Origin of the sequence: Polaromonas sp. YR568 (assembly GCF_943369675.1) — a bacterium.
GTDB lineage: Bacteria > Pseudomonadota > Gammaproteobacteria > Burkholderiales > Burkholderiaceae_C > Polaromonas.
Genome location: NZ_CALROB020000013.1, coordinates 1 through 57,347, shown reverse-complemented (window position 1 = coordinate 57,347; position 57,347 = coordinate 1). Strand labels below are relative to the sequence as shown.

Genomic DNA, 57,347 nt, shown 5'->3' with positions numbered 1-57,347 from the left:
GCGCCGGGCGATTGCTCGCCGTCGCGCAAGGTGGTGTCGAAAATGATGAGTTTGTCGGTCATGTGGGGCTCCTGGCGCGCGGGGCGCTCTGTATTTTGAGAAGGCTTGAACCTTTCAAGGGCTAATGGTAGCAACACCCACGGGCTGGCCGGCCTTGCTGCGCTGCAGGCCCGAGACAATGGCCTTGAGCGATGCTGAGACGATGTTTCCGTCCATGCCGACACCAAAAAGCGTCTGGTCGTTGATGCGCAGCTCCAGGTAGGCCACGGCCTGTGCGCCCGCCCCGGCGCCTATGGCATGTTCGTGGTAATCCAGCACGCGAACGGTATGGCCCGTCGCGGCCGCCAAACCCGCCACGAAGGCATCGATGGGCCCGGTGCCTGTGCCCTCAACGGCGTGGCGCTGTTCCGCAAGCTGCACCTCGGCCTTGATGTGGAAGGACTCGCTACCGGTTTTCCCGGTTTCTTCAATCACCAGGCGCTGCGGCGCCGCAATGGTCTGCACGCCGTACTCCTTCTCGAACAGCGCAAAGATGTCCTTGCCCGTCAGCTCCTTGCCGGTCGCATCCATCACGGATTGCACCACCTGGCTGAACTCGATCTGCAGGCGGCGCGGGAGTTCGAGGCCGAACTCGCTTTCCAGCAGGTAGGCGATGCCGCCCTTGCCCGACTGGCTGTTCACGCGGATCACGGCTTCATAGCTGCGGCCCAGGTCTTTGGGATCGATGGGCAAATACGGCATGTCCCATATGTCAGCCTCTTTGCGCGCGGCAAAGGCCTTCTTGATCGCGTCCTGGTGCGAACCCGAGAACGAGGTGTAGACAAGGTCGCCCGCATAAGGATGGCGGGGATGCACGGGCAGCTGGTTGCAATGCTCTACCGTGCGGCGGATCTCGTCGATTTCAGAGAAGTCCAGTCCAGGCGACACGCCCTGCGTATAAAGGTTGAGCGCAATGTTCACCAGGTCCACATTGCCGGTGCGCTCGCCGTTGCCGAAGAGGCAACCCTCGATCCGGTCCGCGCCTGCCATCAAAGCCAGTTCGCCTGCCGCGGTGCCCGTACCGCGGTCATTGTGGGGATGGACCGAAATCACGATGGCATCGCGCCTGGCCAGGTGGCGGTGCATCCATTCCATCATGTCGGCAAAAATATTCGGCGTGGAATGCTCCACCGTCGACGGCAGGTTGATGATGCATTTGCGTTCGGGCGTTGGTTGCCAGACCTCGGTCACTGCATCGACGACGCGCTTGGAAAAGGCCAGCTCGGTGCCCGACCACATCTCGGGCGAGTACTGGAAGGTCCACTGCGTTTCAGGTTGCGCAGCGGCCAGCTGCTGGAACAGGCGCGCATTGTCGGTTGCGAGCTTGACGATCGCGTCCTCATCCATGCCCAGAACCACACGGCGCATGACGGGTGCAGTGGCGTTGTACAGGTGGACGATGGCTTTTTTGGCGCCCTTGAGGGATTCGAAAGTGCGGCGGATCAGCGGCTCGCGCGCCTGGGTCAGCACCTGGATCGTCACATCGTCAGGAATCAGGTTGCCGTCGATGAGCTGGCGCAGGAAGTCGAATTCGACCTGGGAAGCCGAGGGGAAACCTACCTCGATCTCCTTGAACCCGATCTTCACCAACGTATGGAACATCTTGAGCTTGCGCGGAATGTCCATAGGCTCGATCAGCGCCTGGTTGCCGTCCCGCAGATCGACGCTGCACCAGATGGGCGCTTGCGTCAGCACGGCATCGGGCCATGTGCGGTCTTTCAGTCGGACCGGCGCGAAGGATTTGTATTTGCTGGAAGGTGTTTTCAACATGGTCATTTGGTCAACCCCAACGATTACAAAAAACCAGCAACCAAAAAACAAAAACGGCCCGCTGCTGGTGCAAACGGGCCGTTGAATCAGGTGTACGCGTGCGCTACCGTCTCCGCCCGTTGGCAGATAGCAGTAGTGCTAGCGAAATTCGTTTCATCGGGTCAATGTACCACAGTTATTTGTGGAGGCCGCGCTCGTCGGGCTCGTCGGTGGAGGTCGAGATCACGCTGGTCTGCTGGCCCTTGGCCTTGCGCCAGCCGTACACCACATAACCCGACATCCCATACACCACGAACAAGCCGAACATCACGGTCGGGGGATGGATGTTGATGACGGCAATCCCGAGCGCGATCAGCACAATGGCCGCGAAAGGCACGCTACGTTTCATCTGCACGTCCTTGAAGCTGTAGAACGGGACGTTGGTGACCATCGTAAGGCCTGCGTACAAGGTCAGCCCGAAAGTGATCCAGCGCACTTCCATCCCGCTGATGCCGGCATCGGTCATCAGCCAGATAAAGCCCGCCACCAATGCCGCCGCGGCGGGCGACGGCAGGCCCTGGAAGAATCGCTTGTCGACCACCGCCGTGTTCACGTTGAACCGGGCCAGGCGAAGCGCTGCGCAGGCGCAGTACACAAAAGCGCCTATCCAGCCCCAGCGTCCCAGGCTGGTCAGCGCCCAGACGTAGGCAATCAGGGCTGGCGCGGCGCCGAAAGACACCATGTCGGACAGCGAATCCATCTGCTCGCCGAACGCACTTTGTGTATTGGTCATGCGGGCGACGCGGCCGTCCAGGCTGTCCAGGATCATGGCGCAAAACACACCGATGGCCGCCTGGTCGAATCGCCCGTTCATGGCCATCACGATGGCGTAGAAGCCGCCAAACAAGGCGGCCAGCGTGAATAGATTGGGCAGTATGTAGATGCCCTTGCGGCGCTTGCGCATCACTACCGGCGGGTTGTTGCCCGTGGACTCTTCGCCATCATGCATAAAAATACTCCTGAAGCACAACTGGTGCGCGCACAGCTATTAAATTAAGTTCATAGCATCCAAGGACACCGTCGAGGAGCCGGCTTGCCGCCAGGGGCTTGCAATTACCGGCTGAGGCGCCAAGGATACCAAGATCGAAGCTGTAATTATTTTTATCACAGCGCCTCTCTCGTGAGCATGGATCAACCAACAAAAAAGCCGCGCAGGAAGTTTGCGCGGCTTTGTGCAGGACAAGGCCCTGGCGGGCCTGCCAGATCAGTTGCGGGTCTGGTCGACCAGCTTGTTCTTCGCGATCCAGGGCATCATGGCGCGCAGTTTTTCGCCCACGATTTCGATCTGGTGCTCGGAATTCAAGCGGCGGCGGCTCAGCAGGGTTGGCGCACCGGCCTGGTTTTCCAGCAGGAAGCTTTTCGCGTATTCGCCGGTCTGGATGTCTTTCAGGCACTTGCGCATCGCTTCCTTCGTCGCCGAAGTCACGATGTTCGGGCCGGTCACGTACTCGCCGTATTCCGCGTTGTTCGAGATCGAGTAGTTCATGTTGGCGATGCCGCCTTCATAAATCAGGTCGACGATCAGCTTGAGCTCGTGCAGGCATTCGAAGTACGCCATTTCGGGGGCGTAGCCGGCTTCCACCAGCGTTTCGAAGCCGGCCTTGATCAGCTCGACGGTGCCGCCGCACAGAACGGCCTGCTCGCCGAACAGGTCGGTTTCGGTTTCTTCGCGGAAGTTGGTTTCAATGATGCCGGCCTTGCCGCCGCCATTGGCCATCGCATAGCTCAGTGCCAGGTCGCGGGCTTTGCCGGACTTGTCCTGGTGCACGGCGACCAGGTGGGGCACACCGCCGCCTTGGGCATAGGTATTGCGCACCGTGTGGCCGGGTGCCTTGGGGGCGACCATCCACACGTCGAGGTCGGCACGCGGGATCACGGCGCCGTAGTGCACGTTGAAGCCGTGGGCAAACACCAGGGAAGCGCCCTGCTTGATGTTGGGGGCCACGTCGTTCTTGTAGACCGCACCGATTTGCTCGTCGGGCAACAGGATCATGACCACGTCGGCGGCCTTGACCGCGTCCGCGACTTCAGCAACCTTGAGGCCGGCCTTTTCGACCTTGGGCCAGGAAGCGCCGCCCTTGCGCAGGCCGACGACCACTTTGACGCCGCTGTCGTTCAGGTTTTGCGCGTGGGCGTGGCCCTGGCTGCCGTAGCCGATGATGGCGACCGTCTTGCCCTTGATCAGGCTCAAATCACAATCTTTGTCGTAAAAAACTTTCATTTTTCTCTCCGGAATAGGTATTGGCGAAAATGCCCTTCGACAGGCTCAGGGCGAACGGTAAACGCATATCGCCACTCGAAAATCCGTTCGCGTTGAGCCTGTCGAAACGCGCGCACGGACGACTTAAATCAAACCCGCAAAATCCGCTCACCGCGGCCGATGCCGCTGGAGCCGGTTCGCACCGTTTCCAGGATGGCGCTGCGGTCTATGGCCTCCAGGAAGGCATCATTCTTGGACTGGTCGCCTGTCAGCTCGATCGTGTAGCTTTTTTCCGTCACGTCGATGATTCGCCCGCGGAATATATCAGCCATGCGCTTCATCTCTTCGCGCTCCTTGCCGACCGCGCGCACCTTCACCATCATGAGCTCGCGCTCGGTGTAGGCGCCTTCGGTCAGGTCGACCACCTTGACCACTTCGATCAATCGGTTCAGGTGCTTGGTGATCTGCTCGATGACGTCGTCGGAACCGGTGGTCTGTATCGTCATGCGCGACAGGCTTGGGTCCTCGGTGGGGGCGACGGTCAGGCTTTCGATGTTGTAGCCGCGCGCCGAGAATAGGCCGACCACGCGGGAAAGAGCGCCCGGCTCGTTTTCCAGCAAAACTGCAATGATGTGTTTCATAAGAAGATTCCTCTTTTCGCCGCCCTCCCCCGCGCACGGTAATGCGCAGGCTCGGCGGACAATAGATTCGTCAGGTGACGGTGAATGAATGGGGGGTGTGGCGGCGTGGGCTTAGAGGTCTTCCGACCCCAGCAGCATTTCGGTAATGCCCTTGCCGGCCTGCACCATCGGGAACACGTTTTCGGTCGGGTCCGTGCGGAAGTCCATGAACACCGTGCGGTCCTTGAGCTTGCGCGCCTCGCGCAGCGCCGGTTCCACGTCCTGCGGCTTTTCAATCAGCATGCCGACATGCCCATAAGCCTCGGCCAGCTTCACGAAATTGGGCAGCGCGTCCATGTAGCTGCTGCTGTAGCGGCCCGCGTATTCGACTTCCTGCCACTGGCGCACCATGCCCAGGTAGCGGTTGTTCAGCGACACGATCTTGATCGGCGTGTTGTACTGCAGGCAGGTCGAGAGTTCCTGGATGCACATCTGCACCGAGCCTTCGCCCGTGATGCAGAAGACTTCCGACTCGGGCTTGGCCAGTTTGATGCCCATGGCATAAGGAATGCCGACGCCCATCGTGCCAAGGCCGCCCGAATTGATCCAGCGGCGCGGCTCGTCGAACTTGTAGTACTGGGCTGCCCACATCTGGTGTTGGCCGACGTCGGACGTGATGTAGGTGTCGGCGTCCTTGGTCAGCTTCCACAACGTTTCGACCACGTGCTGGGGCTTGATGACGTCGCCCTTGCCCATGCTGTACTTCATGCAGTCGCGCTTGCGCCAGCCTTCGATCGTGTCCCACCAGCCGCCCAGTGCATTGGCGTCAGGCTTGAGGCCGGACTCCTTGATCATGCTGATCAGCTCGGTGAGCACGTCCTTCACGTCGCCCACGATGGGGATGTCGACCCGCACGCGCTTGGAGATGCTGGAAGGGTCGATATCAATGTGGATGATCTTGCGTTCGTTCTGCGCGAAATGCTTGGGGTTGCCGATCACGCGGTCGTCGAACCGGGCGCCGACGGCGAGCAACACGTCGCAGTTCTGCATCGCGTTGTTGGCTTCAATCGTGCCGTGCATGCCCAGCATGCCGAGGAATTTTTTGTCGCTGGCCGGGTAGGCGCCCAGGCCCATCAACGTGTTGGTGCAGGGGTAGCCCAGCATGTCTACCAGCGTGCGCAACTCTTGCGACGCATTGCTGAGCAGCACGCCGCCGCCGGTGTAGATGTAGGGCCGCTTGGCCGCCAGCAACAACTGCAGGGCCTTGCGGATCTGCCCGCCGTGGCCCTTGCGAACCGGGTTGTAGGAGCGCATTTCAACGGTTTGCGGATAGCCGGTGTAGGGCACCTTGTTGAAAGACACGTCCTTGGGGATATCAACCACGACGGGGCCGGGCCGGCCGCTGCGGGCGATGTGAAACGCCTTTTTAAGGGTCTCGGCCATGTGCCGCGCATCCTTGACCAGAAAGTTGTGCTTGACGATGGGCCGGGTGATGCCGACGGTGTCGCATTCCTGGAAGGCGTCCAGGCCGATGGCGTGCGTGGGGACCTGACCCGTGATGATCACCATCGGGATGCTGTCCATGTAAGCGGTCGCGATGCCTGTCACCGCATTGGTGACACCCGGGCCGGAGGTGACCAGCGCGACGCCCACGTCGCCGGTGGCGCGGGCATAACCGTCCGCCGCGTGGACGGCCGCCTGCTCGTGGCGCACCAGGATGTGCTGGATCGAGTCCTGCTTGTAGAAGGCGTCGTAAATGTGAAGGACCGCGCCGCCGGGGTAACCCCATACGTGCTTGACACCTTCAGCCTGAAGCGCCTTGATGAGGATTTCCGCGCCGCGGAGTTCCTGGGAATTTGTGTGTGCAGACGCAGCTGCCGCGGAAGCGATTTCCGCCTTGGAGATTTCCATGATGAACCTTTGTGAATTTCTCTAACGAAATACCTTGGGTGCCTCTTCGCCCACTCTTGTGAAGCGGCGTCGAGACTTGAGGCCAGAACCATAAGCGGAAACATAAACCGCCGAGTCATGACCCGTTTGCCTTTTGAATTGCAGGGCATATTATGGCATCTCGCGTTGCGCGATGGCCGCAGGCGCTGAAAAAGGGCCGGCCGGCGCCGGCCGTGATGCGATAATTTTGCAGCTGTATCCTTTAGGGCTACATGCTGACCGGCATGGACCTGCAACGACCGCGGGCCGCCCTCTACAGCGCTGGACGAACCGGACCCCACACCGTTGGCAACTGAACAAGAACTCTCGGATTTCCTGAAAAACGTTGAAAAACGGGCTTTCAAGCGCAGCATTTACCACGTGCGGGACGAGGAAGCCGCCCTCGATATCGTTCAGGACAGCATGATGAAGCTGGCGCAGCACTACGGCGACAAACCGGTCGCGGAGTTGCCCATGCTGTTCCAGCGCATCCTGGCCAACACCACGCTGGACTGGTTTCGCCGCCGCAAGACCCGCAACGCGCTTTTCTCCAACATGAGCGACTTCGAATCGCCCGGGGAAGACGGAGATTTCGATCTGCTGGAAACTTTAGAGACCCTGACCAACTCAGAGGGTACGGAGAGCGCGCAAGATGCCACGGAACGGGCTCAGATATTGCATGAGATCGAACTGCAGGTAAAGGAATTGCCGGGCCGTCAACGGGAAGCCTTTCTGATGCGTTACTGGGAGGAAATGGACGTCGCTGAAACAGCAGCCGCCATGGGCTGCTCGGAGGGTAGTGTCAAAACCCACTGTTCACGCGCGGTTCACGCCCTCAGCAAAGCCCTGAGTGCCAAAGGTATAAAACTATGACCAATTCATTACAAAAAAGAGCCGATATCCTGCAGGACCGTTTTGGCCTGAAAACCGCCTCCTACCTGTCCGCAGGCGCGGCCGACCTCCCCTACGATATTTCCGAACGCCTGCGCGCCGCGCGCTTCCAGGCCGTGTCCAGCCGCAAAGTGGCAAAAACCCAAACCGCCGACAGCATCGTGGGCAACGGCAGCAGTGCTGCCCTCAGCTGGGGCTCCGACGACGGCCTGAGCTGGTGGGCACGGATTGGCTCGGTTCTGCCCCTGGTCGCACTGGTGGTGGGCCTGCTGGCCATCAACTCTATCCAGAACGACAACCGCGCCCAGGAATTGGCCGAAGTCGATGTGGCGTTGCTCACTGACGAATTGCCGCCGGCAGCCTTCGCCGACCCTGGTTTTGTCCAGTACCTCAAAGTGACACGCCAAGCCCCCACGGTCCAATGACCCGCCCAGCTGACGTCCGACGCCTCCCCTCGCCTCTTGAGCCTTCAATCCGGTTGAAGCTGCAATGGCTGTCGTTCGGGCTTTTGATGGCTGCATCGCTGGCCTTGCCCGTCTTCAGTTTTGCCCAGGCGGCCAAGCCTGCGGCCACGGCCAGCGCACCCACAGCGGCCAAACCATCCGCCGCAGCCGCAAAAACCGCCCCATCCAAACCTCTGTGGGCTGAACTTACTCCCATGCAACAGCAGGCGCTCGCGCCCCTTGCCTCGGGCTGGAACACCACCATCAGCGAACCGCAAAAGCGCAAGTGGCTGGAAATTTCCAAGAATTACCCCTCGCTCACGCCCGAAGGGAAGGCCAACCTGCACAGCCGCATGAACGAATGGGTCACCCTGAGTCCCCAGCAGCGCGCCCAGGCACGGCTGAATTTCGCCAGGACCAAAGAACTCTCCAAGCAGCTGACGCCTGAAGAGAAAAAGGCCAAATGGCAGACCTACCAGGCCCTCAGTCCCGAAGAAAAGCAAAAGCTGGCGGCCAAGGCCAGCCCCAAGCCTGTCGGGGCGGCAACCGCCGTCAAACCGGTGGCGCCCCAGAAACTGGCAGCGGTTCCACCGCATCCGGCCAAAGCCGCCAGCAAACCTGCGCCTAAAATCAATGCTTCCGCCCCGGCGGCAGCCGCCACGCCCGCAGCATTGCCTGCCAGTGGCCCTGTCAGCGGCGGCCCAGGCGCAACGCCCCAGCGTTGAGACACCGCCAGCGGGCACGCCGGCCGGATTTATTGGCCGCTCCGGCAATCCCCTGCCAGCGAGCATTGAGAGCACCATTTGACAGCGATTGATACCCCCTCAACACCGTCCATCCCCAGGCGCATGGCTTGCTGGATGTACGAAGGCATGCTGATGTTCGGCGTGGTCTTCCTGGCAGGATACCTTTTCAGCACGCTGAGCCAGACCCGCAACGCGCTGGACAATCGCCACGCGCTGCAGGCTTTTGTCTTTGTGATCTTCGGCATCTACTTCGTCTGGTTCTGGGCCAAGGGGCAGACGCTGGCCATGAAAACCTGGAACATCCGTGTCGTCGACGTCCACGGCGCGCCCATCACCCAAAAACGCGCACTGCTGCGCTATGTGCTGAGCTGGCTGTGGTTCCTGCCGCCGCTGGCCGCCAGCTGGCTGCTGGCACTGCCAGGGCGCGAAGGCGCCGTCCTGGCGTTGGGGTGGGTGGCCATCTGGGCGATCCTGGCGCGTTTTCATCCGCAAAAGCAGTTCTGGCACGACGCCTGGGCAGGGACCCGGCTGATCACCTGGGTGGCGCCTGAAAAACCACGGCGCCGCAAAAACAAAGACAGCGCAGGCGCGGGTGCATAACGTCAACATGCCATAAAGCTGCGCGACAATCGCCCCATGCCCGAACAAGTCCCGCTTTCCGCCCCCGCCTCCCAAGTGTCCGCCGACGAGACGGTCAATCCCCAAAAAAACCGCAAAGGCCTGAGCCGCGTCTGGCACGCCACCGGCTACTCCATCGCCGGCCTGCGCGCGGGCTGGCACGAGACCGCGTTTCGCCAGGAAGCCGTCGCCTCCATCGTGCTGCTGCCCGCCGCCTTCTGGCTGGGACGCAACTGGGTGGAAACCGTGCTGCTCGCCGGCACGGTCATCCTCATCATGATCGTGGAGCTGCTCAACACCGGCATCGAAACCGCCATAGACCGCATCGGTCCCGAATGGCACGACCTTTCCAAGCGTGCCAAGGACATGGGCAGCGCCGCCGTCCTGCTCAGCCTGCTGTTGTGCGCGGGCACCTGGGCGATGGCCCTCTTTCAGCGATTCGCAGCATGAACCACAACAGCACCGAACTGACCGACATCTCCAAACCCGCCTTCTCCCTTTGCGTTTATTGCGGTTCGCGCACCGGCACCCAGCCTGAATTCGCCGCCATTGCCGCACTCGTCGGCACCTGGATAGGCACCCACGGCGGGCAACTGGTCTACGGTGGCGGCCGCAACGGCCTGATGGGCATCCTGGCCGACGCGGCGCTGGCGGCAGGCGCGCGTGTCGTGGGCGTGATCCCCAAGGCGCTGGTTGAAAAGGAATGGGCCCATACCGGCTGCACCGAACTGCACATCGTCGAAAACATGCACGAGCGCAAACGCCTGATGGCCGAACATGCCGACGCATTCCTGGCCCTGCCGGGCGGCATAGGCACGCTGGAAGAATTCTTTGAAGTCTGGACCTGGCGCCAGCTGGGTTACCACGACAAGCCCGTCGGCCTGCTCAATATGGGCGGCTACTACGACAGCCTGCTGGCCTTCCTGGACGCGTCGGTGAAGGCCGGCTTCATGAACGACTGGCTGATGGACCTGATTCGCACCGGCACCGACGCGGAATCGCTGCTCGAGGCCCTGGTGCAATCGGCGGGCATGACACCCGCCGCCACTCGCCTCGACCAAATCTAGGGCAATCTGCGCGCTGACGTCTCCCTCACCAGCAGGGACCGCGGAACCGGCTTTGCCGGGCCGCAGGCGCAGCGGCCCCCTCGGGGGGCAGGGAGCTACACGAAGTGAGCGACCGTGGGGGCTAGTCAGACCGCCGCTTCGTCTTCCTCACCCGTACGGATGCGCACCACACGCTCCACGCTGGTGATGAAAATCTTGCCGTCGCCGATCTTGCCGGTGCGCGCGGCGCGGACGATGGCATCGACACAGCGCTCCACGTCCTCGGTTTTCACCACGACCTCGACCTTGACCTTGGGCAGGAAGTCGACCACATACTCGGCGCCGCGGTACAGCTCGGTATGGCCCTTCTGGCGGCCGAAACCCTTGACTTCAGTGACGGTCAACCCGGTCACGCCGCATTCGGCCAAGGCCTCGCGGACTTCTTCGAGTTTGAAAGGCTTGAGGACGGCGGTAATTTGTTTCACTGAATATCTCCGTTGGCGTTGGTTTTAAATCTCGTCAAAAAGCTGAGGATGGCCCCGCTCAAACCCAGCAGGGGCCGCGGAACCGGCTTTGCCGGGCCGCAGGCGCAGCGGCCCCCTCGGGGGGCAGCGCATTACACGAAGTGAAAAGCGTGGGGGCCCTATTCACTGCCTGAATTTACTGGTAATAGGATAGCGCCAATCCTTGCCAAAGCTCCTGTGGGTGACCCTGATGCCCACCGGTGCCTGCCGCCGCTTGTATTCGTTGATGCGGATCAGGCGCGCCACGCGCTCGACCACCGCGCGTTCAAAGCCCGCGGCGATGATGCCTTCGGCGCTTTCGTCGTTTTCCATGTAGCGAGACAGGATGGCATCGAGCACCTCATAAGGCGGCAGGCTGTCCTGGTCGGTCTGGTCGGGGCGCAGTTCGGCGCTGGGCGGCCGGGTGATGATGCGCTCGGGAATCGGGTTGCTGCCCGTGCCATACGGGTCGTTGGCGTTGCGCCAGCGCGCCAGGCGAAACACCGAGGTCTTGAGCACGTCCTTGATCACCGCGAAACCGCCCGCCATGTCGCCGTAAAGCGTGCAGTAGCCGGTGGCCATTTCACTCTTGTTGCCGGTGGTCAGCACGATGGAGCCGAACTTGTTGGACAGCGCCATCAGAAACACCCCGCGTATGCGCGCCTGGATGTTTTCCTCGGTCGTGTCTTCCTTCAGCCCCTTGAACTCGCCGGCCAGCGAGGCCTTGAAGGCCTCGAACTCGGGCACGATGGAGATTTCGTCGTAACGCACTTTCACGCGCTCGGCCATCTCGCGCGCATCTTTCCAGGAGATGTCAGCCGTGTAGGGCGAAGGCATCATCACCGCCCGCACCTTGTCCGCGCCCAGCGCATCCACCGCGATCGCCAGCACCAGCGCTGAATCGATGCCGCCCGACAAGCCCAGGATGGCGCCCGGAAAACCGTTTTTGCCCAGGTAGTCGCGCACGCCCAGCACCAGCGCGTCCCACAAATCGGCTTCATGGCTGCGCTCGGGCGCCGTCTCAGCGGTCAAGGTGACAGTGTCCTGCGCGCGCTCCGCACGGATGGCAAACAGTTTTTCCCTGAAGCTTTCGGCCCGGCCGGCCAGCACGCCATCAGCCTGCAGCGCAAAGGAGCGCCCTTCAAACACGATTTCGTCCTGCCCGCCGACCAAGTGCGCGTAAATCAGCGGCAGCCCCGTGGCCAGGCAGCGGCTTTGCATCATCTGCTCGCGCTCGCCGCCCTTGCCCACGTGGAAAGGCGAGGCATTGATCACCACCAGCAGTTCGGCGCCCGCTTCCCTGGCCAGGCGCGCAGGCTCTTCAAACCAGGCGTCCTCGCAGATCAGAAGGCCAATGCTGATGGCCTCGTCGCCCTCCCCGGCCTGGAACACGCAGCTGCCCTGCCCCGGCGTGAAATAGCGGCGCTCGTCGAACACCTGGTAGTTGGGCAGCTCGCGCTTGGCGTAGCTTTCGATGACGCGGCCTTCCCGCAGCACCCTGGCCGCGTTGTGCCGCTGCTGCACCTCCACGCTTTTGGTGCGCAAGCCCTTGCCGTTGTCGCCGTGGGTGGGCGTGCCCACCACCACCGTCAGGCCTTTTAACCCGGCCAACTCGCGGGCCACTTGATTCACGGCATCATCACAGGCCTGGATGAAAGAGGGACGTAAAAACAGGTCTTCGGCTGCGTAACCGCAAATTGCCAGTTCGGGCGTCAGCACCAGCCGCACGCCGTCCTGGTAAGCAGTGCGGGCCGCCTCAATGATCTTTTGCGCATTGCCCGGCATGTCGCCCACACAGTAGTTCAATTGGGCAACGCAGATTTTGAGTGGCATGTAGAGTAAAACCCCGAAAAACACGTGAAAAAAGACTCAAACGATTATGTCATCCGCGTGCTGGATTCGCCGCTGAAGGTGAATGCGGAACAGTGGAACGCCCTGCTGGCGGCGCAAAACCCCGGCGAGGCCGCCAACCCCTTCATGCGCCATGAATACCTGGCCGCGCTGCACCAAAGCGGCAGTGCCACGCCCGACACCGGCTGGACGCCGTGCTTCGTCACGCTCTGGCAGGGCGACGCATTGGCCGGCGCCTGTCCGCTCTACCTCAAGGCCCACTCTTACGGCGAATACGTGTTCGACTGGGCCTGGGCCAACGCTTACCAACAGCACGGCCTGGACTACTACCCCAAAGCCGTGGCCGCCGTGCCCTTCACGCCCGTGCCCGGAGCGCGGTTGCTCGCGCGCAGCGCCGCTGAGCGGGTCTTGCTGATAGAGGCGCTGCTCGCCTGGTCCGAACAGGAAAAGATCTCATCGCTGCACCTGCTGTTTACGGCCGACGAAGACGTGGCCGCCTGCGAAGAAGCCGGCCTTATGCTGCGCCATACGGTGCAGTTCCACTGGAAGAATGTGGCCCCTACGCTCGGCACCAGCGTGTCCTCGCTGCCCCCCGAGGGGGCTGTTCCGCCTAAGGGCGGCCTGTCGGCGGAACGTTCTTCTTTCACTACCCGGAGGTTCCGCGACTTCGACGATTTCCTCGCCTCGCTCAACCAGGAAAAGCGCAAAAAAATCCGCCAGGAGCGCCGCAAGGTGCACGAAGCCGGCATCAGCTTCCGCTGGTCGCTGGGCAAGGACATCAGCCAGGCCGACTGGGACTTTTTTTACCGCTGCTATGAGCGCACCTACTACGAGCATGGCAACGCGCCCTACCTCAGCCGCGGCTTCTTCCAGCGCATGCAGGACACCATGCCGGAGAACTGGCTGCTGTTTATTGCTGAAGGTGACATCGGCGGAAAGCGCCAGCCGATCGCGGCCAGCCTGGTCGCGGTCAGCGCGGCGCCGGCGAGCGGCCCTGAGGGCGCCGGGGCGCCCACGCTGACCGCCTACGGCCGCTACTGGGGCGCCCTCGCCCGCGTCGACTGCCTGCACTTCGAAGCCTGCTACTACCAACCGCTGCAGTGGTGCATAGAACACGGCTACCAGCGCTTTGAAGGCGGTGCGCAGGGCGAGCACAAGATGGCGCGTGCGCTGCTGCCGGTCAAAACCACGAGCGCCCACTGGCTCGCGCATCCGTCGTTCGCGGATGCGGTCGAACGCTTTCTGGAACGCGAAGGCGCCGACATTGAAAGTTATATGGAAGAGCTGGAGCGGCGCAACCCGTTCAGACGCGCCGGGCCGGCCGCCTCGGCCTGAACAGGCCCACTCGCCGCCAGGGCCGCAGGGTCTTTTCTCCAATATCGGGCCGTGACGGCGAGCGGTGCTATAAATCCTCCCAAAGGAAGTTCCCATGAGCAACACAAGCAATGCATTCCAGGGACAATACAAGGTCAACCTGGTCGGATGCCCCTCCCTCACCGACGAACAGCGCAGCGCCGCCGAACTGCGCTTTCGCATGGCGCTTGAATTTGCCGTCGGCGGGCCCGAATATGTGCTGCCGTCGCTGCAGGCTTACATGCTGGCGCAAACCCTGACCGAAGGCTTGCCGCTCGAAGAGGCCTCCGAAGCCGTGGAGCAGGTCATTGCGCTGTGGCAAAACGCTGAAACCGACGCCATCCTGGCGGCAATGCGGCCGCTGGGCGACAACCTGGACAACGCCCGCTTCGAAATTCTTCCGATCTGAATCCCCGGGCGGGCCAATAATCGACGCCATGAGCAACGCCGCCATCCCGCTACCGGGCCCTTCAGCAACCGGCGCAACTGCGGCCAACGACAGCGCCGTTGGAACCCCATCGCCGCTGGGCCGTCCCCACGCCCGCCGCCTGCGTGAAATTTACCGCTCCGCCGGCTGGCCCTGCCAGGACCTGCTGGAGATCGAACTCCTGGCCACCGGCATGCTGCAGCGCGTGGCCGGCCCGGCGGGCCATGAGACCCTGCGCGTGACCGACGCGGGCATCGCCTACCTGGCGGCCACGCTGCTGCGCAACCGCTCCGCCCTGTCCAAGCATGAAGCGCTGGTCGAGCAGGTCGCCTGCGAAATGGTGCGCGCCGGCCGTATCGCCTGGCGCGGCCTGGGGCTGCGCGCCCAGTTGCCGCCGGAAGCCGAAGGCGGCAAGGCGCGCTGGTGTGTGGTGCGGCCCGACGTGTTCTCCATCCGCAACACCACGGTGCAGGAATATGTGGACCCCATCGTCCATGAGATCAAGGTGCACCGTTCCGATTTGCTGGGCGACCTGCGCCGCCCCGAAAAGCGCGCCGCCTACCTCGACCTGGGCGGCGAATGCTGGTACGTGCTGGGTTGCGATGCCAAGGGCCGGCCCATAGGCGCGGCCGATGAGGTTCCTAGCGAATGCGGCGTGATGGTCATGGAGGGCCAGCGTCTCGTGGTGGCTCGCGCCGCGCCGCGCCGCTCGCGGCAATCCCTGCCGCTGGGCGTGTGGATGGCGCTGGCCAAGGCCACGCCTGTCGCCGGGCTCACCGACGATGAACAAGGCATGCTGGGCGACTGCGAAGCCTGAACGCGATCACGGCCGCCCGCTGAGCCCGGCGCGACACGCGCGGCTACGGCAAACCCTAGTGCCACCGCCCCGCCCGCTCGGTTAAGGTCTTCCCACGGAGACAACAACCATGAAATCCCTGACCGGCCTGGACGCGACCTTTCTCTACCTGGAAACCCCCGAGATGCCCATGCACGTGGGCTCGCTCAACCTGTGTGAACTGCCCGCGGGCTTCAAGGGCAGCTTTCACAAGGCCGTCAAAACCCACATCGCCAAACGCATGCACCTGGCGCCGGTGTTCAGCCGCAAGCTGGTCTTCATGCCGCTGGACTTGGGCCACCCGCTGTGGGTGGAGGCCGACTCGGTCGACATCGACTTCCACATCCGCCACGCCGACCCCGCAAAAAAAGGCGCGGCGCCCATGACGCTGGCCGAAGTGCACAAGCTCTGCGCGCAACTGCACGGCGAAGTCATAGACCGCGACTTCCCGCTCTGGGAGTTTTATATCTTCGACCGCATCAAGCTGCCCGAATCCCAGGGCGGCGGCATTGTGGCGGGATTTTTCTCCAAGATCCACCATGCCGCGCTGGACGGCAAGGGCGGCGTCATGCTGGCCAACGCCATGCTGGATTTAAGCCCGCAGCCGCGCGAGGTGGCGCCGCCCGACCCGGACCGGCGCCGCAAGCTGGAGTCCGACCTCAAGCTCGGCAAGATGATCGGCTCGGTGTTTTCCAGTTCGCTGGGGCAGCTGGCGAAAGTTGCCAAATCGCTGCCCGCCGTGGCCAGCACTGTCGGCAGCACGCTGGCCAGGCAGTCCATGGGCAGCTCCGCCAGCGGCGTCACGGCCAAGATGCCCATGAAGCTGGCGCCAGCCACGCCCTTCAACGCCGGCATAGGCTCGGGCCGCGTCTTCGTCACCGCCACCATCCCGCTGGGCGAGACCAAGGCCATGGGCAAGGCGGTGGGAGGCTCGTTCAACGACATGGTGCTGTGGATCTGCTCGACCGCGCTGCGCAGCTACCTCACGCAGCACCACAGCCTGCCTAAAAAATCGCTGGTGGCCGCCATGCCGGTGTCGCTGCGCGAAGCCGGCGCCACCGATGCCAGCAACCTGGGCAACCAGGTCAGCATGAGCCTGGTCGAGCTGGGCACACACCTGGCGCATCCACTCAAGCGCATGAACGCCATCATGGCCTCCACCGCGAAGGTGAAAATCTCCATGCAAAGCCTCAAAGGCCTGTTGCCGACCGACTACCCGTCGCTGCTGGCGCCCTGGCTGGTGGGCGGCGCCGCCAAGATGGCGCTCAATGCCTACGGCAAAAGCGGCATGGCCAGCCGCCTGCCCATGGTGGCCAACCTCGCGATTTCCAACGTGCCGGGCCCACCGGTGCCGCTCTACCTGGCCGGCGCAAAATTCCTGACCTTCCACCCGCTGTCCATCATCCTGCACGGCCTGGCGCTCAACATTACCATCCAGACCTACGCCGACCATGTGGACTTCGGCATCATTGCCGACAAGAAGGCGCTGCCGCATGCCAAAGACCTGGCCAGGTCGATCGAGGATGCCTTCAAGCAGGCACAGACGCTGATGGCCGGCGCGACGCCGGCAGCACCCGCGGCTACACCGGCAAAGACAGCCAAAGTCGCCGCGAAGAAGGTCACTAAAAAGGCCGCCCCGGTAAAAACCCGCAAGGCCGCTGTCCCTAACGTGACGAAATCCACCGCGAAACGCGCAAAGTTAGAGGCGGCTCCCTCTGTAAACAAGCGCAAGCAGCTCCATACTGTTTGAGTCAAAACTCCAAAAACAACCAATGCCCCACGCCATGGCAAGCCCGTCATCCAAGCGAAATCCGTCCGCCTCTCCCCAAGACCCCTCAAAGCCGTCCCGGCACAATGTTCCGCCCAGCGCCTGGCTGCTGGCGCTTGAGTTGCGCGCGTTCTGGGAATTCGGCGCCCTGCTGCCCGCCTGGCCGCTGCTGGCCCGCGCGCCGCGTGGTGACGGCCATGCCGTCATGGTGTTCCCGGGCCTGTCGGCCAACGACGCCACCACCGTGCCGCTGCGCCACTACATCCAGTCGCTCAATTACAAACCCTGGGGCTGGGAACAGGGTTTCAACTTCGGCCCGCGCGCCGGTGTGCTCGAGGAAGCCCGCGACAGCCTCAGCCGCACCTTTGATGCCACAGGCCGCAAGGTCAGCCTGATTGGCTGGAGCCTGGGCGGTGTGTATGCGCGCGAACTGGCCAAGGAAATGCCGGACAAAGTGCGCTGCGTGATCACGCTGGGAACGCCCTTTGCGGGCTCGCACAAGGCCACGAATGCCTGGCGCATTTACGAACTCACCAGCGGCCGCAGCGTGGAGCGTGAATCCGAAAACTACGACCTGCCCGCCGCGCCGCCCGTGCCGACCACCAGCATCTATTCGCGCAGCGACGGCGTGGTGGCCTGGCAAGCCAGCATCCAGGCGCCCAGCGCCATCAACCGGCACACCGAAAACATCGAAGTGCTGGCCAGCCACATCGGCATGGGCGTCAACCCCAGCGCCTGGTGGGCGGTGGCCGACAGGCTGGCCCAGCCTGAAGGTGGCTGGAAACCCTTTGCGCGCGAAGACAAGGGACGGTTGCACGGCCTGGTCTACCCTGCGCCGGCTCAAGCGACGTAAAAACCTTTCCGTCCGCCGAAAAAAAAAGCGCCTGCAGGAAAACCTGCAGGCGCTTTTTTTATTCGAACCCGAGGTTCTCAGAGCTTGGCGTAGTTCGCGATGCCATCGGTGATTTCTTTCTTGGCAGCGTCCGGGCCTTCCCAGCCCAGCACCTTGACCCACTTGCCTTCTTCCAGGTCTTTGTAGTGCTCAAAGAAATGGGAGATGGTTTTCAGGCGCAGCGGGTTCATGTCTTCAGGCTTTTGCCACTGCGTGTAGAGCGAGCATTTCTTGTCGATGGGCACGGCCAGCACTTTGCCGTCTTCGCCGGCTTCGTCTTCCATCTTCAGGATGCCGATGGCGCGGCAGGTCACCACCACGCCGGGGATCAGCGGCACGGGCGTGATCACCAGCACGTCGACCGGGTCGCCGTCGCCGCTGATGGTCTTGGGCACATAACCGTAGTTGGTCGGGTAGTGCATGGAGGTGCTCATGAAGCGGTCCACGAAAATCGCGCCGGACTCCTTGTCCACCTCGTACTTCACCGGGTCGGCGTTCATCGGGATTTCGATGATCACGTTGAAAGATTCAGGAACGTTTTTACCGGGAGAAACTTTATCGAGGGACATGGTCGCTTGAGGTTGTGTTGAAGGGAAAGAAATGAAAGGAAAGGAAATGAATGAAGACTTCAGGCCGCATGGACAAACGCTTGAAGTAATAACCAATGGCTACCGACTGCTCGGTATTTACCCTCATTTTACTGATTCAGGGCTGACGCATCGCGAACTTGTCACGTTTTCGCGTTAAATTTCGCGAGTTGGCCAATCGACCTTGTCTCCATACGTGACACAGGCAACGAGGAAGCAACGCAGCGGGGGCACCGCTAGCGTGGCACCCCCTCCAAGCGAAAAACAACGTAGGAGATTTCACATGTCAGCTATGACAGGCAACTCGGCGCTCATTCTTGCGCTGGTCTGCGGACTGATCGCCGTCGGGTACGGCTTCTGGGCACGCAGCTGGATTCTTTCCCAGGACGCAGGCAATGCGCGCATGCAGGAGATTGCAGCCGCCATCCAGACCGGCGCCGCCGCCTACCTCGCGCGGCAATACAAAACCATCGCCATCGTCGGCGTCATCCTCGCGGTGCTCATAGGCCTCTTCCTTGACGTCAAGACCGCCGCCGGTTTCGTGGTCGGCGCGGTGCTCTCGGGCGCCTGCGGCTTTATCGGCATGAACGTCTCGGTGCGCGCCAACGTGCGCACCGCACAGGCCGCCACCAAGGGCATTGGCCCCGCGCTGGACGTCGCCTTCCGCGGCGGCGCCATCACCGGCATGCTGGTCGTGGGCTTGGGCCTGTTGGGGGTAACCGGCTTTTACTGGTTTCTCGCCGGTGCGGCTCCTGCGGACGCCAAACTGCCGGCCGTGCTGAATCCGCTGATCGGCTTTGCCTTCGGCTCCTCGCTGATCTCCATCTTCGCCCGGCTGGGCGGCGGCATCTTCACCAAGGGCGCCGACGTCGGCGCCGACCTGGTGGGCAAGGTGGAAGCCGGCATCCCTGAAGACGACCCGCGCAACCCGGCGGTGATTGCCGACAACGTCGGCGACAACGTGGGCGACTGCGCCGGTATGGCGGCCGACCTGTTTGAAACCTATGCGGTCACGCTGATCGCCACCATGGTGCTGGGCGCCCTGTTGCTGGCCAATGCCGGCACCACCGCCGTGGCCTATCCGCTGGCGCTGGGCGGTGTCTCCATCATCGCGTCCATCATCGGCTGCTTCTTCGTCAAGGCCTCGCCCGGCATGACGAACGTGATGCCCGCGCTGTACAAAGGCCTGGCCATCGCCGGCGTGCTGTCGCTCATCGCGTTTTATTTCGTGACCAAGGCGCTGATGCCTGACGACGCCGTGATGGCCTCCGGCACGCAGATGCGCCTGTTCGGCGCCTGCGCGGTCGGCCTGATCCTGACCGGCGCCTTGTGCTGGGTCACCGAGTACTACACCGGCACGCAATACAAGCCCGTGCAGCACATCGCGCAGGCATCGACCACCGGCCACGGCACCAACATCATTGCCGGCCTGGGCGTGTCCATGCGCTCCACCGCCTGGCCCGTGATCTTTGTCTGCATCGCCATCCTGACCTCCTACGGGCTCGCGGGCCTGTACGGCATCGCGATTGCGGCGACTTCCATGCTCAGCATGGCCGGCATCGTGGTCGCACTGGACGCCTACGGCCCCATCACCGACAACGCCGGCGGCATCGCCGAAATGGCCGAGCTGCCCAGCAGCGTGCGCGACATCACCGACCCGCTGGACGCCGTGGGCAACACCACCAAGGCCGTGACCAAGGGTTATGCCATCGGCTCGGCCGGCCTGGCGGCGCTGGTGCTGTTTGCCGACTACACGCACAAGCTCGAAGCCTACGGCAGCGTGGTCAGCTTCGACCTGAGCAATCCCAAGGTCATCGTCGGCCTCTTCATAGGCGGCCTGATTCCCTACCTGTTCGGCGCCATGGCCATGGAGGCCGTGGGCCGTGCCGCCGGCGCCGTGGTGGTCGAAGTGCGCCGCCAGTTCCGCGACATCAAGGGCATCATGGACGGCACGGGCAAGCCCGAGTACGACACCGCGGTCGACATGCTGACCACGGCCGCCATCAAGGAAATGATGATTCCCTCGCTGCTGCCCGTGGTGGTGCCCATCGTGGTCGGCCTGGCGCTTGGGCCCCAAGCCCTGGGCGGCCTGCTGATGGGCACCATCGTGACCGGCCTCTTTGTGGCCATCTCGATGTGCACCGGCGGCGGCGCCTGGGACAACGCCAAGAAATACATTGAAGACGGCAACCATGGCGGCAAAGGCTCGGAGGCACACAAGGCCGCCGTGACCGGCGACACCGTGGGCGACCCCTACAAGGACACCGCCGGCCCGGCCGTGAACCCGCTGATCAAGATCATCAACATCGTGGCGCTGCTCATCGTTCCGCTGGTGATGAAGTTCCACAGCGGCGACGCCGCGGCGGCCCCGGCAGCGCCCATGGCGGCGCCGGCGGCCATCAGCGCGCCGGCCGCAACGCCTGCCGCGCCCACCATGATGGCCCCGGCGTCCACGCCCGACACGGCGGCCACCCCAGCGCCGGCGGCTTCCAAATAAAGAAGCCCGCGCCCTTCAAAACAACAGCCCGCTCCGGCGGGCTTTTTCACGGGTCTTTGCCAAGGCGCGCTTCTTCACTTTCGCGCAAAATCATACGCATGCAGCTCAATTTCATCGCTAACGCCTCCCTCCCCTCCGTCTCCGGCAAAACCATTCCCGTCATCGACCCATCTGACGGCCAGGTGTTTGACGAAATCCAGCGCAGCAACGCGCACGACATCGACACCGCCGTGCGCAGCGCGCGCGAATGCCTGGACCTGGTCTGGAGCCGCTTCAGCGCGGCCGAGCGCGGGCGCCTGCTGATGCGGCTCTCGGCCAAGGTGGCCGAGCATGCCGAAGAGCTGGCGCTGCTGGAGCAACGCGATTGCGGCAAGCCGACCCGGCAGGCGCGCGCCGACGCGGTGGCCCTGGCGCGCTATTTCGAGTTCTACGCCGGCGCCTGCGACAAGCTGCACGGCGACACCATTCCCTACCTGGACGGCTACAGCGTGATGACCTGGCGCGAGCCGCACGGCGTCACCGGCCACGTGATCCCCTGGAACTACCCCATGCAGATATTCGGCCGCAGCGTGGGCGGCGCACTGGCCGCGGGCAACGTCTGCGTGGTCAAGCCGGCCGAGGACGCCTGCCTGTCCCTGATCCGTGTGGCGCAGCTCGCCGCCGAGGTCGGCTTCCCGGCCGGCGCCATCAACATCGTGACCGGCTACGGCCATGAGGTGGGCGACGCGCTGGCGCGCCACAAGGGCATAGACCACATCAGCTTCACCGGCAGCCCCAGCGTGGGCACGCTCATTCAGCAGGTGGCCGCCGAGCGCCACTGCCCCGTCACGCTGGAGCTGGGGGGCAAAAGCCCGCAGATCGTCTTTGCCGACGCCGACCTCGACGCCGCGATCCCCGCCATCATCAACGCCATCGTGCAGAACGCCGGCCAGACCTGCTCGGCCGGCTCCCGCCTGCTGGTGGAGCAGGCGATTTACGAGCCCTTGCTCCAGCGCCTGGGCCATGCCTTTGAAAACCTGCGCGTCGGCCCCGCCGCCATGGATCTGGACGTGGGCCCGCTGATCCGGCAAAGCCAGCAGCAGCGCGTCTGGGATTTTTTAAGCGATGCGCAGGTTGCCAACATCGCCATGGTGGCCCAGGGCCAGATCGTCGACGAAGCGCCCGACACCGGCTTTTACCAGGCCCCCACGCTGCTGCGCGACGTGCCGGTGACGCACCGCCTCGCCCAGGAAGAAGTCTTCGGCCCGGTGCTGTGCGCCATGAGCTTCAAGGACGAGAACCACGCCGTGGAACTCGCCAACGCCACGCAATTCGGGCTGGTCGCCGGCATCTGGACGCGCGACGGCGCGCGCCAGTTCCGCATGGCCAAACGCGTCAAGAGCGGCCAGGTCTTCATCAACAACTACGGCGCCGGCGGCGGCGTGGAACTGCCTTTCGGCGGCGTGAAGTCCTCGGGCTATGGGCGCGAAAAAGGCTTTGAAGCGCTGTACGGCTTCACGACGCTGAAGACGGTGGCGGTCCGCCACGGCTGAGCGCCGCATCATGTCCCGGCCCCAGGGGCGGCGATGTAATAAGCTCACGTATCAGTTCTCAAAAATTCATAAAACCTGGAGACAAACCCATGCGGGTCAAAGACAAATCCATCATCGTGACCGGCTCCGGAGGCGGCATCGGTGAAGGCATTGCCCGGCGCCTCGCCGCTGAAGGCGCCAAGGTCATCGTCAACGACATCAACGTCGCGCTGGGCGAAAAAGTCGTGGCCGCCATCGTCAAGGCCGGCGGCACGGCCTCCTTCTTCGCGGCCGACGTGACGAAGTCCGCCGAGGTCAAGGCCCTGATCGACGCCGCCGTGCAGCGCCACGGCCGGCTCGACGTGATGGTCAACAACGCCGGCTGGACGCACCGCAACCAGCCCGCGCTCGACGTCAGCGAAGACGATTTCGACAAGTGCTACGCCATCAACGTCAAAAGCATTTACCTGGCCACCATCCACGCCACGCCGGTGTTCCGCAGCCTGGGCGGCGGCAGCTTCATCAACATCGCCTCCACGGCCGGCGTGCGCCCGCGCCCGGGGCTGACCTGGTACAACGGCTCCAAGGGGGCCGTCATAACCACCTCCAAGTCGCTGGCGGCCGAACTCGGCCCCGACAACATCCGCGTGAACTGCATCAACCCGGTGTTCAACCCTGACACCGGCCTGTCCGCCGAATTCGCCGGCGGCCCGCTGGACGAGGAGCGCAAGGCGCGCTTTCGCGCCAGCATCCCGCTGGGGCGGTTTTCGACGGCGCTGGACGTGGCGAACGCGGCGCTTTACCTGGCCAGTGACGAGGCCGATTTCATCAGCGGGGTCTGCATAGAGGTCGACGGCGCCCGGTGTGTATAGCCCCCACGGTCGCTCACTTCGTGTAGCTCCCTGCCCCCCGAGGGGGCGCTGCGCCTGCGGCCCGGCAAAGCCGGTTCCGCGGCCCCTGCTTGAAGGAGAGCCCCAGAGGCTGGCGCAATAACGCCCAAGCCCTGGGGACAAAGCCTTTTTTTGGCGCCTTGGGCGGCCCAATGGAGTAAATTCGCCCTCAGGGCCCCACGATGACAAGAGACAAGGTAATTCCGCTCGCCGATATCCGCTACGCCAGCCGCGTGCCGCATATCCCTGCCCGGCTGGCGGCGCCTACCGGCCTTTTGAGCGATACGCGGGGCCGGCCGCTGCGGGATTTACGCATCAGCGTGACCGACCGCTGCAACTTCCGCTGCAGCTACTGCATGCCGCGCGAGGTGTTCGACAAGGACTACGCCTTCCTGCCGCAGACCTCACTGCTCAGTTTTGAGGAAATCGCCCGCCTGGCGAAGGTCTTCGTGGCGCACGGGGTCGAAAAAATCCGGCTGACCGGCGGCGAACCGCTGCTGCGCAAGCACCTGGAGGTGCTGATCGAAATGCTGGCCAAGCTGCAGACGCCGCAGGGCAAGCCGCTGGACATCACGCTGACCACCAACGCATCCCTGCTGGCCAAAAAAGCCCAGTCGCTCAAGGACGCCGGCCTGCAGCGCGTCACCGTGAGCCTGGACGCGCTGGACGACGCCACCTTCCGCCGCATGAACGATGTGGACTTCCCGGTCGCCGACGTGCTCAAGGGCATTGAAGCGGCGCAAAAAGTGGGCCTCTCGCCGCTCAAGGTCAACATGGTGGTCAAACGCGGCACCAACGACGCGGAAATCCTGCCCATGGCCCGGCATTTCCGCCACACCGGCGCGGTGCTGCGCTTTATCGAATACATGGACGTGGGCGCCACCAACGGCTGGCGCATGGACGAAGTCCTGCCCTCGGCCCAGGTGGTGGAGCGCCTGAACGCCGAATTCCCGCTCACCGCCGTCAACCCCAACTACACCGGCGAAACCGCCGAGCGCTGGCGTTATGCCGACGGCGCGGGCGAGATCGGCGTGATCAGCAGCGTGACCCAGGCTTTTTGCGGCGACTGCAACCGGGCGCGGCTGTCCACCGAAGGCAAGCTCTTCCTGTGTCTCTTCGCCAGCCAGGGCCAGGATTTGCGCGCCCTGCTGCGCGGCGGCTATGACGACGACCAGATCGCGGCAGCTGTGGCCCATATCTGGCAGGGGCGCGACGACCGCTATTCGGAACTGCGCGCCGCGCTGCCTGCAGACACAAGCCCTCCTGATACCAGCGCCAAGCGCGTCGAAATGAGTTACATAGGCGGCTAAATATGGCCCCCACGCTTTTCACTTCGTGTAATGCGCTGCCCCCCGAGGGGGCCGCTGCGCCTGCGGCCCGGCAAAGCCGGTTCCGCGGCCCTGGCTGGTTTAAGCGGCTGTTTGGTCTGTCCAGGATTCTGCTTTGAAGAATACTCGTCCACCCGTTCCCATTCACGCCGAAAGCATCACCGGCGTGATCCTGGCCGGCGGACGTGGCTCTCGCATGGGCGGTGCCGACAAGGGCCTGCAGAACTTCAACGGCGTGCCGCTGGCCCTGCACACGCTGATGCGTCTGTCGCCGCAGGTCGGCGAGGTCATGATCAACGCCAACCGCAACTTGGCAGCCTACGAGGCCTTCGGCGTGCCGGTCTGGACCGACAGCACCAGCCTGGGCGAATTCGCAGGCCCGCTGGCCGGCTTCCTCACCGGCCTGGAGCGCTGCGAAACCCCTTACCTGCTCACCGTGCCTTGCGACACGCCGTTGTTCCCGGAAGACCTTGTCGAGCGCCTGGCCCAGGCCTTTGTGCGGGACGGCGCCGACTTTGCCGTGGCCGCCGCGCCCGAGGAAGACGGCCAGCTCAGGCCGCAGCCGGTGTTTTGCCTGATGGGCACCCACATGCTCGAAAGCCTGCTGCGCTTCACCCACGCCGGCGGCCGCAAGATAGGCGACTGGACGGCCCGGCACAAAACCGCCCTCGTGCCGTTTGACCGGCCCGGCGACAGCACCAACAGCTTTTTCAACGCCAACACCGTGGCCGAACTGCACCAGCTCGAATCACGCCTGCCGTAAAGCGATCCAGCAAGCCTGCAAAAACAGGCGCTCCCATAAAAAACGCCCTCCTCAGAGGGCGTTTGCATTAAAAATCTCGTTTCTTGCCGTTCGGGCTGAGGGTAGCCGCGCCCTGTGCCGCACCGGCCCCTAGCTACCTCAGGGCGAGCGGGAAAGGTGATATGCCGGAGGGCTTATTTGGCTATGTACTCGGGATGCTCAAGATGATGCGCATCCGGTTGTTCCTTGGCTATCGCCTTGTTCGCACCCGGAATCGCCTTGCGCGCAAACAGCGTGTACATGGTGGGCACGACGAACACGGCCAGCACGCTGCCCAGCGACATGCCGCCCACGATGACCCAGCCGATCTGCATGCGGCTTTCGGCGCCTGCCCCGTGCGACAGCGCCAGCGGCAAGGCGCCCAGCACCATGGCGCCTGTGGTCATCATGATGGGACGCAGGCGCTGCGACGAGGCCTTGACCACGGCGTCGATCATTTCCATGCCCTGGCCGCGCAACTGGTTGGTGAACTCGACGATCAAAATGCCGTGTTTGGTGATCAGGCCGACCAGCGTGATCAGCCCGATCTGTGAATACACATTGAGCGAGCCGCCCGTCCACTTGAGCGCCAGCAAGGCCCCCAGCATGGACAGCGGCACCGACAGCATGATCACCAGCGGGTCGACAAAGCTTTCAAACTGCGCCGCCAGCACCAGGAAAATAAACAGCAGCGCCAGCACAAAGACGATGGCCAGCGCGCCCTGCGAGTTGCGGAACTCGCGCGAGGTGCCGTTCAGGTCCGTGCTGTAACCGGTCTTGAGTATCTTGGCGGCGGTTTCGTCCATGAAGCGCAGCGCCTGGCCCAGCGAGTAATCGCTGGACAAACTGGCGGTGAAAGACACCGAGCGCCGCTGGCCGAAGTGATTCAGTTCGCGCGGCGAAACGCTTTCACGCACCTTGACCAGCGCCGACAGCGGGATCATCGCGTCGTTGCGGCCGCGCACGTAGATGCGGTCGATGTCGTCGGGCGTGGTGCGCCCGCTGGCCTGGGTCTGCACGATCACGTCGTATTGTTCGCCGTCGCGTTTGTAGCGCGTCACGTTGCGCCCGCCCAGCAGGGTCTCGATCGCCTTGGCCACCACTTCGACGCTCACGCCCAGGTCGGCGGCCTTGTCGCGCTCGACCTCGATGCGCAGTTCTGGCTTGTTGAGCCGCAGGTCCACGTCGGTCGAAACGATGCCGGGGTTCTTGGCGATCTCGTCGAGCATCTGGCGCGTGATGGCGTTGAGGTTCTGGTAGCTGTCGGAGGTCTGGATCACGAAATTCAGCGGCCGGTCGCGAAAGCCCTGCCCTAGCGAGGGCGGCGTGATGGTGAAGACGTTGACGCCGGGCAGCGCATTGAACTTGGGCTGCAACTCTTTCGCCATGTCGATGGTGGTGCGCTTGCGTTCGTCCCAGTCCACGGTGCGGTAGACCACGCTGGCCTGGGCCACGGTGGGGTTGCCGATGTTGGCGAAGATGCGGTCAAACTCGGGGAAAGGCTCGCCGATTTTTTCGAGTGCCTTGGCATAGCGGTTGGTGTAGTCCAGCGTGGCGCCGTCGGGCGCGGTCACGTTGGCCAGGATCACGCCGCGGTCTTCAATCGGCGAGAGTTCCTGCTTCATGGTCGGGAAGATCAGCGCAATCGCGGCCGCGCTGGCCAGCATGACGCCCAGCACGATCCAGCGCGCCTGGAAGGCAAACGCCCGGACCTTCTGGCCCCAGCCCGGCGTCGCGCCTGAAGGCTCCCAGCGTTTGGTGACGATCCAGCGCAGCAGGTTGCCGTAGCGGTCGGAGATGGCGGTCAGCACCGTCTCCATGGTGCGGTCAAAACGATTGGGCTTGGGGTTGTGCTTGAGCAACTGCGTGCACAACATGGGCGTGAGCGTGAGCGCCACAAAGCCAGACACCACCACGGCGCCGGCCAGCGCCAGCGCGAATTCCACAAAGAGCCGCCCGGTGCGCCCCGGCGTGAAGGCCAGCGGCGCGTACACGGCCACCAGCGTGGCCGTCATGGTGATCACGGCAAAGCCGATTTCGCGCGCGCCCTTGATGCCGGCCGAGAAAGGGTCCATGCCCTCTTCGATGTGGCGGAAGATGTTCTCCAGCATCACGATGGCGTCGTCCACCACCAGGCCGATGGCCAGCACCAGCGCGAGCAGCGTCAGCGTGTTGATGGTGAAGCCCGCCAGCGCCATCAGGGCGAAGGTGCCGATCAGGCTGACCGGAATCGTCACGATGGGAATGATGGAGGCGCGCATGGTGCGCAGGAAGACAAAAATCACCAGCGCCACCAGGATGATGGCCTCGGCGATGGTGCGGTAGACGTTCTTCACCGAGCGGTCGATGAACACCGAGTTGTCGTTGGCGACGTCGATCAGCATGTCAGGCGGCAGGTCGGCCTGCAGCTTGGGGAGGGCGTCGCGCACGCCTTTGGACAAATCCAGCGGGTTGGCCGTCGCCTGGCGGATCACGCCCACCGCCACCGCGGAGCGGCCGTTCAGGCGCACGGCCGTGCGTTCGTCGGCCGCGCCTTCCTGCACCCGCGCGACGTCGCGTATCTTGACCGAAAAGCCGTTGACGTTCTTGACCACGATCTCGCCGAACTGGCCGGGACGCACGAGGTCGGTCTGGGACGTCACGCTGAACTCGCGCTGCTGCGACTCGATGCGGCCGGCCGGCAACTCGAGGTTGCTGCGGCGTATCGCGTCTTCCACATCCTGCGTGGTGAGGCGGTAGGCGGCCAGCTTGTCGGTATCCAGCCAGACGCGCATGGCGTATTTGCGCTCGCCGAAGATGCGCACGTCGGCCACGCCGGTCACGGTCTGCAGGCGCGGCTTGACGATGCGGTTGACCAGGTCGTTGATCTGCAGCGGCGTCATCGACTCGCTGGAAAAAGCCAGCTGGATCACCGGGAAGGCGTCGGCCTCGACCTTGGCGATCACCGGCTCTTCAATCGCCTGCGGCAGGCGGTTGCGCACGCGCGAAGTGCGGTCGCGCACCTCGGCTGCCGCCGAGTCGGCGTCCTTTTCGAGGCGGAAGCGCACGCTGATCTGCGCCTGGTCGGCGCGGCTGATGGAGGTGATCACGTCCACGCCGTCGATGCCCGCGATCGAGTCTTCCAGCGGTTTGGTGACCTGCGATTCGATCACCTCGGCGGAGGCGCCCACGTAGCGCACGCTGACAGTCACGACGGGCTCGTCGATCTTGGGGTACTCGCGCACCGTCAGGCGGTTGAAACTCACCGCGCCTATCAGCACGATCAGCAGCGACAGCACGGTGGCGAAGACCGGGCGGCGTATGGAGACTTCAGCGAGTTGCATAGGGATGTGTGAAAGCTATGGCTCGTCGCGTTCAGGTCGGGTCGCGCGCCGGCGGGGCGGCCGGGCTGCGTTCGGCGGGCGCCACGCTGCGCACCGGGACCAAGGCGCCACGGGCCTCGGACACCACTACGCCGCAGGGGTTGGGACCGGTCAATGGCGCATGCTGGGCGGCAGGGGCCGCTACGGCTACGGCGGTTTTCGCTGGAGCGGTGGCGGCCTCCGGCGCGCCTGGTGCGGCGGCTGCCGAGGCGGCTTGTGACACCGGCGCAGCGGCCGCTTTGCCGTTGCCCGTTCCATTGCTTGTGCGGGTGGAAGCATTCGCGGCCAGGTCGACGATGCTCACCACCGTGCCGTCGCGCTGCACGCGCTGCTGGCCCGTGGCCACCACCACATCGCCGGCTTCCAGGCCTTCAAGGATCTCGACCTTGCCGGGGCTGCGCAGGCCGACCTTCACTTCCACGCGCTTGGTCGTGCGGGTCTGCGCGTTCGGGCCTTCCAGCAGCTTGATGACGAACTGCCGCGCGCCTTGCGGAACAATCGCCTCCTCGGGCACCACGCGGGCGTTCTCGCGCACGCCGAACACGGTGTTGACGCGCGCGAACATGCCGGGGCGCAACTGCAGCTGGCGGTTGTCGATGCAGCCGCGTATGCCGATGGAGCGGCCGTTGGCGTCGATCAGCGGGTCTATGGCCTGGATTTGCGCGCTGTACTTGCGCCCGGGCAAGGCATCGATGTCGAGCATCGCCGTCTGGCCGCGCTTGATCTTGTTCTGGAAACGTTCCGGCAGGCGGAAGTCGACAAAAATCGCTTCGATGTCCTCGACGTTGACGATGTCCGCGCCGTCTTTCAAGTAGTCGCCGACGTTGACTTGCCGTATGCCGACCATGCCGTCAAAAGGCGCGATGATTTTCAGGCGGGCCGCCGTGGCCCTGGCCAGCGACAGCTTGGCTTCGGCCACCTGCAGGTTGGCGGCGCTTTCGTCGAGCGAGCGCTGGCTGATGAAGTTCTGCGCCACCAGCTCCTGGTTGCGCTTCTGGTTGGCCTGGGCAATCGACAGCTCGGCCTGGCTTTGCTGCACCTGGGCGCGCGGCAGCTGGTCGTCGAACTGCACCAGCACCTGGCCTTTGCGCACACGCTGGCCGTCGGTGAAGTTGAGCTGGGTGATGCGCCCGCTGACCTCGGGCCGCAACACCACGCCGCGGCGCGAACGCAAGCTTCCCACGGCCTGGGTGTCGTCCGACAGCCTGGCGATTTCCACCTTGGCGGCTTCAACAGTGATGGGTTTTCCCGCTGCAGCGCCATTGCCGGCGGCCGGCGCTGACGCCCCCGCGGCATTGCCCGGCGCCTTGGGTTTCTGCAGCCACCAGGCGGCGCCCGATGCGACCGCAATGCCCGCTACGGCGACCGCTGTATAGATTACTTTTGATGCCATGGGGAGGAAAACTTGTTATACAAAGATACAAACTTCCAATGTAGCAGGACACCATGGCGCAAGCGCCCTTTTCGGGGCCAGGGTAAGGGGTAAGCGCAGTCGCTTTACAACGCTTTTCGCCCTACGGGCGGGCGCTATTGGTGCAAACGCTATGTACGCTTATGGTGCGGTTTTTTGCGCATGTGCTTATGTGCTTTTTTCGGTGGCGCCGCGGCGCCGATCATGGCGGCTTGTTACAACCTGCCCAGCGCGCGTTCCACGCCCTTGTTGGCCAGCGCATCGGCGCGCTCATTGCCTGGGTCGCCCGCATGGCCCTTGACCCAGCGCCAGTCGATCTTGTGGCCGCTGGAGCTCACCAGCGCGTCCAGGCGCTGCCACAGGTCCACGTTCTTGACCGGCGCCTTGGCCGCCGTGCGCCAGCCGCGCGCCTTCCAGCCGTGGATCCATTCGGTGATGCCCTTGCGCACGTATTCGCTGTCGAGGTAGAGCGTCACGCTGCAGGGCCGCTTGAGCGCCGTCAGCGCCTCGATGACGGCCATCATTTCCATGCGGTTGTTGGTGGTGCCCAGCTCGCCGCCGAACAGCTCTTTTTCGGTCCCGCCCTGGGACAGCAGCGCGCCCCAGCCGCCGGGGCCGGGATTACCCTTACATGCGCCGTCGGTGTAGATGACGACGGGCTGCGGTGTGGCGGCTGGGCTGGTGGACAAATCGGTCATGTGTGGTGTTGGCTTGTGAAAACGCCGCGCTCATGCCCGGCGATGAAAAAAAGAAAGAAGAAAAAATAGATTCAGGCCGGAGGCCGCGACCGTGTCGCCGGCTCCTTGTTGGCCACAGCGGCCGGCGCCGCAGCCGGGACTTTACGTGTTTTCCAGGCGGGCTCCAGCAGCCGCACGCCCCGCACGCGCTTGACCGCCGCGAGAAAGTACACGGCGCCGAAGATAGGCCACCAGCGCGCGCCCGCCGCATCCATCCACTCGAAGCGGTCCAGCCATGCCTGGCTGGTCAGCGCCGGGCGGTAGCAGCCGAAGCGCCCCGACTCTACCTCAAAGTCCAGCAGCCGCAGCCAGTCGCGCAGGCGCCAGTAGCCGATGAACTCGCCCGTCTCGGGCAGGTAGAGATTGTCGTAACCCAGGCGCTGGTACAGATGGGCGCGGCGCTGGCGCAGGCCCCAGAGGCTGGTGGGGTTCAGCCCGCTGATGACCACACGGCCCTCGGGCACCAGCACGCGGCTGACTTCTCGCAGCGTGGCATGCGGGTCGCGGCTGAGCTCCAGCGTATGCGGCAGCACCACCAGGTCCAGGCTGCTTTCCGGGAAGGGCAGCGCGCCCGAATCGGTCAGCAAGGCCGCGCGCCGGGAACTTGTGGCCGGGACGGCGGTCGCACCCTCACCGGGCGCGGGCAGTAAAGGCATGGATTCAAGCGCCAGCCATTTGTGCGGCATGCGGTTGGCCTGCAAGGCGTCGATTTCCTGCAGGCCCAGTTGCAGCGCGTGGTAGCCGAAGACGTCGCTGACGGCCTCGTCGAAATGCGTGCGTTCCCAGTCCAGAAGATAAGCGCCCGGCGGCGTCTTCAGCCAGTCGGTCAAACCTATAATTTCAGAGCCCATCGAGACACCGCATGTATTTGATCCCCATTCCCGCCTTCGAAGACAACTACCTCTGGCTGTTGCATGACGGCAAGCGCGCCCTGGTTGTGGATCCGGGAGATGCCGGGCCCGTGCTGCGCGCTTTGGACGAGCACGCATTGCAACTGGAGTCGATTCTAGTCACGCACCACCATGCGGACCACACGGGTGGCGTCGATGCCCTTCGCGAGGCGACGGGCGCCCAGGTCTGGGGCCCGGCCACCGAACGCATTCCGAAGCCCTACACACACCTCAAGGGCGGCGACACGGCGCGCGCCCTCGGCTTCGATTTTCAGGTCATCGACGTGCCCGGCCACACGGCCGGCCACATCGCTTATTACACGCCCGACGTGAACGGCAAGCCCCTGCTGTTCTGCGGCGACACGCTGTTTTCGGGCGGCTGCGGGCGTTTGTTTGAGGGCACGCCGGCGCAAATGCTGGCCTCGCTCGACAAGCTCGCCGCCCTGCCCGGCAACACCGTGGTCTGCTGCACCCATGAATACACGCTCAGCAACCTGCGCTTTGCCGTGGCCGTGGAGCCCGGCAACGCCGACCTGGCGGCCTACCAGGCCCGCTGCGTGCGCCTGCGTGAGCAGGGCTTGCCGACCTTGCCGAGCTCGATGGCCCAGGAATTGCTGATTAATCCCTTCTTGCGGAGCCGGCAAGCCACTATCATGGCGGCTGCCCGGCACTTTGATGCGTCGGCCCGTGACGACACCACCGTATTTGCCGCCATCCGGCAGTGGAAAAACCAATTCAAATGACGCCACACTCCCGCACCACTGCAGCTTTCGCCTCCCCCGCCTCCTCTGTTTTCCGCATTGTTTCGCTGGCTCTCGTCCTCGCGGCGGCGCTGCTGGCCGGTTGCGCCACGCAGGCGCCCGGCCTGCCCAGCGACCCGGTGCTGACCACCGGCGGCCCCGCCACCAAACCCCTGCTGCCCAACGGGCCGCTGCAAGCCATCACACCCGGCCAGGCGGGCTCGCACCAGAACGTCGCCTCCACCGAGCCGCCCAAGGAGCTCTGGGACCGCATACGCCGCGGCTTCGCGATGCCCGACCTGCAAAACGAGCTGGTCACCGACCGAGAGCAGTGGTACGCCAGCCGGCCCGACTACATCCAGCGCATGACCGAGCGCTCCAGCAAATACCTGTTCCACATCGTTGAAGAACTCGAACGCCGCCAGATGCCCACCGAGCTGGCCCTGCTGCCCTTCATCGAAAGCGCCTTCAACCCGCAGGCCGTCTCCAGCGCCAAGGCCGCCGGCATGTGGCAGTTCATGCCGGCCACCGGCAAGTATTTCGACCTCAAGCAGAACGCCTTCCGCGACGACCGCCGCGACGTGCTGGCCTCCACGCGTGCCGCGCTGGACTACCTGCAAAAACTCTACGGCATGTTCGGCGACTGGCACCTGGCGCTGGCCGCCTACAACTGGGGCGAAGGCAGCGTGGGCCGCGCCATCGCCAAAAACCAGAAGGCCGGCCTGGGCACCACTTACCTGGACCTCAACATGCCGGCCGAAACCCGGCTCTACGTGCCCAAGCTGCAGGCCGTCAAGAACATCGTCGCGAATCCGCAGGCCTTTCGCACCGAGCTGCCGCTGATCGAAAACCATCCCTACTTCCAGCAGGTGCAGATCACGCGCGACATCGACGTGGCCCTGGCCGCGCGCCTGGCCGACGTCAAGATCGAGGACTTCAAGGCGCTGAACCCCTCGGCGCACCGCCCCGTCATCATCGCCGCCGGCACGCCGCAGATCCTGCTGCCCTGGGACAACGCCACGGTATTCCAGCGCAACTTCGAGGCCTACAGCCAGGGCCAGTACGCGAGCTGGACGGCCTGGACCGCCCCCGCCACCATGAACCCGGCCGAAGCGGCGCGCCGCACCGGCATGAACGAGGCCGACCTGCGCGGCATCAACAACATCCCGCCGCGCATGCTGATCAAGGCCGGCTCCACCCTGCTGGTGCCGCGCTCGGCCAAGGTCGAAACCGACGTGACCAGCCATGTCGCCGACAACGCCCAGGTGTCTTTCGCGCCTGAAATCGTGACGCGGCGCACCACCGTCAAGGCCCGCAAGGGCGAGTCGGTGGCCACCATCGCCAAGCGCTACGGCTTGAGCGCCGCCAGCGTCGCCGAGTGGAACAACGTCAGCGCCTCCAGTCCCTTCAAGCTGGGTCACCAGGTGGTGGTGTTCCTGCCGGTCAAGAGCCACGCCGCTTCGGCGAGCCGCGGCAAGGGCAACGTCAAGGCCATCAAGCGCAGCACGGCCAAAGCCGTGGTCAAAACGAAAAAGCGCTAAGCCCTTTTCAGGGCATCACGACGTCACGGCCTGCAGGTCCACGGCCTTCGCCCTGAGCGAAGCATCTTCCCGCATCTTGAACTTGGCCACGCGGTGCGTCGGCGTATGCGGCAGTGAATCCACCAGCGCCACATAACGCGGCACCTTGATCGCGGCCAGCCTTTCGCGGCACCACTGGGCGATCTCCTCATGCGCCAGTGTCATGCCGGGGCGCAACACCACGGCCACCAGGATCTCGTCTTCGCCGAGCTCCGACGGCACCGGGATGGCGGCCGCCTCCAGCACGCTGGGGTGGTTGCCGATGACACGGTCCAGCTCCGCGCCTGAAATGTTTTCACCGCGCTTGCGGATGATGTCTTTCTTGCGCGCGACAAACCAGAAAAAATTGTCTTCATCGACATAAGCCAGATCGCCCGTGAGGAACCAGCCGTCGCGAAAAGCCGCTCGGGTCTGCGCCTCGTCACGGAAGTAGCCTTGCATCACGATGGGCGTGCGCACCACCAGTTCACCGACTTGCCCCGGCGGCAGGAACTGCCCGTCGTCGCCGGCGATGCGCAGCTCGGCCAGCGACACGGCCGGGTCCGGATGCCGGCTGGGCTGGCCCATGCTGCGCACCTTGTGCGGCCCGGGAAAGGGGTTGTTCAGCGCGCCCGGGATTTCCGACATGCCGTAGCCTTCGATCAGCGTGGCCACGTGGAACTCGTCCTGGAAGACGCGGAAGGTTTCCTCGTCAAACGGCGCCCCGTAGATTTTTTGCAGGCGATGGCCCGGCACGTACTCGCTGCGCGGGCGCCGCATCAGGATGCTGCTGGCCGCCGCGATGGTGTTGACCTCGGTGGCGCCGGTTTCTTTCACCGTCTGCCAGAACTTCGAGGCCGAGAATTTCGGCTCCAGGATCAGCGTCGCGCCCGCCGCCAGCGAGCCGGCCAGCGAATAAAAAATCGCATTGATGTGGAACAGCGGCAGCACGCACAGCAGCCTGTCGTCGGGCTGCAGATGCATGCGCGCGACAAAACCCTCTCCGGCCGTCAGCAGGCTGCGCTGGCTGTGCATCACGCCCTTGGGAAATCCCGTGGTGCCCGAGGTGTAGATGAACACGCAGGTGGCGTCGGGGTTGTCCAACGGTTCGGGCGCTGCGGCAAGGCTGTCAGGCACGTCGACAAAAGCGGTTTCACTCAGCATCAGCCAGGGCATGCTTGCAAGTCCCTCGCAGGCGGCCTGCACGGTCGGCAAGGCGGCTTCGGAACAGATGACGCCGCAGACCTCCGCATGATTGAGCACGTAACGCGCTTCTTCCACGCCATAGTCGGGGTTGACCGGCACCATGACGGCCCCCAGCCCGGCCAAAGCAAAAAACGCGAACACGCTGGACGGGTGGTTCAGCGACATCACGCCGACACGGTCGCCCTCTTTCACGCCTTTGGCGACCAGCACGGCCGCGGCACGCCGAACTTCTTCGAGCACCTGCGCATAGGTATACGAGCGGCCCTGGTAGACGATGAATTCACGGTCGTTGGCCACGGCCGCGCGGCTGCGCAGCATGGACGCCAGCGTGCCGCCGTGCGGCGGGTAAAGCTTCAGCACTTCAAGCGGTGTCAGCATGGATCACTTGCCCTCGCCATTGGCTTTGCCGCGAAGCTGGCCGCGCGAATGTGCCGTGGCCTCGTCCTCGGCGCGGTGCCAGAGCTCCATGGCCATGGGCTGCTTCGCTTCTTCCAGCACATGGCCGACCAGGCCGACGGCGCGGGCCATCACGCCCAGGCCGTGCGAGACCTTCCAGGACAAGCCCATCTCGCAGCACAGCGCGCCTATGGCGCCGGTGGCGTTGATGGGCAGCGGCTTGCCATAAGCGGCGCCGGCCGCATCGGCCACGCACTGCATCAGCGCCACATAGCGGCCGTGGAAGCCGGTCTGCTGCGCAATCGCAAACAAGCGCAGGGTGCGCGGGTCCAGCGGTTTGTGAATCGGGTGGCCCAGGCCGGGGATGATTTTTTTCTCCGCCCTGTGGCTTTTCACGATCTCTTCGGCCAGGCCGGCCAGCGACGAGTCGGGCTGCGCGCCCTGCCCGCCCCGGCCCTCGGGCAAGGCCGCCGCCAGCATGCGCGCAGAACCTTCCGTTGAGCCGACAAAGACGCTGCCCAGGCCCAGCAAACCGGCCGCGACGGCCGCCTGCATGGCCTCGGGCGCACCCGCATAGGTCATGCGCGCGGCGAGCGTCGACGGCACAATGCCGTGCTCGACCAGCGTGACCAGGATGGCGTTGAACATGCGCGACTCGTTCGCGTCGGGCAGGCGGCCGGTGACTTCGAGGAAAGCCATGTCGCCAAAGTTGACCTCGCCCATCAGGTCATTGCAGAGGTCGTAGCCGTGCACGCCTATGGCCTCAGGCGTGGCCCAGGCGATGTCGGAGCGCAGTTCGGTGTTTTTTTTCATCGTGGGGTTCTCAGGGGCAGCGGTGTTACTCGAGTTTGGCGCCGGAAACCTTGACCTTTTGCGCGCCGAGTTCGCGATCGGTTTTCAGGAAGGCCGTGAACTGTTCCGGCGTGTCGCCCACCGCCTCGAAGCCGAGCGGCTGCAGGTATTTGCTCTTGAACTCGGCGGTATTGATGATCTTGCTCATGTCGCGCGCAAAGCGGGCGCTGATCTCGGGCGGCGTGCCCTTGGGCGCGACCACGCCGAAGTAGTAGGACGCGTCAAACGTGGGGTAACCGACTTCGGCGAAGGTCGGCACATTGGGCGCAGCCGGCTGCCGGTTGCGGCCCGACACGGCCAGCGCCTTGATCTTGTTGGTCTCCAGGAAAGGCGCGACACCGCCCGTCACCGCGAACATCGCGTCGATACGGCCGGCCATCAGCTCCTGCACGGCGGGCGGCAGGCCCTTGAAGGCCACGTGTTCCATCTGCAGGCCGTTGATGCTGTTGAACCAGGCCGAGGCAAGGTGGTTCACGCCGCCCGCGCCTATGGAGCCGTAGTTGAACTTGCCTGGGTTGCGCTTGACCTGCTCGATGAACTCCTTGACGTTGGCGGCCGGGAAGTCGGGGCGCGTCACCAGCATCAGGTTGCCGACGGCCAGCTTGGCGACGGGCACGAAGTCCTTGACCGGGTCGTACGGGATCTTGGGATACAGGTTCTGGTTCAGGCTGTAGGCGCCGTCGGAGGCCACCAGGAAGGTGTAGCCGTCGCCCGGGCTTTTGGCCACGATGTCGGCGGCGATGATTTCATTGGCGCCGGGCTTGTTGTCGACGATAAAGGGCTGGCCCCAGCTGTCGCCCAGCTTCTGGCTGATGGCACGCACCATCACGTCGGCGGGGCCGCCGGCGCTGTAGGGCAACACGATGCGGATGGGCTTGGTGGGGTAGCCCTGCGCGTGGGCAGCGCCCGCAAAAGCAAGGCCGGCCAAAGCGCCCAGCACGATCAAACGGCGTCCTGATTTCATCTCATGTCTCCTGGTTTTATGGGGTATTTGGTCTTTATCCTGAAAATAAGTCCTGTATGTGAACTTATTTTTCCCTGTTTATTCTAGAAATTTACTGATTAATTTCAAAACATAAGCCACACATCCGCATACCATTTTTTATAGAAATTGATTTTTAGTACGTTATTTGGACTTTTTACGGATTGGCCTTTATGCTCGAGCCATGAAGCATGAAACCGACCACGAAGCAGAGAGTTCCACCGGCGCCCAGACCGTCGACCGGGCCTGCGAGCTTTTGCGTGAAATCGCCCGCACAGGCGCTGCCGGCGTCCGCATCCTGGACCTCTGCCATGCCACCAGCCTGAGCCGGCCCACGGCGCACCGCATCCTGCGTTCGCTGCAGCTCGCGGGCCTGGTGCGGCAAAGCCCGGAGAACCGGCGCTACGCGCTGGGCAGTGGTTTGTTTGAGCTGGGCATGGCGGCGCCCAACCCGATTGCGCAGTTCCCGCAGGTCCGCAGCGTGGCGGAAGAGCTCGCGGCGAGCACCGAAGACACGGTGTATTTGATGCTGCGCAGTTATGACGACGTGTTGTGCGCCTGGCGTGCCCAGGGCGCCTACCCCATCAAGGCCAATGTGGTGGCACTGGGCGACCGCCGGCCCATGGGCGCCAGCGTGGCCGGCCTGTGCCTGCTGGCCAGCCTGCCCGAGGCCGAATCGGACGCCTTGATAGCGGCCAACGGCCCTTACCTGCCGGCGTTTTGCCGCATGACGCCGGCGGACGTGACACGGCACGTCAATGACGCGCGCGACAAGGGCTATTCAGTGGGAGTCAATGCCGTGATGGAAGGCGTCACGGCGGTGGGCATGGCGGTGCCGGCGAGTTACCAGCGGCCGTGCATGGCGCTGAGCGTGTCGGCGATTTCCTCGCGCATCCCGCCGGAACGCATTCCGGCGCTGGTGGAACAGCTCAAGCGCAGCGCGGCCAGGATCGCCGCCATCACGGGCAGCGATGCTGCCGCGCGCTAAGCGAGTGGGCTAATCAGAGTTTGAAGCTGCCGACGCCAAACAGGCCGACCAGGCCGATGACGATCAGGTAGATCGCCACGATGTAGTTCAGCAGGCGCGGCATGATCAAAATCAGAATACCGGCGATCAGGGAGACTACGGGGCCTATGCTCAGGGAGAGGTTCATGATGTGTCCTTTTTGGGTTATTGTGCGGTGAATGCACTTTAGGACGCAGGCACAAAAAGCGCTGTAGGACGACAGGAAAAGATGCGGGCGGTCACAGGGCCGACCGGCTGGCGGCTTCCTTACTGCGACGCCGTGGCGACGGGCGCGCCCTGCCAGTCCCCGCCCAGCGCCTTCACCAGGAACACCGACACCAGCATGCGTTGACCCAGCAGTTGCGCCGCCTGGCGTTCGCTGTTCAGTTGCGATTGCTGCGCCGTAATGACGTCCAGGTAAGTCGCCACACCGCCCTCGTAACGGTCGTTGGCGATTTCCAGCACGCGCCCGGCGCTCGCGATGGCGCGCTGCGCCTGGCCGTAGGCGCGGTCCAGCGCGGCGACGCCGCTGATGCCGTCTTCGACTTCCTGCATGGCCGTGAGCACGACGCGCCGGTAGTTGGCCACCGTCACGTCATAACCGGCGCGCGCGAAATCCACGTTGGCGCTGATGCGGCCGCCGTCGAAGAGCACCTGCGTCGCCGACACCCCCAAAGACCACAACACGCTGGGTGCGTCGAACAGGGTGCTGAAGATGCGGCTGTCGACACCCACAGTGGGCGCCAGCGCGATGCTGGGGTAAAACGCCGCGCTGGCGACGCCAATCTGCGCGTTCGCCGCCGCCATGGCGCGTTCGGCCGAGGCGACGTCGGGGCGGCGCTCCAGCACGTCCGAAGGAATGCCCAGCGGAATCGCGGGCGGCCGCAAAGGCGTGGTCTGCGGCGCCAGCGCGAATTGCGGCGCCGGCGTGCCGGTCAGCGTGGCGATCGCATGCTCGAACTGCGCGCGCTGGCGCTTGAGCACGTCGACCTGCGTGAGTGTGGTGTCCAGCAAGGCCTGCTGCTGCGCCATGTCCAGGCCCGAGGTGGCGCCAAGGTCGTGCCTGTCGGTGGCCAGCACCAGCGAACGGCGCTGCAGCGCGATGGAACGGGCCAGCACGTCAAGCTCGGTGTCGAGCGCGCGCAGGCTGAAGTAGGCCACGGCCAGGTCGGAGGCCAGCACCAGGCGGGTGTTCTCCAGGTCGGCGGCGGATTGTTCCGCCGTGGCACCCGCCCCTTCCACCAGGCTCTGCACCCGGCCCGCAAGGTCCACCTCGTAGTTGACCGACAGCGTGACGCTGTAGTCGTTCTGGATGGTCGAGAAATTCGGCGAGTTGTAATTGGTCAGCGGCCGGTTCGCGGAAATCTTCTGCCGCGCGGCGCGTGTGCCCAGGCCGACCTGCGGGAACAGGCTGGCCGAACTGCCCGCCAAACTGGCGCGGGCCTGCGCCAGGCGCGCATTGGCGGCGGCCAGCGTCTGGTTGCCGGCCATGGCTTTTTGCGCCAGGGCATTGAGCTGCGGGTCGCCAAAGCGTTCCCACCAGGGGCCCTTGGCGGCCAGGTCGTTGGGGGTGCCGGTGCGCCAGGGCGCCTCCACCTGCCAGGCCACGGGCATGACGACCTCCGGCTTGCGGTAGGCCGGGCCGGCCGTGCAGCCGGCCAGCACGGCTACGGCCAGCACCACCGAAAACGCGCCTGTCGTGTTCAGCCTGTTCACGGCGCTGCTTTCCCGGGTTCAGTCTTGGCTTTGTCGCCGGCAGCAACGGCCACGGCTGGCTTCTTGCCGCCCTTGTCGCCGGCCTTGTCGTCCTCGGCGGCGTTGAAGGACACCGGGTCACCCTCGGCCAGCGAATCCGAAGGGTTGAGCACCAGGCGTTCGCCAGTGGCCACGCCGTCCACCACTTCCACGCGCTCGCCGTAATTGCGGCCCAGTTGCACGGGCCTGAGGTGCACGCGCCCCTGCGCGTCGATGGACGCGACCTTGATGCCGTCACCGCGGATGATCAGCGCATTGTTGGGGATGGCCAGGCCGCGGCTGGCCGCCAGCGGCAGCGCCACCTGCACGAAGGCGCCCGGCAACAGCGTGCCGGCGGTGTTGGGCAATGAAATCTCCACCTGCATGGAGCGCGAGGTGGCGTCGATGGACGCGGCCGTGCGCGCCACCTGGCCCTGGAATTTCTGGCCGCGCAGTTCGGCCTGCGTCACCACCACGCTTTGCCCGGTCTTGACGAGTTGCGCGTAGGTCTGCGGCACGTTGACGTAAAGCCGCAGCGGGTCGGTCTGCGTGACCACGAACAACGCGCGCGCCAGCCCGCCGCCGGCGCCCGCGTCGATCAGGTCGCCGGTGTCGACGTTGCGCCGCGTGATGATGCCGTCGGTGGGCGCGACGATGCGCTTGAAGTTTTCCAGCTGGCGCAGCCGCTGCACGTTGGCATCGGCCGCCGCCAGGTTGGCGCCGGCCTGCGCGCTTGCGCTGCGGCGTTCGTCGACTTCCTGCTGCGAGACCGCGTCTTTCTTGCGCAGCGCCTCCCAGCGCACGGCGGTGCTCTGGGCCAGGTCCAGGCTGGCGGAGGCCTGCTGGCGCGCGGCAACCGCCTGCGACAGCTGCTGGTCGATCTCGGGGGTTTCAATCTCGGCCAGCAGCTCGCCCTTGCTCACGCGCGCGCCTATGTCCTTGGTCCAGCGCTTGACGTAACCGCCCGCGCGCGCATAAATCGGCGACTGCACAAAACCCTGCAGCGTGCCCGGCAGGGCCAGCGTCTGGCCGGACTCGCTGGCCTTGGCCAGCGTGGTCTTCACGTAGTTCTTGTTGCGCTCTGTGGCGCCGGCTTCGAGTTCCTTGGCGTTGTAGACGCGGCTGATGACGGTACGGCCTGCCCCTATGGCCAGCAGCACCAGCACGATGACGGCGGCGATCTTGGCGCGGCGCACGACCTGCCCGCGCTTGAGCAGCTCGCCCGACTCGCCCGCTTCAACGGGGTGCAGGGCCAGGGGGGAATGGCGTTCTTCGGACATGGCTCAGCTCTCCTGGGGCACGGTGCCCGCGGCTTCATGGGATGCGGGCGGCGTGCCGCGGCGCGCCTTGCGCTGCGCCAGGCGCTGGTGCACCCCGGCGTAGATCACAGGCACAAAAAACAAGGTTGAAACAGTAGCAAAAAGCAGGCCGCCGATGACGGCCCGGCCCAGGGGCGCGTTCTGCTCGGCGCCCTCGCCCAGGCCCAGCGCCATCGGGATCATGCCGATGATCATGGCCAGCGCCGTCATCAGCACCGGGCGTATGCGCGTGGCGCCGGCTTCCAGCGCCGACGACAGCGGCGTGATGCCGTCCTCCATGCGCTGGCGCGCGAAGGACACCACCAGGATACTGTTGGCCGTGGCCACGCCCATGGTCATGATGGCGCCCGTGAGGGCCGGCACACTGAGCGTGGTGCCGGTGATGAACAGCATCCACGCGATGCCCGCCAGCGCCGCCGGCAGCGCGGTGATGATGATGGCCGCGTCCGTCCAGGACTGGAAGGTCACCACGATGAGCAGGTAAACCAGCACGATAGCCATGGCCAGGCCCAGGCCCAGCCCGATGAAGGAGTTCTGCATGGTCTGCACCTGGCCGCGTATGGCGACCTGGTTGCCGCGCGTGAGTTTGGGCTCGATCTCGGCCACCAGGGTCTTGATCTGGCTGGCCACGCTGGCCAGGTCGGTGCCCTGCACACTCACGTAGACGTCGATGGCGGGCTGGATGTTGTAGCGCGACACGATGGGCTGCTGCCGGCCGGCGCGCGCGTCCACCAGGTTGCCCAGCAGCTGCGTCGGGTTGGCCGGCGCCGCCGCGCCGTTGGCGCCGCTGTTGGCGTTGGGGGTGGAACCCACCGGGATGCTGAGCAAAGCATCGACCGAATCGACGTTGTACTGCGGCGACTGCATCACCACGTTGTAGACCACGCCGTTTTGCGGGTTCAGCCAGAAGGCCGGCGCGGTCTGCGAGCTGCCCGACAGCGCAATCAGCACGTTCTGGCCGACGTTGGCCGCGCCCAGGCCGAACTGCTGCAGCCGCGTGCGGTCCATGCGCAGGTCGACCACCGGGCCGTCCAGGCGCTGGTGCACGTGGGCGTCCACCGCGCCCGGTATCTTGCGTATGGCCTTGGTCAGCTCGGCCGCGCGCTCCATGTTGCCGTTGATGTCGTTGCCGGTGAACTGCACGTCGATGGCGGCGGGCAGGCCGAAGTTGAGGATCTGCGTCGAGATGTCGGCCGGCTGGAAGAAAAACTCCACGTTGGGGAAACGTTTGGGCAGCTCGGCCCGCAGCAGGCTGATGAAGCCGTCGGTCGGCTTGTGCCCCTCTTTCAGCGACATCAGGATCTCGCCGTCCATGGTGCCTATGGTGCCGGCATTGCTGTACGACAAATTAATGCCGCTGTTCGGCAGGCCGATGTTGTCCAGGATGGTTTCCAGCTGGTCGGCCGGAATCATCTCGCGGATGGCGGTTTCCACCGCGTCGGCGATGCGCACGGTCTCCTCGATGCGGGTGCCGGTGGGCGCGCGCATGTGCAGGCGAATCTGGCCCGCGTCCACGCTTGGGAAAAAGTCGCGGCCCAAAAACGGGTACAGCAGGCAGGACAGCAGGCAAAAGCCCAGGAACAGCTGCGCGAAGCGCCGCCTGTGCGACAGCGCCGCCGACAGCGCCAGCGTGTAGGCGCGGCGAACGCGCTCGAACTGCGAATCGAAGCTGCGGTAGAGGCGCTGCAAGGGGCTGGGTTTGGTTTCTGCCTGCGCCGCCCCGTGCACGCCGCCCATCAGCAGCATCACCAGCGTGGGCACCAGGGTGCGCGACAGGATGTAGGACGCGCTCATCGCGAACACCACGGCCTCGGCCAGCGGCACGAACAAAAAGCGCGCCACGCCCGACAGGAAAAACATGGGCACGAAGACGATGCAGATGCACAGCGTGGCGACGAATGCCGCCGGGCCGATTTCACCTGCGCCGACCTCGATGGCGTCGTTCAGCGGCTTGCCCATGTGCAGGTGGCGCTCGATGTTCTCGATGGTCACGATGGCCTGGTCCACCAGGATACCGACCGACAGCGCCAGGCCGCCCAGCGTCATCAGGTTGAGCGTTTCACCCAGCGCGAACAGCACCAGAATGGACGCCAGGATGGACAGCGGGATCGTCAGCGCGATGATCAGCGTGCTGCGCCAGTTGCCCAGGAAGAGCAGCACCATCAGGGCCGTCAGCGCGGCGGCGATCAGCGCCTCGATGATCACGCCGACCACTGCCGCCTTGACGAAGACCGACTGGTCGAACAGCGGCGTGACCTTGACGTCGGACGGCAGGCTTTGCACCACGCGCGGCAGCAGGGCCCGCACGTTGGCGACGATGTCCAGCGTGGAGGCGCCGCCGTTCTTGAGCACCGACACCAGCACCCCGCGCGCACCATCCTGGCGCACGACGTTGGTCTGGGGCTGGAAGCCGTCGCGCACATAGGCCACGTCGCGCAAATAGGTGGTCACATTGTTGGCCGTGCGCACCGGCAGGTCGTTCAGGCCGGCCAGCGCGTCGGGCGAACCGTTCATGCGCACGGTGTATTCGGTTTCACCAAACTTGACGGTTCCCGAGGGCAGGATCAGGTTCTGCGTGTTGACGGCATTGACCACGTCGGCCGGCGACAGGCCGCGCGCCTGCAGGGCCTGGGTGTCCAGGTCCACCGAAATCACGCGCACCTTGCCGCCGTAAGGGAACGGCGAGGCGACGCCCGGTACGGTGATGAGTTGCGGGCGCAGGCCGTTGACGGCCGTGTCGAACAGCTGGTTTTCGGGCAGCGTCGCGCTCGACAGCGCCAGCTGCATGACGGGAATGCTGGAAGCGGAATACTTGATCACCAGCGGCGGCGTGATACCGGGCGGCAATTGCCGCACCTGTGTCTGCACCGAGGCCACCACTTGGGCGATGGCCGTCTGGATGTTGACGCCGGGCTGGAAGAAGACCTTGATGATGCTGACGCCGGCCAGCGAGGTGGACTCAATGTGCTCGATGTCGCTGACCACGGTGGTCAGGCCCCGCTCCGTCTGGCCCGCCACGCGCTGGCCCATTTCCTGGGCGGGCAGGCCGTTGTAGTTCCAGATCACGCTGATCACCGGGATGTTGATCTCGGGGAAGATGTCCGTCGCCATGTTCTTGAGAGCGAAGGGCGTGGCCAGCACGATGAGCATGGCCATCACGATGAACGTGTAGGGGCGTCGCAACGCCAGCTGGACCATGGACATGAGGCGTCGGCTCCGGGTGGGGGGGGGTTACGAAATGATACGTGATCGTACTGTTAACCCGCGGTAAAGACCACCCGATAAGAGCCCAAAAGTCACAGCTTTTCGGTTTCTCCCGTGCGCGGCTGCCATTTCATGAGGCGCTTTTCGAGCCGGCCGACGATGCCGTCCAGCACCAGCGCGAAGGCCGTCAGCACCACGATGCCGGCAAACACGGTGTTGACGTCGAAGGTGCCCTCCGCCTGCAGGATCAGGTAGCCGACACCGCGCGCCGAGCCCAGGTACTCCCCCACCACGGCGCCCACAAAGGCCAGGCCCACCGAGGTGTGCAGGCTGGAAAACACCCAGCTGGTGGCGCTGGGCAGGTACACGGTGCGCAGCAGCTGCCGCTGGTTGGCGCCCAGCATGCGGGCATTGGCCAGCACGACCGGGCTGACTTCCTTCACGCCCTGGTAGACGTTGAAGAAGACGATGAAGAACACCAGGGTGACGGCCAGCGCCACCTTGCTCCAGATACCCAGGCCCAGCCACAGCGAAAAAATGGGCGCCAGGATCACGCGCGGCATGGAGTTGGCGGCCTTGATATACGGGTCCAGAATCGCGCGGGCCGTGGGCGCCAGCGCCAGCCAGAGACCGCAGGCCAGGCCCAGCACCGTGCCGATGCCGAAAGCCAGCACGGTCTCCAGCAAGGTGGTGCCCAGGTGCAAATAGATGTCGGCATTGCCCGGCAGGCCGTCGGGGAACAGCGCGCTGGGGCCGAAGCCGAAAGGCATGAACCAGCTCCAGACGCGGCCGGCCACCTTGATCGGCTCACCGAGGAAAAATGCGATCTGCTGGTCGCGCGAAGCGATATGCCAGACCAGCAGGATGACGACCAGCAAACCAAGCTGCCAGGCACGCAGGTTGTTTTCAGAAGGCTTGAGGTGGCGCCACACGGTCATGCCGCTTTCTTGAGTTGCTGCGCATAGCCCTTGAGCACCTCGTCGCGCAGCACATTCCATATCTGCGTGTGCAGCTCGACGAAGCGCGGCTGGTGGCGCACCTCAGCCACGTCGCGCGGGCGCGGCAGGTCTATCGCGAACTCGCCGATGGGGTGCGTGCCCGGGCCGGCCGACAGCACGATCACGCGGTCGCTCATGGCGATGGCTTCGTCCAGGTCGTGCGTGATGAAGAGCACGGCCTTCTTCTTGGCGGCCCAGAGTTCCAGCACTTCGTTTTCCATAAGCTGGCGGGTCTGCACGTCGAGCGCGCTGAAGGGCTCGTCCATCAGGATGATGTCCGGGTCCAGCGCCAGCACCTGGGCCAGCGCGGTGCGCTTGCGCATGCCGCCCGAGAGCTGGTGCGGGTAGCGGTCGCCGAAACCGCCCAGGCCCACCCGCTCCAGCCAGGCCTGCGCCTGGCGGCGCGCCTCGCCGTCGGGAACACCGCGGTATTGCAAGCCCACCATGACGTTGCCCAGCGCGCTGCGCCAGGGCATCAGCGCCTCGGTCTGGAACATATAGCCGGCGCGGGTGTTGATGCCGGCCAGCGGCGCGCCAAAAACTTTGACCTCACCCGACGAGGCCTCGAGCAGGCCCGCGCCTATGTTGAGCAGGGTGGACTTGCCGCAACCTGTGGGCCCGACCACCGAGACGAATTCACCGGCGCGAATGCGCAGCGTGGTGTCGCTGACGGCCGTGTAGCGCTGGCCCGCATCGTCGCGCGAGCGGAAGGTGCAGCTGATGTTGATCAGCTCCAGGGCGTAGTCGGTGTCGGGTTCGGCGGCAGGGTCGGACATATCGGGAGCTTAAGGCAAGCTGCCTGCACGAGGCAGGCAGCATGGAGAGTGGTCGTTCAGGCGAAGCTCAAGCTTTGAAACGTTCCTTGGCCTTGCGGGAAAACTCATTCGTGTAGGTTTTCGCGATGTCGATCTTGTCGGCCTTGATGCTGGTGTCAAAACTCGCCAGCGCCTTGAGCGCCGTGCGCGCACCGTCGTCGGGGATGATGCCGTCCAGCGAAATCGATTCGCGCACCTTGTTGAACGAAGCGAGGTACAGCGCGCGGTCACCCAGCAGATAACTCTCGGGCACGGTCTTGATGATGTCGCCCGGGCCGGCCGTCTGCAGCCACTTGAGGCCGTGCACGATGGCATTGGCCAGCGCCTGGCAGGTGTTGGGGTTTTTCTGCACGAACTCCAGCGGCGCATACAGGCAGGCCGCCGGCATGGAGCCGCCGAACACTTCCACCGTGCCCTTGAGCGTGCGTGTGTCGCTGATGATCTTGACCTCGCCCTTTTGCTCGAGCATGGTCATCACCGGGTCGGTGTTGCTCATCGCGTCGATCTGGCCCGAGCGCAGCGCGGTCAGCGCGCCCGCAGCGGTGCCCACGCCGATAAAACTCACGTCGCCGGCCTTGAGGCCGGCGCGCGACAGCACCAGGTTGGCCATCATGTTGGTCGACGAGCCCGGTGCCGACACGCCTATCTTCTTGCCCTTGAGGTCGGCCACGGTTTTGTAGTTGGGCATGTTCTTGGTCGAAATGCCGAAGGCGATCTGCGGCGCCCTGCCCTGCAGCACAAAGGCCTGGAACATCTGGTTCTTGGCCTGCAGGTTGATGGTGTGCTCAAACGCGCCCGAGCACACGTCGGCCGAACCGCCCACCACGGCCTGCAGCGCGCGCGCGCCGCCCGCGAAGTCGCTGATCTCGACGTCCAGGCCCTCGGCCTTGAAGTAGCCCAGCTGTTCGGAAATCGTCAACGGCAGGTAATAGAAAGCCGCCTTGCCGCCGACGGAAAGCGCGATCTTCGTTTTCTCGAGTTTGGGCTGGGCGCGCAGCGACGGGAGTGCCAGCGTCGCGACCGCCAGCGCGGTGCCGCTTGCAAAAGTGCGGCGGGAAATCAGGGGATGGCGGGTCATGCAGGTCCTCTTTTCTTGTGGTTGGCACAAGCTTATCGAGGCGTAAAAAAACCCGCATCGGGGTCATCCCGTGCGGGTTTTCACCAGAAATGATGGGTTGCGGTTACCAAAGGTTACCGCAGCCGACACACGGTCATTCTTCAGCGATAACCGGAAAACAGAATGCAGATGTTGATGAAGAGCGCGGCCGCCCAGATGGCCGAGCGCGCCTTGGCCAGGTCGGCCACGTACATCATGATGTAGGCGATGCGCAGAAAGATAAACAGCAGCGCCAGGATGTCCAGCCGCGTCTGCCCGGCCTGCAAGGTGTGCGCGATGATCACCGCCGCGAAGAAAAACGGCAACGCCTCAAAGGTGTTGTGCTGGGCGGCGTTGGCGCGGCCGCGCCAGTCGGTTTGCCGCGCCAGCCAGCCGCGCGGGTTGTGGTTGTCGAAACCGCCATCGCGCCGGGGCGTGCCCATCATGCCGTACTTGGCCAGGCCCGCGCAGGCAATCGGCAACAAGGCCGCGATCAAAACACACCAATAAGCAATGGTGAAGCGTGCGAATGTCATGGTGGGTTTCCTTTCGTTTGTTGTTGTGTCTTGCCGGCATCCCGAAGCCGAAATCAAAAAAATGCCGCCCCTCAGCGGCGGTCCACCAGCGCGTGGGCAATCGTGCCCAGGTCCACGTATTCAAGTTCGCTACCCACCGGCACGCCGCGCGCCAGGCGCGTGACCTGCACGCCGCGGCTTTTGAGCGCCTGGGCAATCACATGCGCCGTGGCCTCGCCCTCGGCGGTGAAGTTGGTCGCGAGGATCACTTCCTGCACCTCGCGCGAGGCGGGCGGCAAGGCTTCGCCGCGTTCGTCCTTGGGCACGACGCGGTCAAACAGTTTTTGCAGGCCGATGTCGTTGGGCCCTATGCCGTCCAGCGGGCTCAGCTTGCCCATCAGCACAAAGTACAGGCCCTTGTAGGCCAGCGTGCGCTCCAGCGCGGCCTGGTCGGCCGGCGTCTCGACCACGCAGAGCTTGCTGCGGTCGCGCTGCGGATTCGCGCAGGTGGTGCAGAGCTCCTGCTCGGTCAGCGTATTGCACAGGACGCAGTGGCGCACGCTGCCGACAGCATGCTCGAGCGCACGCGCGATCTGCAAGGCGCCGGGCTTGTCATGCTGCAGCAAATGAAAAGCCATGCGCGCCGCCGACTTGGCGCCCACGCCCGGCAGCTTGCGCAGCGCCTGGGTCAGGCCTTCGAGAGCGTTGGAGTCAGCCATCCGTGAGCCCCCACGTTCGCTCACTGCGTGTAGCTCTCTGCCCCCCGAGGGGGCGCTGCGCCTGCGGTCTGGCAAAGCCAGTCCCGCGGCCCCTGCTGGTGAATGCGTAGACCAAAGCCAGGAGGTTAGAAAGTTAGAAGGGGAGCTTCATGCCGGGGGGAAGGCCGGCCGTCAATTTACCCATCTTTTCCTGACTGACTTCTTCAGCCTTGCGCACGGCGGCGTTGAAGGCCGCGGCCACCAGGTCTTCGAGCATGTCCTTGTCGTCGGCCAGCAGGCTGGGGTCGATCTCGATGCGCTTGACGTCATGCTTGCAGGTCATGGTGACCTTCACCAGGCCGGCGCCGGCTTCGGCCGTCACTTCGACAAAAGCCAGTTCGTCCTGGGCTTTCTTGAGGTTGTCCTGCATGGCCTGCGCCTGCTTCATGAGGCCTGCGAGTTGTCCTTTGTTAAACATGGGATCTTCCTTTTGAGTCTTGAAATCGGGGTGTACCGGGTGTTTGCAATGCGTGCTTACGAACTGTCTCGAATCATATCGACTTGGCGGCCAGCGGCCGTATGCTGCCGGGGACAATTTTCGCCCCCCAGTCGCGCATCATGTCCTGCACCAGCGGGTCGTTCTGGATCATCTCTTCGGCGGCGCGCTGGCGCTCGGCCGCGGCGGCGCCGTTGCGGCGCGCCGGCGTGTCGGTGACGGGCCCGACTTCCACCACCAGCTTGAGCGCGGCATCGCCCACATGGGTTTGCAGCGCGGCCTGAAGCTTTTCACGCGCGGCCGCCTGGTTCAGCGACTCGCGCTCCACGCGCAGCGTCCACACGCTGCCCTCCTGGCTGCGCAACTCGGACTGCAGGCCCAGCTCGCGCGTGAGCGCCGCGACGGCCTCGGCCGCCACCAGCTGGTTGACCGTCTGGCCCCAGATTTCGCCGAAGGGCACCGGCACCAGCGGCGGGGGCGTGGTCGAAGGCGCGCTGGCCGGCGGGCGTTGTTGGGGCTGCGGCGGCGCGGCCTGGGCAGGCGGCGGCTCCGGCATGGCCGGGGAACTGGCGGCGAAATGGGAAGGGGCTTGCGCGCGTTCGGCTTGGGCGACAGGCGCCTGGGCAGGCGGCGCGACTGACGCTACAGGCGGCTTTCTTTCAAAGCCTGGCGCAGCAGGCGCCGCAGGTGCCGCCATGGGCGCAGCGGCCGGCGCGGGCGCAGCCGCCCGCGTCACCTCAGGCTGAGGCTTTTTTCCGGGCTCGGCGGCACCCCCCGCATGGCTGGAGGCGGCGGAGCCCGAAGGCTTGAAGGCCAGCAGGCGCAGCAGCACCATGGTCAGGCCCGCGTATTCATCGGGCGCCAGGCCCAGCTCGCCGCGGCCGTGCAGGCACAGGCTGTAGAGCAGCTGGGTTTCGTCGGCCGGCAGCGCGCGCGCCAGCCGGGCCGTCTCGGCGATGTCCGGGTCGGCATTGTCATCGCCCTCGCCCATCTCCGGCACGGCCTGCAGCACCGCCATGCGCTGCAGCACGGTGGTCATCTCTTCCAGCGTGGAGGCCGCGCTCAGGCCGTTCAGGCGCAGGGCCTCCGAGGTTTCCACCACGGTCTTGCCGTCGCCGCGCGCCAGCGCGTCCAGCAGGCGGTAGACATAGCTGCGGTCCACGCTGCCCAGCATGGTGCGCACGCTGGCTTCGTCCAGCGAGCCCGAGCCGAAAGCGATCGCCTGGTCGGTCAAGGACAGCGCATCGCGCATGGAGCCGCGCGCCGCGCGCGCCAGGAGGCGCAGCGCCTGCGGCTCGGCCGGCACGTTCTCGACGCCCAGCACCTGGGTCAAATGCTCCAGCACCGTCTCGGGCGCCATGGGCCGCAGGTTGAACTGCAGGCAACGCGACAGCACCGTGGCCGGCACCTTCTGCGGGTCCGTCGTGGCCAGCACGAACTTCAGGTATTCGGGGGGCTCTTCCAGCGTCTTGAGCATGGCGTTGAAAGCCGTGTTCGTGAGCATGTGAACTTCGTCGATCATGAAGACCTTGAAGCGGCCCACGACGGGTTTGTAAACGGCCTGCTCCAGCAGCTGCGCGATCTCATCGACACCCCGGTTCGAGGCCGCATCCAGCTCGGTGTAATCCACAAAACGGCCGCTGTCGATGTCGGTGCAGGCCTGGCACACACCGCAAGGCGTGGCGGTGATGCCGCCCTGCCCGTCCGGGCCCAGGCAGTTCAGCGATTTGGCCAGAATCCGCGAAATCGTCGTCTTGCCCACCCCCCGCGTGCCGGTGAACAAATAGGCATGGTGCAAACGCTTGGTCGCCAGCGCATTGCCCAGCGCCTGCACCACATGCGACTGCCCCACCATTTCAGAGAAATTTTTGGGACGGTATTTGCGGGCGAGGACGAGATAGGACATCCGGCCATTCTAAATTGCAGCCGGGACTCTCCCCGGGGCAGTTTTCCGTCAGGGCCTATTTGTTCCGGCTGACAGCAAGGTCATTGCCATCCCGTACAATCGAGCGTGACGGGCCTTCCCGCATGGTAAAGCGGCCAACCGGGTCAGGTGGGGAACCAAGCAGCCCTAACTGTGGAGCCAGTGCCGGGGTCAAGGCTCGTCACCTTATTCATCTCAGATCCGCAGTTCTTGCGGGTTTCATTTCCAGGCTGGCGCCCGAAATCTCTCCTGAAATGGCGCGTCAGTTAGCAGATCGGGGGCGCGCAACAGTACTGCGCGTGGATGACGTTCTTCGAGATAACCCAGAAGCCCGCAAGGCACTCTTCGATGCTCTCAAAGAGAGCCGCGACAGCCTCCCTTGAAACATTGACCGTAAGACGCCGCAAAGGCGCTTCCGCAACTCCTTGGAGTGCGCTCGATGGCGCTCCCCAGAAGATGCCCAAGCGCTCGCCTCTTTGAATGAGGTCATGAATAACTCCGCAGGTGTGAAACTGGCTCAGCGCCGGCTCTCTCCCGTTTTGTAACTCACTGATGAGGATGCAGAACAAAAAGTGAAAAGCAAAGCGGGCAAGCGAAAAGTCCCAATACAAAGCGAGTTGCTGCGCCCCGGTTTTGCCGAATACGTGCAGACGGTGACCTCGGCAGGTTCGACTTCGCTTTGGCCGAAGCTAACGCTTGGGAGAAAAAGGTGGGTGACTATTTTGGCCGGTGGTTCAAGGAGTACCGGACACGCTGAAGCTATTCCCCGACTTCCATAGCCTGCGACACACGGTCCGAACACAACTAGCCGAGGCGGCGGTTCCAGAGGCCGTAATGGACATGATTACAGGCCACGAAATCATGGGCAGCACAGGCAGTAAGGTGTACGCATCGAAGCCTTGAGACTCTTCGCAAGGCAGTCGAATCAGTGCACTACCCGCTTTAGACCTACCGAAGGTATACAGGCACGTCCAAATCATTGCCGGCAAGCCACGGACCGATCTGGAAAAGTAGCAAATTGGGTCCGCCTGACGGAAATCGCCGCCCCATCCGTGGTCAAAGTTTGGCTGTGGATAGCTCCCAAAGTACAGATATGTGCCGACCCGGTCATGTCCGAACTATCCACAAGTAGCCCTCACCGATACCAAATGGTTATCCACAGAATGGCCAAATACACTACCGGTAGTGCTTGAATTCGATTTAAACCCCAGGTATAGTGTCTTGGCAAACTAAGCACTTGCAAGAAAAAAGGCCACTAAGAGGTACGAACTCTTAGCAGCCTTTGGCAGATTACCGATACCGGCGAGGTCTGCCCCCGAACTCACGTTTAGGAATGACGAGAGTAACTCAATTCGCAAGGGTTGGGATTAAGGAGTTCTACGTACCGGGGTGTTAGTGCCTAACTGGAGAAATCCCATGGCAACTTCTGGAAAACCTCCCGGTAGCAATACCGGAAACAATGGCGGCATTTATCAGGAAATCGGTCCGCGTGGCGGGGCTAGGCCCAACTACTCGACCGTTCCTGACAATAGGCCGCTACCGCCAACGACGACCCCCGGGTCCACTTGGAAGCCAGTATCGCGAACGCCTAACAGCAAGCGATAAAAGCAAGCGGTAACGCAAGCGGGGAGGGAGAAGCCAAAAGTTTCTCCCTTTTTTTGCGCCGCAATTTAAGACTCTGCTTGATAGTCGCCGTTGTTGCCCTGTAGCAAAAACGTCCTGAGTTCAGCTGATTCTTAGAACGAAAATTATCCAATCCGATTGTGGAAGCGTCCCAGAAACGGGAAGGTAAATATGGGGGCCGTATGACAGAAGAGTTCACGGAAATCGGCCACTCTGGCGGCACCATTACATTCAGATTTGAAACGGGGCCGGACGGCCGCAGAGGCTACTCCGTCGCGATGCGACACTCGAGGCCGGTCCCAATGAGCATGACAGCGCTGTACGCGCTCTTCAATGGAATTCCAGTCGGGAACCTTACCTTAGGCGGAATTGGTTATGTATCCGAGCCGCCGCCTTTTAGTGGCTGCTTTCCTGTATACATAACTTCCGATAGCCAAGGAAAATTTGGCCACGATTGCCCCCGCTGCAAACAGTACTGGCGCAGTGGGGCTTCGCCTTCAATATGTCCCTATTGCGGTTTGCGCGGTCACGGCTATCAGTTCTTATCAAATGCACAACGAAAGTTTGTTCGACTTTACTGTGAGCTATTGTGCAAGGCAGAAGAGGCTGCAGAGGACGCGGTAATCGAAATTGATATGAACGAGGTAGCAGAGGCTGTAGGAAAAGGGGAGAAGCCAGCGTTCTACGTCTCGGAAAAAAGCCAACAAAGGAAATTTACTTGCACTGCATGCGGGGAATTCAATGACATTTTGGGGCGGTTCGGGTACTGCTCTCTCTGTGGCACTCGAAACGACATAGCCGAGTTCGAGGCAGTCACCATCCCCGCGATTCGGAATCGCTTAAATGCCGATGCCCTGCCGCAGGACTGTGTCCGCGATGCCGTGGCAGCGTTTGACTCTCTCGCAGCTCAATATGCGAAGCAACTCGCATTGCGAATTCCACTGATGCCCGAGCGTCAACTAAGGCTCACTTCTCAAGCGTTTCACAAACTCGCGGAAATTCGGCTGACATTTAACAACTGGTTCGGTATAGATATATCGAAAGGGATGAAGGAGCCAGAGTGTGCAAAAGTCAGCAGAATGTTTTTTCGCAGACATGTCTACGAGCACAACGGCGGGGAGGTTGATCAAAAATATATTGACGAAAGCGGCGATGGTTCAGTCTCGTTAAAACAATCCATTCGGGAAACGAAGGAAGACGCACATGAGTTACTAGGCTCCCTAGTGAAAATGGCGCGCAACCTTCATGTGGGATTTCACTGCTTGATTCCGCCTCTTGATGAGCCTATCAAATACGAGCAGGACAAGAAAAAACGTATATCCGACTGGGCTAAGCAGTAGCTGAATTTGACAGCAAGTAAACCAAGCCTCTGCGGCGGCCACGGTCTGCCATCTCTCGGCCTTCAAAATGCCTTAGCTATTTCTTTAAGATCCGCAATAATTTCCTTTGCAGAAATTAGTAAGGCTGCTTTGGCGCGCTTAGTATCCTCGTCTAACCACGTCCGGACCTCTTCCGAGAGAGAAATTTTCGCAGCGCGCCTCTTTTTTTTGTCGACAATCGACAAGGTCTGCGCTACCTTATCTTTGAAAACTTCGGGGTAATAACACTCAAATTGAGGCGCTTCAAAGCATGCAAAGTTTTGTGAATTCCAACTGGTGTACCTTTGCCGCAGTTGCTCAACAATTGCACGGCCTGCATCATCCCCATCCGCTCTCACCCACGCAGCATTTTTATAAGCTTGCTCCAAATGCGTGAAGCGAACCAGGCGATTAAAGTCTTCAAACGTGGCCTGTATCTGGTCAACCCCCTGTGTAGACATTGTTCTGACTCGAGCCAGCTTTGGGACAAACCAAGGGACTAAGTAGTCGCGAATAAGTCTCTCAGCAGAGGCCTCCTCGAGAATTAGCCATCCATCCCACAGCTCGAAATCTGAAAAGGAGTATCCGAGGTCACGTAGCACCTCAAGACGTGCGGACGCATTAGTTTCAACTAGTGATGCTTTTGCTTCGACTGGCAATTTTCCGGGCACCGATTTAATGCTGTAGAGCTTGCTTTTTGCAGCCGCACAAAGATGCCGCACAACAATATTTGAGTGAGTCGAGACAACAAACTGGTTTTTCTTGGCGCTTTCAACAATCAGTTCAAGCAGCGCTTTCAGAGCTGTGGGGTGGAGGTCATTCTCTGGTTCCTCTATGAGAAAAAGCTTGCCTTCAGACAATGTCAAATCAGCTAATAGTCCCACTATATTCGGCACGCCCTCGCCCATCTGGTCAATAGGAAGAGTTTCCCGAGAGTCGAGATAAATACCTGGTCGCTGGCCATTATCAGAAGGCACAGTCGTAACCACGAACCCAAGGATTGCCTTGCAGGTCTCCCTATAGGTCTGTGACCCTGGAAAATCTGGATTTGCAAGACGGGAGAGCTTTGCGGCCAAGTAGTGAAGATTAGAGGAAATGGTTCGCGTAAATTGGGATCGCACGTCCTCGCTGTAAGTAACGGTCTTGCGCTTTGAAAAGTACGGGACAATGAAATGGTCTGGCTCAATCTGCGGAAGCTGCCCCGGCTGAGTGGCATTGCCCGTGGGCCCGTAAACGTGAAAGTCCATCCCACCACCTCTTCTGTCGGGGCTATTGACGCGGGTTTGCACCCTCAAATTCTTTGCATCGCTCAATCCGGGCCACGCCCTGATTCCAGTAACGTGCTCAAGATGAATATCAATAACTGCCGACTCACCTCCAACCCTGACATCGGGGATTAGTGAATCGTGCCCGACTTGCAACGTGTGCAGTGCCCTGAGAATGGACGACTTTCCTGAGTTATTTGCCCCAATTAAAACTGTTATCTGGTCAAGTTGAAGGGGTGACTCCATGGCAGCAAACGAGCGAAAACCAGAAATATTGACAGTAGTAACTCGCATTAAAGCTCCCTTTAGGGAAGGTAGTGTGCGCTGAACCTTTTCACTCGACAACCTTCGTTTGGAGGACTGTGCGAAACGCAAAAATAACAATTCGCGTGGCACTCTACTGTGTCACTTGAGGAACCGGAAGGGGGTTTACCGGCAGCAAAGCGCGGATGTACCGGATTGCAAATCCGGCTAGCCCGGATGTGTTTGCTACGGCCGTTGCTCAACGTGGCGCATCAGCCCCTCGCAAGCATCCTCCACCAGATCCAGCACATGCTCAAAGCCGTCCTTGCCGCCATAGTAAGGATCAGGCACCACCGGGCTGTTGTGCTTCAGGCAGAACTCCGTGAGCCTGCGCACTTTGTGAAGATGCGCGGGAGGACATTCCTCTTGCACCAAAGCCAGGTTATCCCAGTCCATGGCCAGGATCAGATCGTGGCGCTCGAAATCCGCATCCGAAATCTGCCTGGCTCTCAAGCCTGAAAGGTCATAACCTCGTTTGGAGGCATGCGCCTGGGAGCGTTCGTCGGGCGGGTTGCCGGGGTGGTAGTTGTGGGTGCCGGCCGAATCGACCTGGATTTGATCGGCGAGGCCATGGTCAATGACTTTTTGCTGGAACACGCCGTGGGCTGTGGGGCTGCGGCAGATGTTGCCCATGCAGACGAAGAGGATGGAATAAGGTTTCATGGGATGGAGCTTGGCCGGCGACTTGCCGCATGAGGTCGAAAAAGACATGCGGCCTTTGGTTTGGCTAAACCATTCTAGGGTTGCCCTGCCCATCGGGCCGTCAAAGCCAATGAATACGCCAAACGAGCCGTAGCCACGAGCGCTCCATCCGTATACAGTCGGCTCAACGGAGACAACAAACAAAATGCTGATGACCTGCATAGGGGGCCCGCTTCATGGGCTGCAAGTGGGACTTGCCGACGATGCCCAGGTATATGAGGTGCAGGACAGCAAGCCGCGCGCGCGGTATCTGCGGCAGGTGCTCTCGCATCATTACGCCCCGCAGGCCGGGCATGCCGACTCGGTGGCTTTTTTTGCGCTGAGTTCGTTGGGCGGGATGGCGGTGACGGACTTGATCATCGCGCACCTGGAGGGCTTTCGGCCCGCCCTGCCTTTGCCGGCCGCGTCAAAGCCGGCCTGACTCAGGCCCAACCCGGTCAATCTGGAAAATCAGCTGAAGACGCCTTGCTGGGTAACCTGCACACCGGGCGCCAGCGTGGCCGAAGGGTCGCGCCGCCCGCGTTCATGCGTCAGCGCCAGGTGCAGCTGGTTCAAGGAGCCCACACACTCCAGCACGATGGACTGGACCAGC

Annotated in this window: 50 protein-coding genes and 1 other RNA gene (1 of these 51 running past the window's edge); 22 read left to right on the top strand and 29 right to left on the bottom strand. The window is 63.5% G+C overall.

From position 1 onward, the window contains the following. From ACLV8F_RS09110 to ACLV8F_RS09085, 6 genes are all read right to left on the bottom strand, one after another. A protein-coding gene (locus tag ACLV8F_RS09110; protein WP_411883909.1) for a 2-isopropylmalate synthase crosses the window boundary here: on the bottom strand, positions 1-62 show its 5' end (the start). The gene continues 1,477 nt to the left of window position 1, outside the view; only the first 62 of its 1,539 coding nucleotides appear in the window; the start codon lies at positions 60-62; its stop codon lies beyond the left edge, outside the window. A gap of 52 nt (positions 63-114) precedes the next feature. After that, on the bottom strand, positions 115-1,809 hold the full coding sequence (gene leuA / locus ACLV8F_RS09105; protein WP_411883908.1) for a 2-isopropylmalate synthase: 1,695 nt from the start codon (positions 1,807-1,809) through the stop codon (positions 115-117). 175 nt (positions 1,810-1,984) lie between these two features. After that, the gene (gene pssA / locus ACLV8F_RS09100; protein WP_411883907.1) at positions 1,985-2,797 is read right to left on the bottom strand and encodes a CDP-diacylglycerol--serine O-phosphatidyltransferase; all 813 of its coding nucleotides are present in this window, start codon (positions 2,795-2,797) and stop codon (positions 1,985-1,987) included. A 255-nt stretch (positions 2,798-3,052) separates the two neighbouring features. Beyond that, positions 3,053-4,069, bottom strand: a complete 1,017-nt coding sequence (gene ilvC / locus ACLV8F_RS09095; protein WP_411883906.1) for a ketol-acid reductoisomerase — start codon at positions 4,067-4,069, stop codon at positions 3,053-3,055. 128 nt (positions 4,070-4,197) lie between these two features. Continuing rightward, positions 4,198-4,689 carry an acetolactate synthase small subunit gene (gene ilvN / locus ACLV8F_RS09090; protein ID WP_007869681.1) on the bottom strand — a complete coding sequence of 164 codons (492 nt, stop codon included), beginning with the start codon at positions 4,687-4,689 and terminating at the stop codon, positions 4,198-4,200. A 111-nt stretch (positions 4,690-4,800) separates the two neighbouring features. Further along, entirely contained in the window at positions 4,801-6,579 is a 1,779-nt protein-coding gene (locus tag ACLV8F_RS09085; protein ID WP_411883905.1) for an acetolactate synthase 3 catalytic subunit, read from the bottom strand. A 324-nt stretch (positions 6,580-6,903) separates the two neighbouring features. On the opposite strand from ACLV8F_RS09085, the gene ACLV8F_RS09080 reads away from it, so the two are divergent. From ACLV8F_RS09080 to ACLV8F_RS09055, 6 genes are all read left to right on the top strand, one after another. Beyond that, a complete protein-coding gene (locus ACLV8F_RS09080) occupies positions 6,904-7,470 on the top strand; it encodes an RNA polymerase sigma factor (protein ID WP_411883904.1) in 567 nt (188 codons plus the stop codon). Beyond that, on the top strand, positions 7,467-7,913 hold the full coding sequence (locus ACLV8F_RS09075) for a DUF3619 family protein (protein ID WP_411883903.1): 447 nt from the start codon (positions 7,467-7,469) through the stop codon (positions 7,911-7,913). Before ACLV8F_RS09080 ends, ACLV8F_RS09075 begins: the two co-directional genes overlap by 4 nt. Then, on the top strand, positions 7,910-8,656 hold the full coding sequence (locus ACLV8F_RS09070) for a DUF3106 domain-containing protein (protein ID WP_411883902.1): 747 nt from the start codon (positions 7,910-7,912) through the stop codon (positions 8,654-8,656). Before ACLV8F_RS09075 ends, ACLV8F_RS09070 begins: the two co-directional genes overlap by 4 nt. 78 nt (positions 8,657-8,734) lie before the next feature. Further along, positions 8,735-9,277, top strand: coding sequence for an RDD family protein (locus tag ACLV8F_RS09065; protein ID WP_411883901.1), 543 nt, complete (start codon positions 8,735-8,737; stop codon positions 9,275-9,277). 36 nt (positions 9,278-9,313) lie between these two features. Then, complete coding sequence (locus ACLV8F_RS09060) at positions 9,314-9,745, top strand: diacylglycerol kinase (RefSeq protein WP_411883900.1); 432 nt, start codon at positions 9,314-9,316, stop codon at positions 9,743-9,745. Continuing rightward, positions 9,742-10,362, top strand: coding sequence for a TIGR00730 family Rossman fold protein (locus tag ACLV8F_RS09055; RefSeq protein WP_411883899.1), 621 nt, complete (start codon positions 9,742-9,744; stop codon positions 10,360-10,362). Before ACLV8F_RS09060 ends, ACLV8F_RS09055 begins: the two co-directional genes overlap by 4 nt. Before the next feature lie 125 nt (positions 10,363-10,487). On the opposite strand, the gene ACLV8F_RS09050 is transcribed toward ACLV8F_RS09055, so the two are convergent. Then, positions 10,488-10,826: a P-II family nitrogen regulator gene (locus ACLV8F_RS09050; protein ID WP_007869659.1), complete on the bottom strand. Its 339-nt coding sequence runs from the start codon at positions 10,824-10,826 to the stop codon at positions 10,488-10,490. A gap of 162 nt (positions 10,827-10,988) precedes the next feature. Beyond that, on the bottom strand, positions 10,989-12,677 hold the full coding sequence (locus ACLV8F_RS09045) for an NAD+ synthase (protein ID WP_411883898.1): 1,689 nt from the start codon (positions 12,675-12,677) through the stop codon (positions 10,989-10,991). A 24-nt stretch (positions 12,678-12,701) separates the two neighbouring features. Between ACLV8F_RS09045 and ACLV8F_RS09040 the strand changes: the two genes are divergently transcribed. The 5 genes from ACLV8F_RS09040 to ACLV8F_RS09020 all read left to right on the top strand — a co-directional run bounded on the left by ACLV8F_RS09040 (position 12,702) and on the right by ACLV8F_RS09020 (position 17,931). Then, the gene (locus tag ACLV8F_RS09040; protein ID WP_411883897.1) at positions 12,702-14,030 is read left to right on the top strand and encodes a GNAT family N-acetyltransferase; all 1,329 of its coding nucleotides are present in this window, start codon (positions 12,702-12,704) and stop codon (positions 14,028-14,030) included. A gap of 94 nt (positions 14,031-14,124) precedes the next feature. Continuing rightward, a complete protein-coding gene (locus ACLV8F_RS09035) occupies positions 14,125-14,457 on the top strand; it encodes a hypothetical protein (RefSeq protein ID WP_411883896.1) in 333 nt (110 codons plus the stop codon). A 28-nt stretch (positions 14,458-14,485) separates the two neighbouring features. After that, positions 14,486-15,292 carry a hypothetical protein gene (locus tag ACLV8F_RS09030; RefSeq protein WP_411883895.1) on the top strand — a complete coding sequence of 269 codons (807 nt, stop codon included), beginning with the start codon at positions 14,486-14,488 and terminating at the stop codon, positions 15,290-15,292. 109 nt (positions 15,293-15,401) lie between these two features. Further along, the gene (locus tag ACLV8F_RS09025) at positions 15,402-17,060 is read left to right on the top strand and encodes a wax ester/triacylglycerol synthase family O-acyltransferase (protein ID WP_411883894.1); all 1,659 of its coding nucleotides are present in this window, start codon (positions 15,402-15,404) and stop codon (positions 17,058-17,060) included. Positions 17,061-17,094: 34 nt separating this feature from the next. Then, positions 17,095-17,931, top strand: a complete 837-nt coding sequence (locus ACLV8F_RS09020; RefSeq protein WP_411883893.1) for an alpha/beta hydrolase — start codon at positions 17,095-17,097, stop codon at positions 17,929-17,931. 77 nt (positions 17,932-18,008) lie between these two features. On the opposite strand, the gene ppa is transcribed toward ACLV8F_RS09020, so the two are convergent. Next, the gene (gene ppa / locus ACLV8F_RS09015) at positions 18,009-18,539 is read right to left on the bottom strand and encodes an inorganic diphosphatase (RefSeq protein ID WP_411880315.1); all 531 of its coding nucleotides are present in this window, start codon (positions 18,537-18,539) and stop codon (positions 18,009-18,011) included. Positions 18,540-18,849: 310 nt separating this feature from the next. On the opposite strand from ppa, the gene ACLV8F_RS09010 reads away from it, so the two are divergent. The 5 genes from ACLV8F_RS09010 (at position 18,850) to mobA (ending at position 25,546) form a co-directional block, all read left to right on the top strand. Beyond that, positions 18,850-21,054, top strand: a complete 2,205-nt coding sequence (locus tag ACLV8F_RS09010; protein WP_411883965.1) for a sodium-translocating pyrophosphatase — start codon at positions 18,850-18,852, stop codon at positions 21,052-21,054. A 98-nt stretch (positions 21,055-21,152) separates the two neighbouring features. Continuing rightward, complete coding sequence (locus ACLV8F_RS09005) at positions 21,153-22,586, top strand: aldehyde dehydrogenase family protein (RefSeq protein WP_411883892.1); 1,434 nt, start codon at positions 21,153-21,155, stop codon at positions 22,584-22,586. Between the two features lie 89 nt (positions 22,587-22,675). Next, positions 22,676-23,437 (top strand): SDR family oxidoreductase, encoded by a 762-nt coding sequence (locus ACLV8F_RS09000; protein WP_411883891.1) that lies wholly within the window; start codon positions 22,676-22,678, stop codon positions 23,435-23,437. A gap of 200 nt (positions 23,438-23,637) precedes the next feature. Continuing rightward, a complete protein-coding gene (gene moaA / locus ACLV8F_RS08995; protein ID WP_411883890.1) occupies positions 23,638-24,765 on the top strand; it encodes a GTP 3',8-cyclase MoaA in 1,128 nt (375 codons plus the stop codon). A gap of 133 nt (positions 24,766-24,898) precedes the next feature. Beyond that, positions 24,899-25,546, top strand: a complete 648-nt coding sequence (gene mobA / locus ACLV8F_RS08990) for a molybdenum cofactor guanylyltransferase MobA (RefSeq protein ID WP_411883889.1) — start codon at positions 24,899-24,901, stop codon at positions 25,544-25,546. A 173-nt stretch (positions 25,547-25,719) separates the two neighbouring features. Here the strand turns inward: mobA and ACLV8F_RS08985 are convergent, their stop codons facing one another. The 4 genes from ACLV8F_RS08985 to ACLV8F_RS08970 form a co-directional block, all read right to left on the bottom strand. Continuing rightward, positions 25,720-28,887 (bottom strand): efflux RND transporter permease subunit, encoded by a 3,168-nt coding sequence (locus ACLV8F_RS08985; protein ID WP_411883888.1) that lies wholly within the window; start codon positions 28,885-28,887, stop codon positions 25,720-25,722. Between the two features lie 31 nt (positions 28,888-28,918). Next, positions 28,919-30,319 (bottom strand): efflux RND transporter periplasmic adaptor subunit, encoded by a 1,401-nt coding sequence (locus ACLV8F_RS08980; RefSeq protein WP_411883887.1) that lies wholly within the window; start codon positions 30,317-30,319, stop codon positions 28,919-28,921. Positions 30,320-30,552: 233 nt separating this feature from the next. Then, entirely contained in the window at positions 30,553-31,035 is a 483-nt protein-coding gene (gene rnhA, locus ACLV8F_RS08975; RefSeq protein ID WP_411880307.1) for a ribonuclease HI, read from the bottom strand. A 71-nt stretch (positions 31,036-31,106) separates the two neighbouring features. Then, positions 31,107-31,925 (bottom strand): class I SAM-dependent methyltransferase, encoded by an 819-nt coding sequence (locus ACLV8F_RS08970; protein WP_411883886.1) that lies wholly within the window; start codon positions 31,923-31,925, stop codon positions 31,107-31,109. Between the two features lie 11 nt (positions 31,926-31,936). Here ACLV8F_RS08970 and gloB point away from each other — a divergent pair, with 11 nt between their 5' ends. Then, a complete protein-coding gene (gene gloB / locus ACLV8F_RS08965) occupies positions 31,937-32,707 on the top strand; it encodes a hydroxyacylglutathione hydrolase (protein WP_411883885.1) in 771 nt (256 codons plus the stop codon). Beyond that, positions 32,704-34,245, top strand: coding sequence for a transglycosylase SLT domain-containing protein (locus tag ACLV8F_RS08960; RefSeq protein WP_411883884.1), 1,542 nt, complete (start codon positions 32,704-32,706; stop codon positions 34,243-34,245). Before gloB ends, ACLV8F_RS08960 begins: the two co-directional genes overlap by 4 nt. Positions 34,246-34,260: 15 nt before the next feature. Here ACLV8F_RS08960 and ACLV8F_RS08955 read toward each other — a convergent pair whose 3' ends face one another. Genes ACLV8F_RS08955 through ACLV8F_RS08945 form a run of 3 tightly spaced genes read right to left on the bottom strand, consistent with a single transcriptional unit; the run spans position 34,261 to position 37,681 of the window. Continuing rightward, positions 34,261-35,847: an AMP-binding protein gene (locus ACLV8F_RS08955; protein ID WP_411883883.1), complete on the bottom strand. Its 1,587-nt coding sequence runs from the start codon at positions 35,845-35,847 to the stop codon at positions 34,261-34,263. Between the two features lie 3 nt (positions 35,848-35,850). Further along, entirely contained in the window at positions 35,851-36,678 is an 828-nt protein-coding gene (locus ACLV8F_RS08950; protein WP_411883882.1) for a citryl-CoA lyase, read from the bottom strand. 25 nt (positions 36,679-36,703) lie between these two features. Beyond that, positions 36,704-37,681, bottom strand: a complete 978-nt coding sequence (locus tag ACLV8F_RS08945) for a Bug family tripartite tricarboxylate transporter substrate binding protein (RefSeq protein WP_411883881.1) — start codon at positions 37,679-37,681, stop codon at positions 36,704-36,706. Positions 37,682-37,883: 202 nt separating this feature from the next. Here ACLV8F_RS08945 and ACLV8F_RS08940 point away from each other — a divergent pair, with 202 nt between their 5' ends. Next, entirely contained in the window at positions 37,884-38,687 is an 804-nt protein-coding gene (locus tag ACLV8F_RS08940; protein ID WP_411883880.1) for an IclR family transcriptional regulator, read from the top strand. A gap of 13 nt (positions 38,688-38,700) precedes the next feature. Here the strand turns inward: ACLV8F_RS08940 and ACLV8F_RS08935 are convergent, their stop codons facing one another. The 11 genes from ACLV8F_RS08935 to dnaX form a co-directional block, all read right to left on the bottom strand. Beyond that, positions 38,701-38,853: a DUF3096 domain-containing protein gene (locus ACLV8F_RS08935; protein WP_411883879.1), complete on the bottom strand. Its 153-nt coding sequence runs from the start codon at positions 38,851-38,853 to the stop codon at positions 38,701-38,703. A gap of 119 nt (positions 38,854-38,972) precedes the next feature. Then, on the bottom strand, positions 38,973-40,421 hold the full coding sequence (locus ACLV8F_RS08930; protein ID WP_411883878.1) for an efflux transporter outer membrane subunit: 1,449 nt from the start codon (positions 40,419-40,421) through the stop codon (positions 38,973-38,975). Continuing rightward, positions 40,418-41,719 carry an efflux RND transporter periplasmic adaptor subunit gene (locus ACLV8F_RS08925; protein ID WP_411883877.1) on the bottom strand — a complete coding sequence of 434 codons (1,302 nt, stop codon included), beginning with the start codon at positions 41,717-41,719 and terminating at the stop codon, positions 40,418-40,420. The genes ACLV8F_RS08930 and ACLV8F_RS08925 overlap by 4 nt, the downstream gene beginning before the upstream one ends. A 3-nt stretch (positions 41,720-41,722) precedes the next feature. Next, positions 41,723-44,962 carry an efflux RND transporter permease subunit gene (locus ACLV8F_RS08920; protein WP_411883876.1) on the bottom strand — a complete coding sequence of 1,080 codons (3,240 nt, stop codon included), beginning with the start codon at positions 44,960-44,962 and terminating at the stop codon, positions 41,723-41,725. 92 nt (positions 44,963-45,054) lie between these two features. Then, complete coding sequence (locus ACLV8F_RS08915) at positions 45,055-45,894, bottom strand: ABC transporter permease (protein WP_411883964.1); 840 nt, start codon at positions 45,892-45,894, stop codon at positions 45,055-45,057. Positions 45,895-45,896: 2 nt separating this feature from the next. Further along, positions 45,897-46,736, bottom strand: coding sequence for an ABC transporter ATP-binding protein (locus ACLV8F_RS08910; RefSeq protein ID WP_411883875.1), 840 nt, complete (start codon positions 46,734-46,736; stop codon positions 45,897-45,899). Positions 46,737-46,803: 67 nt separating this feature from the next. Then, entirely contained in the window at positions 46,804-47,853 is a 1,050-nt protein-coding gene (locus ACLV8F_RS08905; RefSeq protein WP_411883874.1) for an ABC transporter substrate-binding protein, read from the bottom strand. A gap of 140 nt (positions 47,854-47,993) precedes the next feature. Further along, positions 47,994-48,407: an MAPEG family protein gene (locus ACLV8F_RS08900; RefSeq protein ID WP_411883873.1), complete on the bottom strand. Its 414-nt coding sequence runs from the start codon at positions 48,405-48,407 to the stop codon at positions 47,994-47,996. Positions 48,408-48,478: 71 nt separating this feature from the next. Then, on the bottom strand, positions 48,479-49,105 hold the full coding sequence (gene recR / locus ACLV8F_RS08895) for a recombination mediator RecR (RefSeq protein WP_411883872.1): 627 nt from the start codon (positions 49,103-49,105) through the stop codon (positions 48,479-48,481). 133 nt (positions 49,106-49,238) lie between these two features. Then, the gene (locus ACLV8F_RS08890) at positions 49,239-49,562 is read right to left on the bottom strand and encodes a YbaB/EbfC family nucleoid-associated protein (RefSeq protein ID WP_411882079.1); all 324 of its coding nucleotides are present in this window, start codon (positions 49,560-49,562) and stop codon (positions 49,239-49,241) included. Between the two features lie 73 nt (positions 49,563-49,635). Next, on the bottom strand, positions 49,636-51,486 hold the full coding sequence (dnaX, locus tag ACLV8F_RS08885; RefSeq protein ID WP_411883871.1) for a DNA polymerase III subunit gamma/tau: 1,851 nt from the start codon (positions 51,484-51,486) through the stop codon (positions 49,636-49,638). Between the two features lie 107 nt (positions 51,487-51,593). Between dnaX and ffs the strand changes: the two genes are divergently transcribed. After that, positions 51,594-51,690: signal recognition particle sRNA small type (ffs, locus tag ACLV8F_RS08880), an RNA gene on the top strand. A gap of 1,619 nt (positions 51,691-53,309) precedes the next feature. After that, positions 53,310-54,467 carry a hypothetical protein gene (locus ACLV8F_RS08875; RefSeq protein ID WP_411883870.1) on the top strand — a complete coding sequence of 386 codons (1,158 nt, stop codon included), beginning with the start codon at positions 53,310-53,312 and terminating at the stop codon, positions 54,465-54,467. 62 nt (positions 54,468-54,529) lie between these two features. On the opposite strand, the gene ACLV8F_RS08870 is transcribed toward ACLV8F_RS08875, so the two are convergent. Then, entirely contained in the window at positions 54,530-56,044 is a 1,515-nt protein-coding gene (locus ACLV8F_RS08870) for an ATP-dependent nuclease (protein ID WP_411883869.1), read from the bottom strand. A 195-nt stretch (positions 56,045-56,239) separates the two neighbouring features. Then, positions 56,240-56,716: a low molecular weight protein-tyrosine-phosphatase gene (locus ACLV8F_RS08865; RefSeq protein WP_411883963.1), complete on the bottom strand. Its 477-nt coding sequence runs from the start codon at positions 56,714-56,716 to the stop codon at positions 56,240-56,242. A gap of 190 nt (positions 56,717-56,906) precedes the next feature. On the opposite strand from ACLV8F_RS08865, the gene ACLV8F_RS08860 reads away from it, so the two are divergent. Continuing rightward, positions 56,907-57,176: a hypothetical protein gene (locus tag ACLV8F_RS08860; protein ID WP_411883868.1), complete on the top strand. Its 270-nt coding sequence runs from the start codon at positions 56,907-56,909 to the stop codon at positions 57,174-57,176. The last annotated feature ends 171 nt before the right edge of the window (positions 57,177-57,347 follow it).

Coding starts and splice junctions, on each gene's coding strand:
- ACLV8F_RS08910 (WP_411883875.1), bottom strand. CDS start 46,736: ATGTCCGACCCTGCCGCCGAACCCGACACCGACTACGCCCTGGAGCTG.
- ACLV8F_RS09055 (WP_411883899.1), top strand. CDS start 9,742: ATGAACCACAACAGCACCGAACTGACCGACATCTCCAAACCCGCCTTC.
- pssA (WP_411883907.1), bottom strand. CDS start 2,797: ATGCATGATGGCGAAGAGTCCACGGGCAACAACCCGCCGGTAGTGATG.
- ACLV8F_RS08935 (WP_411883879.1), bottom strand. CDS start 38,853: ATGAACCTCTCCCTGAGCATAGGCCCCGTAGTCTCCCTGATCGCCGGT.
- dnaX (WP_411883871.1), bottom strand. CDS start 51,486: ATGTCCTATCTCGTCCTCGCCCGCAAATACCGTCCCAAAAATTTCTCT.
- ACLV8F_RS08905 (WP_411883874.1), bottom strand. CDS start 47,853: ATGACCCGCCATCCCCTGATTTCCCGCCGCACTTTTGCAAGCGGCACC.
- moaA (WP_411883890.1), top strand. CDS start 23,638: ATGACAAGAGACAAGGTAATTCCGCTCGCCGATATCCGCTACGCCAGC.
- ilvN (WP_007869681.1), bottom strand. CDS start 4,689: ATGAAACACATCATTGCAGTTTTGCTGGAAAACGAGCCGGGCGCTCTT.
- ACLV8F_RS08865 (WP_411883963.1), bottom strand. CDS start 56,716: ATGAAACCTTATTCCATCCTCTTCGTCTGCATGGGCAACATCTGCCGC.
- rnhA (WP_411880307.1), bottom strand. CDS start 31,035: ATGACCGATTTGTCCACCAGCCCAGCCGCCACACCGCAGCCCGTCGTC.
- ACLV8F_RS08960 (WP_411883884.1), top strand. CDS start 32,704: ATGACGCCACACTCCCGCACCACTGCAGCTTTCGCCTCCCCCGCCTCC.
- ACLV8F_RS08940 (WP_411883880.1), top strand. CDS start 37,884: ATGAAGCATGAAACCGACCACGAAGCAGAGAGTTCCACCGGCGCCCAG.
- ACLV8F_RS09045 (WP_411883898.1), bottom strand. CDS start 12,677: ATGCCACTCAAAATCTGCGTTGCCCAATTGAACTACTGTGTGGGCGAC.
- ACLV8F_RS08890 (WP_411882079.1), bottom strand. CDS start 49,562: ATGTTTAACAAAGGACAACTCGCAGGCCTCATGAAGCAGGCGCAGGCC.
- ACLV8F_RS08980 (WP_411883887.1), bottom strand. CDS start 30,319: ATGGCATCAAAAGTAATCTATACAGCGGTCGCCGTAGCGGGCATTGCG.
- ACLV8F_RS09005 (WP_411883892.1), top strand. CDS start 21,153: ATGCAGCTCAATTTCATCGCTAACGCCTCCCTCCCCTCCGTCTCCGGC.
- ACLV8F_RS08870 (WP_411883869.1), bottom strand. CDS start 56,044: ATGCGAGTTACTACTGTCAATATTTCTGGTTTTCGCTCGTTTGCTGCC.
- ACLV8F_RS09060 (WP_411883900.1), top strand. CDS start 9,314: ATGCCCGAACAAGTCCCGCTTTCCGCCCCCGCCTCCCAAGTGTCCGCC.
- gloB (WP_411883885.1), top strand. CDS start 31,937: ATGTATTTGATCCCCATTCCCGCCTTCGAAGACAACTACCTCTGGCTG.
- ACLV8F_RS09035 (WP_411883896.1), top strand. CDS start 14,125: ATGAGCAACACAAGCAATGCATTCCAGGGACAATACAAGGTCAACCTG.
- ACLV8F_RS09010 (WP_411883965.1), top strand. CDS start 18,850: ATGACAGGCAACTCGGCGCTCATTCTTGCGCTGGTCTGCGGACTGATC.
- ilvC (WP_411883906.1), bottom strand. CDS start 4,069: ATGAAAGTTTTTTACGACAAAGATTGTGATTTGAGCCTGATCAAGGGC.
- ACLV8F_RS08920 (WP_411883876.1), bottom strand. CDS start 44,962: ATGTCCATGGTCCAGCTGGCGTTGCGACGCCCCTACACGTTCATCGTG.
- ACLV8F_RS09025 (WP_411883894.1), top strand. CDS start 15,402: ATGAAATCCCTGACCGGCCTGGACGCGACCTTTCTCTACCTGGAAACC.
- ACLV8F_RS08945 (WP_411883881.1), bottom strand. CDS start 37,681: ATGAAATCAGGACGCCGTTTGATCGTGCTGGGCGCTTTGGCCGGCCTT.
- recR (WP_411883872.1), bottom strand. CDS start 49,105: ATGGCTGACTCCAACGCTCTCGAAGGCCTGACCCAGGCGCTGCGCAAG.
- ACLV8F_RS08985 (WP_411883888.1), bottom strand. CDS start 28,887: ATGCAACTCGCTGAAGTCTCCATACGCCGCCCGGTCTTCGCCACCGTG.
- ACLV8F_RS09000 (WP_411883891.1), top strand. CDS start 22,676: ATGCGGGTCAAAGACAAATCCATCATCGTGACCGGCTCCGGAGGCGGC.
- ppa (WP_411880315.1), bottom strand. CDS start 18,539: ATGTCCCTCGATAAAGTTTCTCCCGGTAAAAACGTTCCTGAATCTTTC.
- ACLV8F_RS08955 (WP_411883883.1), bottom strand. CDS start 35,847: ATGCTGACACCGCTTGAAGTGCTGAAGCTTTACCCGCCGCACGGCGGC.
- ACLV8F_RS09085 (WP_411883905.1), bottom strand. CDS start 6,579: ATGGAAATCTCCAAGGCGGAAATCGCTTCCGCGGCAGCTGCGTCTGCA.
- ACLV8F_RS09070 (WP_411883902.1), top strand. CDS start 7,910: ATGACCCGCCCAGCTGACGTCCGACGCCTCCCCTCGCCTCTTGAGCCT.
- ACLV8F_RS09075 (WP_411883903.1), top strand. CDS start 7,467: ATGACCAATTCATTACAAAAAAGAGCCGATATCCTGCAGGACCGTTTT.
- ACLV8F_RS09030 (WP_411883895.1), top strand. CDS start 14,486: ATGAGCAACGCCGCCATCCCGCTACCGGGCCCTTCAGCAACCGGCGCA.
- ACLV8F_RS08925 (WP_411883877.1), bottom strand. CDS start 41,719: ATGTCCGAAGAACGCCATTCCCCCCTGGCCCTGCACCCCGTTGAAGCG.
- ACLV8F_RS08970 (WP_411883886.1), bottom strand. CDS start 31,925: ATGGGCTCTGAAATTATAGGTTTGACCGACTGGCTGAAGACGCCGCCG.
- ACLV8F_RS08900 (WP_411883873.1), bottom strand. CDS start 48,407: ATGACATTCGCACGCTTCACCATTGCTTATTGGTGTGTTTTGATCGCG.
- ACLV8F_RS08950 (WP_411883882.1), bottom strand. CDS start 36,678: ATGAAAAAAAACACCGAACTGCGCTCCGACATCGCCTGGGCCACGCCT.
- ACLV8F_RS08860 (WP_411883868.1), top strand. CDS start 56,907: ATGACCTGCATAGGGGGCCCGCTTCATGGGCTGCAAGTGGGACTTGCC.
- ACLV8F_RS09020 (WP_411883893.1), top strand. CDS start 17,095: ATGGCAAGCCCGTCATCCAAGCGAAATCCGTCCGCCTCTCCCCAAGAC.
- ACLV8F_RS08875 (WP_411883870.1), top strand. CDS start 53,310: ATGACAGAAGAGTTCACGGAAATCGGCCACTCTGGCGGCACCATTACA.
- leuA (WP_411883908.1), bottom strand. CDS start 1,809: ATGTTGAAAACACCTTCCAGCAAATACAAATCCTTCGCGCCGGTCCGA.